The sequence below is a fragment of the Variovorax nivicola genome (assembly GCF_051216475.1).
Classification (GTDB): Bacteria; Pseudomonadota; Gammaproteobacteria; order Burkholderiales; family Burkholderiaceae_C; genus Variovorax.
The window spans coordinates 225,211-279,120 of the sequence record NZ_JBPJZK010000002.1 but is presented as its reverse complement, the minus strand read 5'-3'; the positions used below and the strand labels follow the sequence as shown (position 1 = coordinate 279,120).

Genomic DNA, 53,910 nt, shown 5'->3' with positions numbered 1-53,910 from the left:
GCCGGCCCTCCGCGCCATCGAGCGCCTGGTTGGGCGACGGCATCGAATGCACCGTCAGGCCCAGCGGCTCGTCAGAAGCGGCCATCGCGTGCGCGGCGCCTTGAGCGGCGGAAGGGTGTGATGAATTGGAACCAGACATAGAGGATGACGACGAGGGCCGACAGGCCGAACCACTGGAATGCGTAACCGTAGTGCCTCTCCAGGCCCAGCGCCGGGGCCGGCCAGTCGCGCTGCAGGCCCTCGGAAGCCGGTCCGCTCTGCTGCAGCGACACGTCGGTGCGCAGCGGCAGTTTGGTCTCGGCACGGAAGGCCTCCAGGTCGAGATTTTGCCGGATGGGCGAATACCCTTCGGCGGCCGGTGCCGGGGCAGCCGGCGCGGAGGCCGCTGTGGCGGGCGCAGAGGCGGCAGGCACGGGCGCCGGTGCGGGCGTGCCCAGCTCCAGCAGATGGCTCGGCGGCGGCTCGATCAGGCCCGTGACCTCGACGATGCCGGCTGGCGTCTCGACCGCACCCAGCTGCGTGCGGTCGACGAAATTGCGCTGGATCCAGCCGCGCTGCACCATCACCGCCTGCTCGGTGCCTTCGAGCGCGAAGGGCGTCAGCACATAGAAGCCGGGCGTGCCGTGCATCTGGCGGTTGTCGAGGTACACGGTCTGGGGCGTCAGCCAGAGCCCACGCAGGCGCACCGGGCGGTGCAGCGAGTCGGAGGCTTTTTCCAGCGCCAGGAATTCGGCCTGGGTCAGCGCCGGCTTGAGCTTCTGGGCGTCGATGTCGGCCTGCAGCGCTTCTTTCTGCGCGGCGCGCGAGAGCTGCCAGCGTCCTAGCGAAACGGTGGCCGCCACGGTCAGCACGGCAGCGATGGTGATCAGCCAGAAACGGCCCGGGCGGCGCTGGTCTTCGGAATACAGGGGTTCAGGAGTCACTGGAGAGGACGGGGCGTGCGGCCGATAATGCGGGTCATGAAATATTTCGTCGCCCTGGTGTTCCTGGGCATCTTCGCGAGCCTCGCGTTTGCCCTGTACTTCATGCTGAAGGACGGGCGCAACGGGCGCGCCAAGAGCGGCGGCATGGCGCGAGCGCTCACCTTTCGGATCGGCCTGTCGGTGTTTTTGTTCCTCTGCATGCTGCTCGCCTGGAAACTCGGCTACATCCAGCCCACCGGACTCCCGCTCGGCAAGTAGATGGTGCTCGTTCCACGAGAACCACGAAAAAGGCGCCTTACGGCGCCTTTTTTCTGGAATGCCGCGAGGTTCTTCGCTCAAAGCCAATAAACCAGCATGTAGAGGCCGAGCCAGACCACGTCCACGAAGTGCCAGTACCAGGCCGCACCTTCGAAGCCGAAGTGGCGCTCCGGCGTGAAGTGGCCCTTGCGCAGGCGCAGCGTGATGAACAGCAGCATCAGCATGCCGATGAACACGTGCAGGCCGTGGAAGCCGGTCAGCATGAAGAAGGTCGAACCGTAGGTGCCCGAGCTGAGCTTGAGGTTCAGTTCGGTGTACAGGTGGTGGTACTCGTAGCCCTGCACGCCCAGGAAAATCATGCCGAGGAGCACGGTGAGCCACATGAAGCGGATCGTTTGTGCACGGTGGCCGGCACGCAGCGCGTGGTGGGCAATGGTGAGCGTCACGCCCGAGCTCAGCAGCAGCGCGGTGTTGATCGTGGGCAGCCAGAACGGGCCGACGGTCTGGAAGGGCTCGACGATGCCGGCCGGCGAAGCGGTCGCACCTGGGGCAACGCTGGGCCACACGGCCTTGAAGTCGGGCCAGAGGATCGCGTTGTCCAGGCTACCAAGCGCGGGCAGCGAATGGGTGCGGGCCCACCACAGCGCGGTGAAGAATGCGCCGAAGAACATCACTTCCGAGAAGATGAACCAGCTCATGCTCCAGCGGAACGACAGGTCGACCTTGTGACCGTACTGGCCGCTCTCGCTTTCGCCGATGGCGGTGCGGAACCACACGAAGAGCGTGCCGAGCCAGATCAGCATGCCCGCCAGCAGGGACCACGCGCCCCACTCGTGGCCGTTGATCCATTGCGCGGCGCCCAGAATCACGAAGAACAGGCCGGTCGCGGCCGAGACCGGATAGGCCGACGGTCCGGGCACGAAGTAGTAGGGCGTGGTGCCGTGGGTGGTTGAACTCATATCAGCTCCTGGCTTTCTTTCTTCTCTCGATTCAATGGATTCTGCTTGCTGTCGCGGAATGCTTTTTCGTCAATCAGGCTGCGACCGATGCGACCACATGGCGCACCAGCAGCACCAGCGCGACCACGAAGACGATCACGGCCACGAACGCCACCGCGATGATGTGCAGCGGGTTCAGCTTGCCCAGGTCTTCCTGGTAGGCGCTGTTCTTGCGAACGCCGAAAAACGACCAGCCCACCGCCTTCACCGTGTCCCACAGCGAAGCCTTCGGCCGGGGCCCTGGCTGGTTCGATGGATCGGTCACGAGCGTGGCTCATTGGCAGTGCTCGAAACGGCCGCCACCGGCGCCGCAGGTGTCTTGCCGCCCACTTCGAAGAAGGTGTACGACAGCGTGATGGTCTTCACGTCTTTCGAAATCTTGGGGTCGATCACGAACGCGACCGGCCACTGCTTCTTCTCGCCCGGATCCAGCGTGTACTGGTTGAAGCAGAAGCACTCGAGCTTGTTGAAGTACGGCGCGGCCTGCTGCGGCGCGTAGCTCGGAATGGCCTGCGCGGCCATGCGGCGGTTCTGCACGTTCTGGAACTCGTACATCACCGTGTTGAGCTGGCCCGGGTGCACCTGGATGGTCCGCTCCGCAGGCTTGAAGTCCCAGAGGCCGCCGCGCACGTTGGAGTCGAACTCGACCGTGATGGTGCGGGTCATGTCGACCTGCGTGTTGTCGGGCACGCGCACGTTCTTGCCGCCGCTGGCACCACCCGGCACTTCGAGCTCGGAGAGCGCGAGGATGTTGATGCCGGTCATCTCGCAGATGGCGCGGTACATCGGCACCAGCGCATAGCCGAACGCGAACATGCCGCAAGCCACGACGGCCAGCTTGCCGACCATGCGGACATTGGCGCGGCGGATGCGTGGACCGAGGCTCATGCGTGTGCTCCCGTTCGGTTGACGGTCAACGACCGCCGAAGAAGACCATGCGGACGATGAAACCGATGAAGAAGATTACCGCGATGGAGGCCAGCGTGAGCCCCATGCGTCGGTTGTTCTTTCTTTGCTCAGGCGTGGTCATCGTCGTGCGGTCGCTGGGCTTGCTGCTGGCCACCGATCAACCGATCACCTTGGTGGCGGTTGCGTCGAGCTTGGGCGGGTTCTCGAAGGTGTGGAACGGTGCCGGCGAAGGCACTTCCCACTCGAGGCCTTCGGCGCCTTCCCACGGCTTCTGCGTGGCCTTCTCGCCCTTGCCGCGCATGGTGGGCAGCACGATGAAGAGGAAGAAGTACACCTGCGCGAAGCCGAAGAAGAATGCACCGACCGAAGCCACGGCGTTGAAGTCAGCGAACTGCATCGGATAGTCGGCATAGCGTCGCGGCATGCCAGCCAGGCCCAGGAAGTGCATCGGGAAGAAGGTCACGTTGAACGAGATCAGCGACCACCAGAAGTGCACCTTGCCGCGCGTTTCGTTGTACATCACGCCGGTCCACTTGGGCACCCAGTAGTAGAAGCCCGAGAACATGGCGAACAGCGAGCCGGCCACCAGCACATAGTGGAAGTGGGCCACCACGTAGTAGGTGTCCTGCAGCTGCGTGTCGATGGGTGCAACCGCGAGGATCAGGCCGGTGAAGCCGCCCATCGTGAACACGAAGATGAAGCCGACCGCGAACAGCATGGGTGTCTCGAAGGTCATCGAGCCCTGCCACATGGTGGCGATCCAGTTGAAGATCTTCACGGCCGTGGGCACCGCGATCAGCATGGTCGCGTACATGAAGAACAGCTGGCCGGTGAGCGGCATGCCCGTCGTGAACATGTGGTGCGCCCACACGATGAACGACAGGATAGCGATCGACGAGGTGGCGTACACCATCGAGGCGTAGCCGAACAGGCGCTTGCGGGCAAAGGCCGGCACCACCTGGCTGATGATGCCGAAGGCCGGCAAGATCATGATGTAGACCTCGGGGTGGCCGAAGAACCAGAAGATGTGCTGGTACATCACCGGGTCGCCGCCGCCGGCGGGGTTGAAGAAGCTGGTGCCGAAGTGGCGGTCGGTCAGCGTCATCGTGATGGCGCCTGCGAGCACGGGCATCACGGCGATCAGCAGGTAGGCGGTGATGAGCCAGGTCCAGCAGAACATCGGCATCTTCATCAGCGTCATGCCGGGGGCGCGCATGTTGAGGATGGTCACGATGATGTTGATCGAACCCATGATCGACGAGGCGCCCATGATGTGCATCGCGAAGATGCCGGCGTCCATCGAGGGGCCCATCTGCAGCGTGAGCGGCGCGTACAGCGTCCAGCCGGCAGCGGGTGCGCCGCCGGGCATGAAGAACGAGCCCACCAGCATCAGCGCCGCGGGAATCAGCAGCCAGAAGCTGAAGTTGTTCATGCGCGCGAAGGCCATGTCGGAGGCGCCCACCTGCAGCGGGACCATCCAGTTCGCGAAGCCCACGAAGGCCGGCATGATGGCGCCGAACACCATGATCAGGCCGTGCATGGTGGTGAACTGGTTGAACAGTTCGGGGTTCACCAATTGCAGGCCGGGCTGGAACAGCTCGGCGCGGATCAGCAGCGCAAGCACGCCGCCCACCATCAGCATCGTAAAGCTGAACAGCAGATAGAGCGTGCCGATGTCCTTGTGGTTGGTCGCGAACACCCAGCGGCGCCAGCCGGTGGGCGCGTGGTGATCGTGATGCTCGTCGTGTGCGTGGTCGCCGGGGACTGCGTGACCGTGGGGGTCGAGGACTGCACTCATTTCGTTGTTCCTTGCAATTTCTTCGTCGCGGGGCGCTGCTGCCGCATCACTTGGCGCGCAGGGCCAGCACTTCGGCCGGCTGCACCAGCTGGCCCGTCTTGTTCGACCAGCTGTTCTTGGTGTACGTGGCCACGGCCGCGAGGTCGGTATCGCTCAGCTGCTTCCAGGAGGGCATCGCGCCGTTGTTCTGGCCGGTGAGCAGCACCGTCAGCTGGATCTTGTGATCGGCGTCGGTCACCTTCGCGGAGCCGTCGAGCGGCTTGATCGGGCCCGCGCCCTTGCCGTTGGCCTGGTGGCAGGCTGCGCAGTTGGCGGCATAAACCTTTTCGCCTCGCACCAGCATGTCGGGCAGCGCCCAGACCTTGGTCGGGTCGTCGAGCTTGGCGGCAGCTTCCTTGCGCTTGGCGGCCACCCAGGTCGTGTAGTCGGCGGACGAGACCACCTTCACGTGGATGGGCATGTAGGCGTGTTCCTTGCCGCACAGTTCCTGGCACTGGCCGTAGTAGTCGCCCACGGTCTCGGCGCGGAACCAAGTGTCGCGCACGAAGCCGGGGATCGCGTCCTGCTTGAGGCCCAGCTGCGGCACGGCGAAGGCGTGGATCACGTCGTTCGCAGTGGTGATGATGCGGATCTTCTTGTTGACCGGCACCACCAGCGGGTTGTCGACCTTGAGCAGGTAGTCGTCGGGCATCGCGCCCTTGGCGCCTGCGTCGGACATGGCGCGCTGCGAGCTGTCGAGCGTGGAGATGAAGGCCAGGCCCTCGCCTTCGCCGTTCAGGTAGTCGTAGCCCCACTTCCACTGGTAGCCCGTGGTCTTGATCGTAAGGTCGGCGTTGGTGGTGTCCTTCTGGGCCACCAGCACCTTGGTGGCGGGCAGCGCCATCACGATCACGATGAGGAAGGGCACGATGGTCCAGATGACTTCGACCACCACCGACTCATGGAAGTTGGCCGCCTTGTGGCCGACCGACTTGCGGTGCTTCCAGATCGAATAGAACATGACCGCGAACACGGCGACGAAGATGACCGTGCACAGGATCATCATGATCGTGTGGAGCAGATGCTGCTCCTGCGCGATCTTGGTCACACCGACCGGAAGATTCAGCTGGCGCACCGAGGGGCCGCCGGGCAGATCGTTGACTGCGTGCGCCGCGCTGCTGAAAGCCGCGCCGGCCGCCAGCAACAGATTCGCCGGCCTGTACTTATTGCGCCAAATGCTCTTCATCGTGTTCACGTTTCTTCAATTTTTTCGACAAACCCAACCGTGCAGCACTGCGCGAGCCCCCTCAGGCGCCACGCAACGCCATGCGAATCTCGCGGGCCAAAGCCGCACGCAACTCCGGGCGTACATAGCGCCCCACCCTGACCGATCGACCCTGCCCCGAGACCTCGATCAGCGAGCGATCGCCGGTCTGGGGTTCGATCCGCACCTGGTGCGGAAGAAATTCCGTGCGTTCGTAGTGCCCGCCGTTCTCCAGCTCCACGACGAGCCGCCCTTCCTGCAGCGCGATCTTTTCGCCGTCGGTCGCATGCCGTGCATAGACCATGAACGCAAATCCGACAGCGGCCAGTTCGAGCCAGGCAAAAGGCAGTACCAGCGGCGCACCGTGCAGCCAGAACAGGGTGCCGATGCCGAGCGATACCACGCACAGCGAAGCGTAGAGCCAGCCCAGCTGGCTCGGCGTCACCGAGCAATTTCGCTTCAGGAACCAGTGGATGCTCTGGCCTGAAACGGTGGCAAATCGAAACACGGAATTCGACACGGGCGAGTTCAGCAAATCGGTGCGTCGACGGTCGCCAAACCCCTCGTACAAACAGGATTCGACACCCCTCGATCGCGGGACAATACCCGCGAGTTTCACGCAACGGCGGATTGTAGCGGGTAGATATCTGCGCCCGAGTGCCCTGTGGGACGCCTACGGGTCACTACTAGTAGGCAAAAAACGGCTCGTGCGCCAAGCGTTCTTGCCGCGCAATCAACAGGCGATCGAACGGACGATCAAGCGCCCGGACGACCCCGTTGCAGCATCGAGCGCATCTCGCGCAGCGACACCGCGCTTTCGGCCGACAACGACACGCGCGGCGCCGGCTTGAACGCGTGGCCATAGATGACCTCGAAGGTCAGCGCGATGCGCCCACCGCCTTCTTCAGCCGGCGCGAGCTCAGGCAGCGCCTTCTTCAGCGACTGGTGCCAGGCCTTGCCGCGCAGCGCCGCAAAGCGCGACGGGTGCAGGTTGCGGCCCAGCGTGCGCAGCTCAGCGAGCGCTGCCTCGGGCGTGGCCCAGGTCAGCACGATGCGCTCCATGTCCATCACGGGCTCGGCGAAGCCGGCGTGCACCAGCATGTCGCCCCAGTCGTGCATGTCGGTGAACTCGTGGCCCGCGGCCGGCCAGCCGAGGCGGGCATGCAGCGCGCGCAACTCGCGTACCGTGTCGGGCCCGAGGCAGGAGAACATGAGGAAGCCGTCGGTCGCCACCAGCTTGTGCCAGTGCGAAATGAGCGCTTCGGGGTCGGCCGCCATGTGCAGCGACATGTTGGCCCAGAGCAGGTCGACGCCGTCTTCGGGCGGTGCGTCGAAGCGGGCCTTGCCGGCTTGCCAGCGGCGCGCGCTCCACCATGGCGCGCTCAGCGCCTGGCCTGTTGCGGCGGCCAGCGCGGGCTCCGGTTCGATCACGAAAGAAGCGGCGTCCTTGTAGCGGCGGGCGACGAGCTCGTGCGCCTCAAGGCCGCTGCGCAGCGGCGCCCAGTCGGCCCAGGTGCGGGGCTGGGCCTTGATCCATTGCAGCCGGTCTTCCATGCGGCGGCCGATTTCTTCGTGCAGCCAGGGGGAGCCGTCGGCAGGCGCGAGCTGGCGCCAGCGGGCGGCCGCCGTGGCATCGATGGTCGGCGGTCGTCGTGAGGGGTCGGTGGCCATGGGGCCGTGAGTATATTGAGGCGATGCTCAGCCATCGGGCCCTGTGGCCTTTCCTGCCTTTGAGGCCTCTCGGGGCCTTCACTTCGCTGCTTGCGCGGCTGCCCAGCCAGTGCGCGGTCTGCCGCGCCTGGCCTTCGCGCCCGGTGTGCGATGCCTGCGTGGCCCGCTTCGCCCCGCCCACCGCGCGATGCGGCAGCTGCGCCCTGCCCATGCCCGAAGGCGTAAGCCGCTGCGGCGATTGCGTGAAGCACCCGCCGCCGCTGGACGCCTGCCTCGCGGCCTGCACCTACGCGTGGCCGTGGCCGGACGCCATCGCCGCATTCAAGTTCCGTGGCGAGGCCGGCTGGGCCGGGCCGTTCGCCACGCTGCTGCGCAGTGCGCCCTGGGTGGAGCCAGCTCTGGAGGCCTGCGACACCGTGCTGCCGATGCCGCTGGCGCCCGGCCGGCTGCGCGAACGCGGCTTCAACCAGGCGCACGAACTGGCGCGGCGGCTCGCGCCCGCCAAGACCGATGCAACCCTGCTGCTGCGCACCCGCGAAACGCCCGCCCAGAGCGGCCTTTCGCGCGCCGACCGGCTGCGCAACCTGCGCGGCGCCTTCGCGGTGGAGCCGCTGCGCGCCGAAAAGCTGCGCGGCCGTCGCCTCGTGCTGGTCGACGACGTGATGACCAGCGGCGCCTCGCTGTTCGCTGCGGCCGAGGTGCTGCGGCTGGCCGGCGCGGCACACATCACCGCCGTCGTGCTCGCCCGCACCGATCCGCCGCGCTGAGCCGCCGACAATCGGCGCATGTTCCATATCGTCCTGGTCCACCCCGAAATCCCGCCGAACACCGGCAACGTGATCCGGCTCGCAGCCAACACCGGCTGCACGCTGCACCTGGTCGAGCCGCTGGGCTTTTCAATGGACGACCGCCTGCTGCGCCGCGCCGGGCTCGACTACCACGAGTACGCCGAGGTCAAGCGCCATGCCGACTGGCAGGCCCTGCTGGCCGCCGAGCAACCCGCCGCCGACCGCATGTTCGCCCTCACCACGCGCGGCACGCGGGCCGTGCACGACGTGCGCTTCCAGCCCGGCGACTGGCTGGTGTTCGGCTCGGAAACCAGCGGCCTGCCGCCCGCCGTGCGCGACGGCTTCGCCGAGCCGCAACGCTTGCGGCTGCCAATGCGCGAAGGGCAGCGCAGCCTGAACCTCTCGAATGCAGTGGCCGTGACAGTGTTCGAGGCCTGGCGGCAGAACGGCTTCGGTTGACAGAAAGAAACAAGGCCGCCACCCCTTCGGGCATCAGGGGCGCATCCGATCGGCAAGACGCGCCGTATGGAAGACATGCCGGCCGCAAAAGCGATCCGGCATCTGGTCCATCCACCGCTTTGCCCCAAGGAGTCTTGCCATGAATGCCATCAAGTCGATTGCCTTTGCCGCCTTCGCCACGCTTGCCCTCGCCAGCGGCGCCCAGGCCTTCCAGGGTGAACAGAACCCGCTGCCGCCCGCACCGTTCCAGTCGACGCTGTCGCGCGCGCAAGTGCAGGCCGAAGCGCGCCAGCCGCTGCAGATCAGCAACGGCGGCACCGGCGTGCAACAGGCCAGGAGCGGCAACGTCGACCGCAACGCGGTGCGCGCCAGCGCGCTGAGCATCACCCGCCAGGGCGCCGCCACTTACGGCGAAGTGACCGACCGCCGGATGTAAGAAGAAAGAGGAAGAAAGGCCGCCGCTTCCTCAGCGGTAGCGGCGCACCACCGACTCGGCCACGCAGGCCGGCTTGGCGGCGCCTTCGAGCTCAATGGTGGTTTCCCAGGTCATCTGAAAGCCATCGTTGGCAATCGCTTCAGAGGTCAGCAGCTTCATGCGGGCCCGCAGGCGCTTGCCCACAGGCACTGGCGACATGAAGCGCACCTTGTTCAGGCCGTAGTTCACGCCCATGCGCGACTCGACCACGTCAAGCGCCGTCTCGTAGAAGCGCGGCAGCAGCGACAGCGTGAGAAAGCCGTGGGCAATCGGTCCGCCGAAGGGGCCGGCCTTGGCCCGTTCGATATCGACATGGATCCACTGGTGGTCGCCCGTCGCCTCGGCGAACTGGTTGACCTGCTCCTGCGTGATGGTGATCCAGTCGCTCACGGCGACTTCCTGGCCGACGCAGGCGGCAAGATCCTGAAGGGTCTGGAATGTCTTTTTTGTCATGCGAGGCATTCTGGCGTCTGGGGCGCCCGCACGACTGTCGGGCGGGCGACAACCAGGCTCAGGGAAAACCGGGAGCAGGCTGGCGGCTCAGGCGTCGAGCCACACGCAGATCGGCTGCCACTGCTCCAGGTCGCGCTGCACGCGGCCGGGCGCGATGTCGAACAGCGTGAGCCCGCGCGCCGCGAGCTGCACGTAGTTCTGCGTGTCGCGCAGTTCGCCGATCACCGGCACGCCGAGCCCGGCGATGAACTCGTGGAGCCGGTCGGCCGCCAGCGTGCGGGCGTTCACGCGCATGCCGACGAGGCCGATCTTCGTTTTCTCGGCGCGGCGCTGCTCCATCAGCCGGTCGAGGAAATCGCGCGTCGCGTAGATGTCGAAGATGCTCGGCTGCAGCGGCACGATCACCCGGTCGGCCAGCGCCAGCACTTCCTTGAAGCGCCAGCCGTGCAGGCCGGCCGGCGTGTCGAGCACCGCGTGCGTGGTGCCGCGCGGCGGCCGCACCACCGTGCTCTCGCCCGTGGCTTCCCAGGTGGCGATGGGCCGGGCCAGTGGCGGGCGCAGGCCCAGCCAGAGCCGCGAAGACTGCTGGCGATCCACGTCGCCCAGCATCACGGCATGGCCGCGGCTTGCAAAATAGCCCGCGACATTCGTCGCGATCGTCGACTTGCCGACCCCACCCTTGGGATTGGCGACCAGAACCACCGGCATAAAGCTCTCCTCCAGAACTGGGACAGCTGGAATGGTAGTCGGTGGCGCGTTTTTGCCCGACGCACCGGCCCTGACTGAGATATGTTCGCGGGATGACGACAACAACATCCATGGGAAATCCCGCCGACAACTCCGGCGGCAATTCCAGCGGCATCTACGTGCTCGCGGCCCACCCGCACTGGCGCGACTCCCGCGTCAACCGCCGCATGCTCGCCGCCGCTCGCGCCGCGCCCGGCGTCGACGTGAACGACCTCTACGGCAGCTACCCCGACTTCGCCATCGACGTCGAGGCCGAGCAGGCCCGGCTCGCCCAGGCCAGCCTCGTGGTGCTGGTGCACCCGATCCAGTGGTACTCGATGCCCGCGCTGCAAAAACTCTGGGTCGACGACGTGCTCAGCTACGGCTGGGCCTACGGCCCCGGCGGCACGGCCCTGCAGGGCAAGGACTTGTGGCTGGTCGCCACCACGGGCAGCCCCGAAGCGAGCTACCACCCGCAGAACTACCACCGCTATTTCTTCGACGCCTTCCTGCCGCCCTACGAGCAGACCGCCGCGCTGTGCGGCATGCGCTTTCTGCCGCCGCTGATCTTCTACGGCGCGCGCAGCGCCAGCGAGGCGGATGTGAAGTCGCATGTCGAAACCTTCGCCCAGCGCCTGGGCAGCTACCCCGACTGGCCAGAGATCGAGGAGATCGACGCCTGCGTGGCCTGCCCCGTGCCCGAAAGCGACCGGCCGGCCGACGCCGGCGAGGCCGACAAGCTGGCCGCCAGCGCCTTCCAGGCCGCCATGACCCGCGGCCTCGCAACCGCCTCCGCGGACAACGACGACAAGAAGGCGGCCTGAGCATGGAACACGCACCCGCCTGGCTGACCAGCAGCCTGATCTACCTGGGCGCCGCCGTGCTGGTGGTGCCACTGTCGAAGGCCCTGGGCCTCGGCTCGATCATCGGCTACCTCGTGGCCGGCATCGCCATCGGCCCCTGGGGGCTGGGGCTCGTGTCCAGCGTCGAGGACGTGCTGCACTTTGCCGAGTTCGGCGTGGTGCTGATGCTGTTTCTCGTGGGCCTGGAGCTCGAACCCAAGCGCCTGTGGAGCCTGCGCCGCCCCATCTTCGGCTGGGGCGCCGCGCAGGTGCTGAGCTGCGCCGTGGTGTTGTTCGCCGTGGGCTGGGCCGTGGGCGCCGAATGGCGCGTGGCGCTGGTGGCGGCCCTGGGGCTGGCGCTGTCGTCCACCGCCATCGCGCTGCAGGTGTTCGGCGAACGCAACCTGCTGAAAACGCCCAGCGGCCAGGCCGGCTTCTCGATCCTGCTGTTCCAGGACGTGGCGGCCATCCCCATCCTCGCGCTGCTGCCGCTGCTTGCCGGCGCCACCGCGGCCGAACAGTCGATCACCGGGCTGGAGCGCGCGCTGGAAGCCGCGAAGATCTTCGGCGTGATCGGCGGCATCATCCTCGGCGGTCGGCTGCTGCTGCGCCCCATCCTGCGCTGGATCGCGCGCAGCGACACGCCCGAGATCTTCACCGCCGCCGCCCTGCTGCTGGTGGTGGCCATCGCGGCGCTGATGCAGCTGGTCGGCCTGTCGATGGCGCTCGGCGCATTCCTTGCCGGCGTGCTGCTGGCCGAAAGCGAATACCGGCGCGAGCTCGAAACCGACATCGAGCCCTTCAAGGGCCTGCTGCTGGGCCTGTTCTTCATTGCCGTGGGCATGTCGATCAACTTCGGCGTGCTGATCGCGAGCCCGTGGGTCATGGCGATGCTGGTGGTCGGCTTCATGGTCATCAAGCTGGTGGTGATCTATTCGCTTGCCAAGGCGATGGGCATCGCCTACCAGGAGCGGCCCGTGTTCACGCTGCTGCTCGCGCAGGGCGGTGAGTTCGCGTTCGTGGTTTTCCAGGCCGCGGGGCCCGACGTGCTGCCGCCCGAAATCACCTCGCTACTGATCGGCGCGGTGGCGCTGTCGATGCTGCTTTCGCCGCTGCTGCTGGTGCTGCTCGACAAGTTCGTGCTGCCGCGCTACAGCCGCAACACCGGCCCGCAGCTCGAAGAAATTTCGGAGCAGCAGGACGCCAAGGTGCTGATCTGCGGCTTCGGCCGTTACGGCCAGATCGTCGGGCGCATGCTGATGTCGCAGGGCCTGCGCGTGACGGTGCTCGATCACGACGCCGACACCGTCGAAGGCCTGCGGCAGTTCGGCTTTCGCGTGTTCTATGGCGACGCCACACGGCTCGACCTGCTGCGCACCGCGGGCGCCGGCACGGCCAAGGCCATCGTGGTGGCGGTGGACGACATCGAGCAGTCGCTCGAAATCGTCGACCTTGTGAAGGAGAACTTTCCGCAGGCCCGCATCATCGCGCGGGCGCGCAACGTGACGCACCTGTTCCAGCTGCGCGACCGCGGCGTGACGGAGGTCGAGCGCGAGGTATTCGAATCGTCTCTGCGCAGTGCCCGTGCGACGCTCGAAGCGCTGGGCTGGCCGGCGCATGAAGCGCGCGAATCGACCATGCGTTTTCGCCGCCGGAACATCAAGCTCAGCGACGAGATCTATCCGCACTACAAGGACCGCGCCAAGCTGATCGCCGCCAACAAGGCGGGCCGGCAGCAGTTCGAGGAACAGATGGCGCGCGAGCGCGAGGAGCGGCAGCGGCGCTCGGGGCGCGACTGGGAACGGCTCGACGGCGAGGAGACCGCGGCGAAAGAAGAAGCGGACGCATAGCGCCCGCGCCGCCTGTCAGGCCTCCAGCTTCAGCAGCCTGACCGCATTGCCCTTCAGGATGCCCGGCATCACCTCGGGCTTGAACCCCGCCGCCTCGAAGTCGCGCATCCAGCGGTCGGGCGTGATCAGCGGGTAGTCGCTGCCGAACAGGATGCGATCTTTCAGCAGCGTATTGGCGTACTGCACCAGCTGCTTCGGAAAGTACTTGGGGCTCCAGCCCGACAGGTCGATCCACACGTTGGGCTTGTGCGTGGCCACGCTCAGCGCCTCGTCCTGCCAGGGGAAGCTGGGGTGCGCCATCACGATCTGCATGTCGGGGAAGTCGATGGCCACGTCGTCCAGGTGCATCGGGTTGCTGTACTCCAGCCGCAGCCCGCCGCCGCAACGCATGCCAGAGCCGATGCCGCTGTGGCCGGTGTGGAAGATGGCCGGCAGGCCGTACTCGGCAATCACTTCGTAGATGGGCCAGGCCATCTTGTCGTAGGGGTGGTAGCCCTGCACCGTCGGGTGAAACTTGAAGCCCTTCACGCCGTGCTCCTCGATGAGCCTGCGCGCCTCGCGCGCGCCCATCTTTCCCTTGTGCGGATCGATGCTGCCGAAGGCGATCATGATGTCGCTGTTGTTCTTCGCGGCCTCGGCGATCTCCTCGTTCGGGATGCGGCGGCGGCCCATGTTCGATTCGGCATCGACCATGAACATCACCAGGCCGATCTTTCTTTCACGGTAGTACGCCACGCTCTCCGCAATGGTGGGCCGGCCGCTGGAGCCGAAGTACTTGTCGGCGGCGCGGTCGTATTCCTCGCCGTAGTTGTCGAAAGGGTTCCAGCAGCTCACTTCGGCGTGGGTGTGGATGTCGATCGCAATCAGGTTCTGGTGGTCCATGTGTTTGTCTCCAGTACGGGTAAGTCCCTAGCATCGGGCAAGCTCGAAAGCCTTGAATTGATTATTTCTCATAACCATAATCCAACGCAACCCCGAACACCATCATGACCAATCCAGACCTTCATATCGAGCTCCGCGACGAAGTCGCCATCGTCCGCCTGACGCGTGGCGCCAAGCGCAACGCGCTGTCCGACGGCCTGATCCTCGCGCTGCGCGACACCTTCGAAAAGCTGCCCTCCACCGTGCGCGCCGCGGTGCTCGACGGCGAAGGCCCGCATTTCTGCGCCGGCCTCGACCTGAGCGAGCTGAAGGAACGCGACGCCGGCCAAGGCCTGCAGCACTCGCGCATGTGGCACGCGGCGCTCGACCTCATCCAGCACGGCCCGGTGCCGGTAGTAGCGGCGCTGCACGGCGCGGTGGTCGGCGGCGGGCTCGAGCTGGCCAGCGCCTGCCACATCCGCGTGGCCGACCGCAGCACCTTCTACGCGCTGCCCGAAGGCTCGCGCGGCATCTTCGTCGGCGGCGGCGGCTCGGTGCGCATTCCCAAGCTGATCGGCGTGGCTCGCATGACCGACATGATGATGACCGGCCGCGTCTACAACGCCGAAGACGGCGAGCGCGCCAACTTCGCGCAGTACCTCGTCGACGAAGGCACGGCCTTCGACAAGGCCTTCGAGCTCGCGAAGCGCATCGCTACCAACGCACCGCTGACCAACTACGCGCTGATGCACGCACTGCCGCGCATCGCCGAACAGTCGGCCGACCACGGCTTCTTCACCGAGGCGCTGATCTCCGGCATCGTGCAGGCCGCGCCCGAAGCCAAGGAACGTGTGCGCGACTTCCTCGAAGGCCGCGGCGCCAAGGTGAGCAAGGGATGACCGCCGTCCGATACCGCCCCCTGGCCTTCGGCGTGACGCGCGCCGTACTGCGCGACGGCGCGCCGGGCACGCAGTACCTCACCGCCGAGACTCAGCTCGCGCCCTACCGCGAGCGCATGACCGACCGCCTCGCGCACTGGGCCGAGCAAACGCCCGATCGCACCTTCATCGCCCGCCGCGAACGGCTGGCCGACGGCAGCACCGGCGACTGGATTCGCGTGAGCTACGCGGAAGCACTGCAGAAGGCACGCGGTATCGGACAAGCCCTGTTGAACCGCGGCCTGAATGCCGAACGCCCCGTTGCCATCCTCAGCGAGAACGGCATCGATCACGCCCTGCTCGCGCTGGGCTGCCTCTATGCCGGCGTGCCCTACTGCCCCGTCTCGCCGCCCTACTCGCTCGTGAGCCAGGACTTCGAGAAGCTGCGCCACGTGTTCGACACGCTGACCCCCGGCCTCGTGTTCGCCACCGATGCCGCGCGCTACGGCCGCGCCATTGCAGCCGTCGTTCCCGCCGAGACCGAGGTCGTGATTGCAGAAGGCCAGCTCGAAGGCCGCGCCACCACCTCGCTCGATGCACTGAGTTCGACACCCGCCACTCCCGCCATCGACGAAGCCATGCAGTCGACCGGCCCCGACACCATCACCAAGTTCCTCTTCACCTCGGGCTCCACCAAGATGCCCAAGGCGGTGATCAACACGCACCGCATGTGGTGCGCCAACCAGCAGCAGCTGCGCCAGTCGATTCCCGCGCTGGGCGAAGAGCCGCCCGTGCTGGTCGACTGGCTGCCCTGGAACCACACCTTCGGCGGCAACCACAACGTGGGCATCGTGCTGGACAACGGCGGCACGCTCTACGTCGACGACGGCAAGCCCACGCCCGCCGGCATGGCCGAGACGCTGCGCAACCTGCGCGAGATTGCGCCCACCATCTACTTCAACGTGCCCACCGGCTTCGAGGCCATCGCGCACGCCATGGAAACCGATGCGGTGCTGCGCCGCAACCTGCTGTCGCGCGTGAAGATGTTCTTCTACTCGGGCGCCGCGCTGTCGCAGCCCGTGTGGGACAGCTTGCACAAGACGCAGGAGTCTGAAGTCGGCGAGCGCATCGTCATGGGCACCGGCCTCGGCATGACCGAATCGGGCCCCTTCGCGCTCTACGTGACCGGCCCCGACGTGAAGTCGGGCGACGTGGGCCTGCCCGCCCCCGGCATCGAATTGAAGCTGATCGACGTCGACGGCAAGACCGAGGTGCGCTACCGCGGCCCCAACATCACGCCCGGCTACTGGCGCGCACCCGATGCCACGGCAGAGGCCTTCGACGACGAAGGCTTCTTCTCCACCGGCGACGCCGTGAAGTGGATAGACGACGACAACATCCACCGAGGCCTGCGCTTCGACGGCCGCATCGCAGAAGACTTCAAGCTCGCCACCGGCACCTTCGTGAGCGTGGGCCCGATGCGCGCGAAGATCATCGCGGCCGGCGCGCCGTACGTGCAAGACGCGGTGCTGACCGGCATCAACCTGAAGGAAGTCGGCGCGCTGATCTTCCCGACGCAGAAAGTGCGGCAGCTTGCCGGCCTGGCCCCCGATGCAACGATGCAGCAGGTGCTCGAAAGCGCACCGGTGCAGGCGCACTTCCAGCAGGTCGCCGACACGCTGGCCGCAAGCGCCACCGGCAGCGCCAACCGCATCGCGCGGCTGCACCTGATGGCCGAGCCGCCGTCCATCGACAAGGGCGAAGTGACCGACAAGGGCTCCATCAACCAACGCTCCGTGCTCAAGCACCGCGCCGAGCTGGCCGATGCGATGCACGACGGCACGCTGCCTTTCACCGTCAAGCCCCGCTAACCCCATCCAGGAGACACAAGAATGAAGATCGAAGGACAAGCCGCCCTCGTCACCGGCGGCGCATCGGGCCTCGGCGAAGCCACCGCGCGCGAACTCGCCCGCCTGGGCGCCAAAGTCGCCGTGCTCGACCGCAACGCCGCGCTCGCCGAGAAGGTAGCGGCGGAGATCGGCGGCGTCGCCTGCGCCTGCGACATCACCGACACCGACAGCGTGAACGCCGCGCTCGACAAGGCTGCCGCAGCGCACGGCACCGCGCGCATCCTGATGAACGTGGCCGGCATCGGCAGCGCCAAGCGCATAGTCGGCAAAGACGGCAACCCCGCGCCGCTCGAAGACTTCGTGCGCGTGGTCAACATCAACCTGATCGGCGGCTACAACATGGCGCGCCTGTTCGCCGCGCGCTGTGCCAAGCTCGACGCGCTCGACAACGGCGAAAAAGGCGTGATGCTCTTCACCGCCTCGGTCGCCGCCTTCGACGGCCAGGTGGGCCAGCAGGCCTACAGCGCCTCCAAGGGCGGCCTGGTCGGCATGACGCTGCCGATGGCGCGCGACCTTGCGCAGCACGCCATCCGCGTGTGCACCGTGGCGCCCGGCCTGTTCGCCACGCCGCTGCTGCTGGAGCTGCCCGAGGCGGTGCAGCACTCGCTGGCCGCGTCCATCCCGTTCCCGCCGCGCCTGGGCAAGCCCTCGGAATTCGCCGAACTGGCCTGCCACGTCGTCACCAACGGCCACCTCAACGGCGAGGTGATCCGCCTCGACGGCGCGCTGCGCATGGCGCCGCGCTGAGCCGCACCTTTTCGCGTTCCCGAGTTCCCGCCTTACAACGTATCAGGAGACATCGATGACCTTCAAGAAGACCACCCTCGCCGCCGTGCTGGCGCTCATGGCCACCGGCATGGTCGGCATGGCCCATGCCGACATCACCATCGGCGTGGTGCAGCCGCTCACCGGCCCCGCCTCGGGCCTGGGCATTCCGGTGAAGAACGGCATCATGATCTGGCCCAAGACCATCGCGGGCGAAACGCTGAAGGTCGTCGTGCTCGACGATGCCACCGACCCGACCACCGGCGTGAAGGACGCGCAGCGCCTCGTCACCGAAGACAAGGTCGATGTGATCGTAGGCTCCAGCGCCACGCCGGTCGCCATCCCGATGGCCGACGTGACCGCCGAGGCCGGCACACCGCAGATCGCCACCGCACCAGCCGGCCTGCCGCCGGGCAAGGACAAATGGTTCTTCCGCCTGCCGCAGTCGAACGACGTGATGGCCTTCGCGTTGGTCGCGCACATGAAGAAGCAGAACGTGAAGACGGTCGGCTTCCTCGGCTACACCGACGCCTACGGCGAGCTGTGGCTCAAGGCGCTGACCGCCGAAGCCGCGAAGAACGGCATCAAGATCGTCGCCACCGAGCGCTTCGCGCGCGCCGACACCAGCGTGACCGGCCAGGTGCTGAAGCTCACCTCCGCCAACCCGGATGCGATCCTCATCGTGGCCTCGGGCAGCGGCGCCGGCATGCCGCAAAAAGCGGTGATGGAGCGCGGCTACAAGGGCAAGGTCTACCAGACGCACGCCGCCGCCACGCAAGACTTGATGCGCACCGCCGGCAAGGACGCCGAAGGCACCTTCGTGGTGTCGGGCCCCGCCACCGTGGCGGAGCAACTGCCCGACAGCCATCCGTCGAAGGCCGCCGCGGTCGCTTTCGTGCAGGGCTACGAGAAGGTTTATGGCCCCGGCTCGCGCAACCAGTTCGCCGGCCATTCGGTCGACGCGCTCACGGTGCTCGAAAAGGCCGTGCCGGTCGCGCTCAAGAAGGCCAAGCCCGGCACGCCGGAGTTCCGCGCCGCACTGCGCGACGCGCTCGAAAGCATGGGCCGCACGGTGCTCGCGCACGGCGTGCTCAACTGGACGGCGCAGGACCACTGGGGCTACACGACCGAGACCGGCGTGATGCTCAAGGTGGTGAACGGCGCCTTCAAGGTCGAACAGTAATCCTTCGCCACGACCTCACGCCATGGATCTTTCAATCGCCAGCATCCTGACGCTGGACGGACTCACCAATGGCGCGATCTATGCCCTGCTGGGCATGGGCATCGTGCTCGTCTTCACGGTGACCCGCGTCATCTTCATCCCGCAGGGCGAATTCGTGGCGTACGGCGCGCTGACGCTGGCGATCTTCCAGACCGGCAAGACGCCGGGCACGGTGTGGCTGCTGCTCATATTGGCCGGCGTTGCCGCGCTGATGGACCTGGTCACTACCTGGCGGCACAGCGGCAGCGCGGCGAGCGGACTGAAGGCAGCGCTGCGCACGTTCGCAGCGCCGGCCGTCATCTGCGCGATCTCGGCCTGGGCCGGGCCGCGCAACCTGCCGATCGGCGTGCAAGCGCTGCTCACGGTGTTCATCGTCACGGCCTTCGGGCCGCTGGTGTACCGCGTGGCGTATCAGTCGCTGGCGGGCGCGAGTTCGCTGGTGCTGCTGATCGTCTCGGTGGGCGTGCACTTTGCGATGACCGGGCTGGGCCTGCTGTTCTTCGGCGCGGAAGGCTTTCGCAACCCGCCGTTCTGGGACGAGCGCATGGCGCTCGGGCCGCTCAACGTGAGCGGGCAGGCGCTGATCATCTTCGGCGTGTCGGCCGCGCTGATCGTGCTGCTCTGGCTGTTCTTCGAGCGCAGCCTGTACGGCAAGGCACTGCGGGCCACAGCGGTGAACCGGCTGGGCGCGCGACTGATGGGCATCTCGACGCAGGCGGCGGGGCAGCTCACCTTCGCGATGGCGGCGCTGATCGGTGCGCTCTCAGGCCTGCTGATCGGGCCGACCACCACGGTGTTCTACGACTCGGGTTTTCTCATCGGCCTGAAAGGCTTCGTGGCTGGTGTGATCGGTGGTCTCGCCAGCTACCCCGGTGCGTTGCTTGGCGCGCTGGCCGTGGGCGTCATCGAGGCGTTCGGCTCGTTCTGGGCCAGCTCGTTCAAGGAAGTGATCGTGTTCACCATCATCCTGCCGGTGCTGCTGTGGCGTTCGCTGCGAAGCGGGCATTCGGATGAGGAGCACTGATGAACTGCTTCTCTTCGATTCGTCGCACTGTGCGCTCGGGACGCGCTCACGCCGACGGGGTACCTTGCTCCGCGAATGTCCCCCGGCCTGCGGCCTCCTCCTTTATTTCGCTGCGCAAGGCACCCCATCGACGTGAGCGTTGTTCAGAGCAGTTGTTGACCAGCCAGCACAAGCGCGACGCCCCTTGTGCGAAGAGCGTCGGGTGCTCCCCGCAGCGAAATAAAGGAGGAGCCGAAGGCGGGGGACATTCGCGGAGGGGAGCACCCGGCGCTCTTCGCACGCGCCCCGGACAAACCCACGACAAGCAAGCGAAACAACGCGCAATGGATCACTGACATGGAAGCGCTACTGAACACTTCTTCGGCCCGCGTGCCCGACAAGAGCGCGCTGCGCACCTGGGGCCCGCTCGCGTTGATCCTGGTGCTGATCGCGCTGCCGCTGTTGCCCCTGCCCGACTTCTGGATCATTCAGCTCAACTACATCGGCATCTACACGCTGCCCGTGCTGGGCCTGGTGCTGCTCACCGGCGTGGGCGGCCTCACCTCCTTCGGGCAGGCGGCGTTCGTGGGCATCGGTGCGTACACCACCGCCTACCTCACGGTGAACACCGGCCTGTCGCCGTGGGTCACGCTGTTCATCGGGCTGGCGCTCACTGGCCTCAGCGCCGCGATCATCGGTGCGATCACGCTGCGCATGTCGGGGCACTACCTGCCGCTGGCCACCATTGCGTGGGCGCTGTCGCTGTACTACCTCATGGGCAACCTCGATGCGCTGGGCAAGTACGACGGCATCCTGGGCGTGAAGGGCTTGTCGTTGTTCGGCTTCGAGTTCGGCCAGCAACGGCTGTTCTACGGCGTGGTCTGGGCCTTTGCGATCCTCGCGGCGTTTGCGGTGATCCGCCTGCTCGACTCGCGCAGCGGCCGCGCCATCCGTTCGCTGGCGGGCGGCTCGCAGATGGCCGAGGCCATGGGCGTGAACACGCTGCGCTTCAAGATCGGCATCTTCGTGCTGGCGGCCATGCTCGCGTCGATCTCGGGCTGGCTGTTCGCGCACTTCCAGCGCACGGTGAACCCCTCGCCCTTCGGGCTGAAGATGGGCATCGAATACCTGTTCATGGCGGTGCTCGGCGGCGCGGCCCATGTGTGGGGCGCCATCGCGGGCTCGGGCGTGGTCAAGCTGCTCGAAGACCAGCTGCAGGTGCTGCTGCCCAAGCTGATCGGCACGGCCGGCAGCTATGAGCTGATCGTGTTCGGCATCATGATCGTGCTGGTGCTCAAGTACCTGCCCGAAGGGCTCTGGGCTTTTGTCGACCGGCGCCTGCCGCGTCCGCGCCGCAGCGTCGACTGGCAAGACGCGAAAGACCTGCCCGCGCGCACCAAGCCCGCAGCCGGCGAGGTAGTGCTCGACGTGCAGGCCATCCGCAAGACCTTCGGCGGGCTGGTGGCGGTGAACGACATCAGCTTCCAGACACGCGCCGGCCAGATCGTCGGCCTCATCGGGCCGAACGGCGCGGGCAAGTCGACCACCTTCAACCTGATCACCGGCGTGCTCGGCCTTTCAGGCGGCGCCGTGCGCTTCCGTGGCGAAGGCATCGGCGGGCTGGGCGCACGGCAGATCGCGCAGCGCGGCGTGTCGCGCACCTTCCAGCACGTGAAGATGGTGGCCGACATGACGGTGCTGGAGAACGTGGCGCTGGGCGCGCACCTGCGCGGGCGCAAGGGCGCCATCGCGGCCATGCTGCGGATCGACCGCGCCGAAGAGCGCGCGCTGTTCCGCGAGGCCGAGCGCCAGCTGCAGCGCGTGGGCATGGGCGCCTTGCTGCACGAACTCGCGGGCAACCTCGCGATGGGCCAGCAGCGCCTGCTGGAGATTGCACGCGCACTGTGCGCCGACCCGGCCCTGCTGCTGCTCGACGAGCCCGCGGCCGGCCTGCGCCACAAGGAAAAGGAAGCGCTGGGCAAGGTGCTGCGGCAACTGCGCGGCGAAGGCATGAGCATCCTGCTGGTCGAGCACGACATGGGACTGGTGATGGACATCTGCGACCACATCGTGGTGATGGAATTCGGCACGCACCTGATGGAGGGCACGCCCGCCGAAGTGCAGAACAGCGACAAGGTGCGCGCCGCGTACCTGGGCACGGAGCACTGACATGACAACCCCCTTGCTCCGCATCCGCAACCTGCACGCCGGCTACGGCCGCGCCGAAGTACTGCACGGCATCGACCTGCAGGCCGACCAGGGCAGCGTCGTCACCGTGATCGGCCCGAACGGGGCCGGCAAGTCCACCCTGCTCAATGCGCTGATGGGCGTGCTGCCCGCCAAAGGCGTCATCGAGTTCAAGGGCCAGCCGATCTCTGCGCTGTCGCTCGAAGAGCGCGTGATGCTCGGCATTGCGCTGGTGCCCGAGAAGCGCGAGCTGTTCGGCACCATGCCGGTCGAAGACAACCTCGTGCTCGGCGCATTCCGCCAGGTGCGGCTGCGCAACAGGCAATGGCGCGACCGCATCGACGAGGTCTACACGCTGTTCCCGCGCCTGAAGGAGCGCCGCGCGCAGCTGGCCGGCACGCTGTCGGGCGGCGAGCGGCAGATGCTGGCGGTGGGCCGCGCGCTGATGTCGCGCCCCACGCTGCTGATGCTCGACGAACCCAGCCTGGGCCTGGCGCCGCTGGTGGTGCAGGAGATCTTCCGCACCGTGGATGCGCTGCGCGCCACGGGCGTGACGATTCTGCTGGTGGAGCAGAACGCACGCGCCGCGCTCGAAGTGGCGGACCACGGCTATGTGCTCGAGATGGGCAGCGTGAGCCTGGAAGGCAAGGCGCAAGAACTCGCGGTCGATTCGCGCGTGATCGACACCTACCTGGGCACGGCAAGAAAAGCCGCCTGACGAGAAGAAAAGAAAGCCGCGGCATGCGCGGCAAGGAGACAACTTGATGACCCGACAGAGCCACGTCCACCTCGGCCTGTGCGCAACCGCGCTCGGCGTTGCCGCATTGCTCGCGGCCTGCGCGGGCCGGCCCCCTGCGCCGAATGCATCGCATGCGCCACTGGCCGCCGCGCGGCCCGGCACGCTGCAGGCCTGCACCGATCTTGCTGCCCGCGCCGCGCTGCCGGGCACGGTCTACACCTCGGTCACCGACGTGCCGGCCGGCACCGTCACGATTGGCAACGCAACCATGGCCGCGCCCGCTCACTGCCTCGTGCAGGGCCGCATGAACGAACGCACGAGCCCCGTCGACAACCAGCGCTACGCCATCGGCTTCGAGATGCGGCTGCCCGTCGCATGGAACGGTCGCTTCTTCTACCAGGCCAACGGCGGGCTCGACGGTGTGGTGCTGCCGGCGCTCGGCGGCATCGGTGGCGGTGGCCCGCGCAGCAGCGCGCTGCAGATGGGCTTTGCCGTCATCAGTTCCGACGCGGGCCATGCAGGCTCGATGGGCCCACGCTTCGGGCTCGACCCGCAAGCGCGGCTCGACTATGGCTACAACGCGGTCGCGCAACTCACGCCGATGGCCAAGAATCTGATTTCCAAGGCCTATGGCCGCGGGCCCGACCGCTCCTACTTCGGCGGCTGCTCCAACGGCGGGCGGCACGCGATGGTGGCTGCAGTACGCTCGGCCAACCAGTACGACGGCATCCTCGCAGGCGACCCCGGCTTCAACCTGCCGAAGGCGGCGGTAGCGCAGCTCTACGGCGCGCAGCAATACGCGACGGTGGCCAGCGCGAAGACGCCCGCCGGCCAGCCCGATCTGCAGAGCGCGTTCACGCCGGCCGAGCTGAAGCTGGTGGCCGACAAGGTGCTGCAGCGCTGCGACGCGCTCGACGGCCTGGCCGACGGCATCGTGTCGAACGTCAATGCCTGCAGGACGCGCTTCGACATCCAGACGGCGGTGCCTACCTGCGCCGCGGGTACGCGTGACGGCATGTGCCTCAGCGCGCCGCAGAAGAAGGCGCTCGCCAATGTCTTCAAGGGTGCGCGCAACGGCGCGGGCCAGACGATCTACAGCAGCTTCCCGTTCGACGCAGGCGTGAGCGGCGCCAACTGGCGTGAGTGGAAGTTCGCGAGCCCGCCGACGCGCGACGCGGGTGCCGTGGGCTTCATCTTCAGCACGCCGCCGCTGGCCGATCGGCCGCAGGGCCTGCCCTTCGCGCTGGGCTTCGACATGGACCGCGACGCACCGCGCATCGCGGCCACCGATGGCGTGTTCCGCGAATCGGCCCTGTCGTTCATGACGCCGCCCGACGCGGCCAACCTGGGCGCGCTGCGCGACCGCGGCGGCCGGATGATCGTCTACCACGGCACCAGCGACCCGGTGTTCTCGTCCGACGACACCGCCGCCTGGTACGACCGTGTGCAGGCCGCGAATGGCGGCGATGCCTCGTCGTTTGCACGCTACTTCCCGGTGCCCGGCATGAACCACTGCGCGGGCGGCCCGGCCACCGACCAGTTCGACATGCTGAGCGCGCTGGTCGACTGGGTCGAGCAGGGCAAGGCGCCCGCATCGGTCACCGCCTCGGCGCGTGGCGCGGGCACGCCCGTGCCCAACACAGAGGTGCCGGCCAACTGGTCGGCGCAACGCACGCGGCCGCTGTGCCCCTACCCGCAAGTTGCAACCTACACCGGCGGCGACACCGAACGCGCGAGCAGCTTCGCCTGCAAGCTCCCGACGCCCTGATACCGACCCTGATACCGAGTTACCGAGCCCCCGATGGATTACCAGCCCCGCCCCGAAGACGTCAGCTTCCTGCTCAATGCCGTGCTCAACGCGCCCGCGCGCCTGGCTGCGCTCGCGCCTTTTGCCGAAGTCGACGAGGCCCTGCAATCGCAGGTGCTCGAAGAGGCGGGCCGCTTCGTCGGCGAGGTGGTGGCGCCCATCAACCATGGCGGCGACGAAATCGGCTGCCGCTTTGCCGATGGCGAAGTCGTCTCGCCGCCGGGCTTTCGCGAGGCGTACCAGGCCTTCGTCGATGGCGGCTGGCCCGCGCTGTCGGCCGCAACGGAAGACGGCGGCCAGGGCCTGCCCGCGGTGCTCGAAGCGGTGCTCTACGAATGGCTGGCCGCCGCCAACCATGGCCTCACGATGGCGCCCGGCCTGCTGCACGGCGCGTATGCCTGCCTCAAGCACCATGGCAGCGAGGAGCTGAAGCAGCGCTATCTGCAGAAGATCGCGACCGGCGAGTGGCTTGCCACCATGTGCCTCACCGAAGCCCATGCGGGCAGCGACCTGGGCCAGGTGCGCACGCGCGCCACACCGCAGATGGGGCAGGCCGACGGCAGCCTGCGGGTGAGCGGCGGCAAGATCTTCATTTCCGGCGGCGAGCACGACCTGACGCCGAACATCGTGCACCTCGTGCTGTGCCGCCTGCCCGATGCACCCGCCGGCCCCAAGGGCCTGTCGCTGGTGCTCGTGCCCAAGCTGCTGCCTGACGGCACACGCAACGCGGTGCACTGCGAACGCATCGAGGAAAAGATGGGCCTGCACGGCAGCCCCACCTGCACGATGCGCTTCGACGACGCCACCGGCTGGCTGGTCGGCGAGCCCGGCCGCGGACTGGCCGCGATGTTCGTGATGATGAATTCGGCGCGCCTGCACGTGGCGCTGCAAGGCATCGGCCTGCTCGACGCCGCCTGGCAGAAGGCCGACGCCTATGCCGCCGAGCGCCGCCAGATGCGCGCTCCCGGCCCCGTGCCCGCCAGCCGGGGCAGCGAGCCGGCCGACCTGATCGCCGAACATCCGGCCGTGCGCCGCATCCTCGACACGCAGCGCGCCTGGATCGACGGCGCGCGCACCCTCGCCTACCGCAGCGCGCTGATGCTCGACGTCGCCGCGCACGACGCCGACCCCAAGACCCGCGAGCGCGCGCAGCGCTGGTGTTCGTTCGTCACGCCGGTGCTGAAGGCCGCGTGCACGCACCAGGCCTTTCACGGCGCGAGCGAATGCCTGCAGGTGTTCGGCGGCCACGGCTACGTGCGCGAATGGGGCATCGAGCAGATCGTGCGCGACGCGCGCGTGACCATGATCTACGAGGGCACCAACGAGATCCAGGCCATCGACCTGCTGGTGCGCAAGGTGCTGCCCGATGGCGGCGTGGGCATGTCGGCCGTGCTGCTCGAGCTGCGCGACACGCTCGACGCCTCGCGCGAGGCCGATGCCGACGTGCAGCGCCGGCTGGCGCAGCTGCGCTACCTGGGCACCACCGTGGCCATGGCGGCACATGCCAACCCGGTGCTGCCGTACGAGGTGGCCGACGACTACCTGCGCGTGACGATGCTCGCGATGATGGCGTGGGCCTGGGCGCGCATCGAGGCAACGGCACCGCATGACCTGGAAAAGGCCCGGGCCGCCGCCGCCTTCCGCCGCTGGGTGCTGCCCGAGTTCGAAATGCGGCTGGGCATCGTCAAGCGGGCCTGCGAGACGGTGGCCCTGAGCCACCATGCCGCGACGCCCCCGGGTGTCGCCAACTAGCCACTCGAAGCGTTCGTATGCCCTCACTCGCGGTTACGCTCGGGCCATGCCACCCTCCCCGAAACCCGCCCCCGCCAGAGGCGAGCAGGCCGTAGTGCCGCAAGGCAAGCCGGACCGGCTCGACGCACGCATGCTCGAAACCCTGGTCGGCTACAACGCGCGCCGAGCGTGGCTGATCGTCAGCGCCTTCTTCGCGGAGCGCATGGCGCCCTATGGGCTCAAGCAGATCGACTTTTCAGTGCTGTCGCTGCTGGCGCACAACCCGGGCGCCACGTCGCGGCAGCTGTGCAACGCACTGGACATTCTTCCGCCGAACCTCGTGAGCCTGGTGGCCACGCTGGACAGCCGGGGCCTCATTGAACGCCGCCCCCACCCGCACGACGGCCGCGCCGTCGGGCTGCATCTCACGGCGGCTGGTGAGGCGCTGGTCCGTGAGGCCGAGCAGACCGTGATCCAGCTCGAAGCCGATGCCAGCGCCAAGCTCACTGCGCGGGAGCGCGACACGCTGATCCGGCTGCTGCAGAAAATCTACTTCTGAGGCTCCGGGCCTGCTTCCTACAGGCCCCGCTCGACCATATCGATCAGCTGTTGGCCAAGGCTGTGGGCGGCCTCAGCCGGGAGCTCGCGCAGCGGCCCATCGATGATGAGCAGCGCCAACCCGTGCACCGCACTCCACGCGAGGTATTCGGCATTCGGGCGCCGCGCCGGGTCGAGCACGCCCGCGTCCACCAGCCGGTCGATGGCCTTGCCCAGCAGCTGGAACGGGTCCAGCCCGCTGGCACCCGCCTTGCCCGGGCCGAGTTCGCCGCTGCCCTCATCGGAGATCACGAAGGCCGTGCGGAACAGACCTGGCTCGGCCTGCGCGAAGCGTAGATAAGCGGTGCCGACGGCGCGCACCTGCGCCCGCGCAAAGTCGGCGGGCGGCTGGTCGCAGGGCAGCACCGCCAGCTCCTTTTCCATCGCAGTCGCCGCCGCGGCCAGGGCCGCCTCGCGCACCGCCAGCAACAGCTCCTGCCGGCTGCCGAAGTGCCTGTATGCCGCATTGGGCACCACACCCGCGCGCCGCGTGGCCTCGCGCAGCACCACCGCGCCGGGGCCGCCGTCGCGCGCCAGTTCGATGCCCGCGTCCAGCAGCGCCCGGCGCAGATCGCCGTGGCGATAGGTGCTGCGGGCGGGCGGCAGGCTGTCGGGGACGTTGTTGAGCTTCATTGCAATTCCATGTGGACACTGTCCATTATCCCTGTTATTCTTTGTGGACGGTGTACACAAACTAATCAAATTGTTTGCGGCCCATGACACCGGGGGCCTCCGAGTCACCTCTCCAATCCAAAGGAATCGCAATGAAAGTCCAGTCTTACCTCTCATTCGAAGGCCGCTGCGACGAAGCGCTCGGCTTCTACAAGAAGGCGCTCGGCGCCGAGGTCGTGCAGCTCATGCGCTACAGCGAAGCGCCTGCAGGAGCCCCTTCGGAGAATGCCGAAGCCGGTTGCGCCGGCGGCACGCCCGGTGCCGACAAGGTGATGCACGCGGTGTTCCGCATCGGCGACACCGAGTTGATGGCCTCCGACGGCCGCTGCTCGGGCCAGGCGAAGTTCGAGGGCATCATGCTCGCGCTCACCGCCAGCACCGACACCGAAGTCGTCAAGTGGTTCAACGCACTGGCCGAAGGCGGCCAGGTCATGCAGCCGCTGATGCCGACCTTCTTCACCTCGAACTTCGGCATGCTGACCGATCGCTTCGGCGTGGGCTGGCTGCTGGTCGTAGCGCAACCCACCTGATCCCGCGCACCTTCTTTCCATCCATATCCAGAATCTCCAGAGAGAGCCCTGCCATGCTCAAGAAAATTGCCCTCGTCGTCGTCCTCGCGATCGCCGCGCTGCTGATCTTCGCGGCCACCCGGCCCGACACCTTCCGCGTGGAACGCACCGCGCGCATCGACGCGCCGGCCGAGAAGATCTTTCCGCTGATCGACGACTTCCACCGCTGGAACGCCTGGTCGCCCTACGAAAAGCTCGACCCCGCAATGAAGCGCACCTTCGGCGGCACGGCGAGCGGCAAGGGCGCCACCTACGCCTGGGAGGGCAACGACAAGGCGGGCGCAGGGAGCATGGAGATCGTGGAGTCGGCGCCTTCGTCGAAGGTCGCGATCAAGCTCGACTTCATCAAGCCATTCGAAGGCCACAACACGGCCGAGTTCACGCTGCAGCCCCAGGGCAATGCAACGCAGGTCACCTGGGCCATGTACGGCCCCAGCCCCTACGTCGCAAAGCTCATGGGCATCTTCTTCAACATGGACCAGATGATCGGCAAGGACTTCGAAGCGGGCCTTGCCAATCTCAAGACGGCCACCGAAAAGTAACCCCCAAAAGGAAACCTCATGTCCCCCATTCACGCCTACCTCACGTTCGACGGCAACGCAGCCGAGGCCATGCGCTTCTACGAGAAGACGCTCGGCGGCACCATGCAGATGATGATGACCGTCGGCGAAGCGCCCGACACCGAGCAGTTCCCGCCCGAGGCGAAGAAGCGCATCATGCATGCCGCCCTGGCCTACGGCGACGGCATGCTCATGGCCTCCGACTCCATGCCCGGCCAGCCGTACGAAGGCATGAAGGGCTTCGGCGTTGCGCTGACGCTCGATACCGTCGCCGAAGCACGCCGCGTGTTCGACGCCTTTGCCGACGGCGGCCAGGTCTTCATGCCCTTCGCCAAGACCTTCTGGGTCGAAGGCTTCGGCATGGTGACCGACCGCTTCGGCACGCCGTGGCTCATCAACGGCGGGAAGCCGCTGGTCTGAGCCGTCCCTCCATCGCTCTACAGGAATCGCACTTCCCATGACCAACCAACTCGACAGCCGCAAGCGCTGGCTCGCATTGATGGTGCTGTGCCTCGGCGTTCTGATGATCGTGCTCGACACCACCATCGTGAATGTGGCGCTGCCCTCGATCCGCACCGACCTGGGCTTCACCGAGACCTCGCTGGTCTGGGTGGTGAACGCCTACATGCTGACCTTCGGCGGCTTCCTGCTGCTGGGCGGGCGGCTCGGCGACCTGTACGGCCACCGCCGCGTGTTCCTCGCGGGCCTGGTGCTGTTCACGCTGGCATCGCTGGCCTGCGGGGTCTCGACCTCGCAGGGTCTGCTGGTGGCGGCGCGCGCGGTGCAGGGCCTGGGCGGAGCGGTGGTCTCGGCCGTGTCGCTCTCGCTCATCATGAATCTCTTCACCGAACCGGCCGACCGAGCCAAGGCGATGGGCGTGTACGGCTTCGTGTGCGCGGGCGGCGGCAGCATTGGCGTGCTGCTGGGCGGCCTGCTCACGAGCACGCTGAGCTGGCACTGGATCTTCCTGGTGAACCTGCCCATCGGCGTGGCTGTGTACGCGCTGTGCGTGGCGCTGCTGCCCAGCGCGCGCGGCCATGCACACGGCGAGAAGCTCGACGTGGCCGGCGCAATCACCGTCACGCTGTCGCTGATGCTCGCGGTGTACGGCGTGGTCAACGGCAACGAGGCTGGCTGGGGCTCCACGCAAACGGTGAGCCTGCTCGGCGCGGCCGTGGTGCTGCTCGCAGTCTTCATCGTCATCGAGTCGCGCGTGCAGCATCCGCTGATGCCGCTGGGCCTGTTCAAGCTGCGCAGCGTGTCGGTCGCCAACGTGGTCGGCGTGCTGTGGGCCGCGGCAATGTTCGCGTGGTTCTTCATCTCGGCGCTGTACATGCAGCTGGTGCTCAACTACACGCCCATGCAGATCGGGCTGGCCTTCCTGCCGGCCAACATCATCATGGCGGTGTTCTCGCTCGGCCTCTCGGCCAAGATCGTGATGCGCTTCGGCATTCGCAAGCCGCTGGCGGCCGGGCTCTGGCTCGCGGCCATCGGGCTGGCGCTGTTCGCACGCGCGCCGGTCAACGGCAGCTTCGCGGTCGACGTGCTGCCCGGGATGATGCTGCTCGGCCTGGGCGCGGGCATGGCCTTCAACCCGGTGCTGCTGGCTGCCATGAGCGAGGTGAGCCCCTCCGATTCGGGCCTGGCCTCGGGCGTGGTCAACACCTCTTTCATGATGGGCGGCGCGCTGGGCCTGGCCGTGCTGGCCAGCGCCGCGGCCGCGCGCAGCGCGTCGATGGAAGCGGCCGGCGCGCAGATGCCGCTGGCCCTCACCGGTGGCTACAACCTTGCGTTTCTCGTCGGCGCCGTGTTCGCGGCGGCGGCGGGTTTGATCGGGGCCTTGCTGCTTCGCACCGCCATGCCTGGGCAAATGGAGAACAACGAAAAGGCTGACGGAAAAGGGGCACCCCGGGGGACGGCGGCATCGTGAGCAACACCACGCCATGCAACCGCCGGTTTTCTTTCTTCAGCGTTTTCACAACTTATTCAGGAGAACACCCATGGCTCGTTATGTAGACGGTTTCATCGTCGCCATTCCCACCGCCAACGTCGAGGCCTACCGCAAGCTGGCACGCAAGGCCGGCAAGGTCTGGATGGAATACGGCGCGATCGAATACGTGGAGTGCATCGCCGACGACGTGAAGCCCGGCAAGCTGACCTCTTTTCCGCAAAGCGTGAAGCTGAAGGCCGACGAGACGGTAGCCTTCTCGTGGATCGTCTACAAGTCGCGCAAGCACCGCGACACGATCAACGCGAAGGTCATGGCCGACCCGCGCATCGCGTCGATGGACCCCAAGACCATGCCGTTCGATGCCAAGCGCATGATCTTCGGCGGCTTCAAGAGCATCGTCGAACTCTGATCCCGCCCGGGATGCTCAGGCCAGGAAGCCGTCGTAGACGAGCTTCAGGCCCGTGAGCAGCATCCCCAGATACACGAAGCGATAGAACCAGGTTGCATCGATACGCCGCGCGATGCGGATGCCGACCCACACGCCGAGGGGCGCGAGCGGCATCAGCACCAGCGACGTGGCCAGGGTGCGAAAGTCGAGCAGGCCGAGCCACGCGTAGGGAATCCACTTGCTGAGATTCACCACGAAGAAAAAGTAGGCCATCGTCGCGGTGAAAACCACCGGCGTGAGCCGCAGCGGAATCACGTAGGCATTGATCGGCGGCCCGCCCGCATGCGCGATGAAGCTGGTGAAGCCCGACACCGTAGTCAGCACCGCGCCTACGCCGCGCGAAGGCAGCGGGTCATTGGGCTTGGGCGGAAGCAGCAGCCGCTGTGCGAGAAACAGCAGCGTGAACACGCCGACGATGCCCGCCACCGTGTGCGCCGACAGCATGCGAAACAGCAGCGTGCCGATCACCGTGCCCAGCAGCCCGAACGGAATCAAAAACTTGAGCAGCGAGCGGTCGAAGTCGCGCCGGAACGCCGCCAGGCCCAGCACGTCCATCAGCAGCAACAGCGGCATCAGGATGGCGGCTGCCTGCGGCACCGTGACGGCCAGCGCCATCATCGGCACCGCGAGCGAACCGAAGCCCGCGCCGAAGCCGCTCTTGCTGATGCCGAGCAGCAGCACTGCGGGAATGGCGACCGCATAGAAATGCGGGTCGGTGATGAGGGGAAAGGCCATGGGAAGAGGAAGCGCAGAAAAAAGCCCACCGGAGCGGCGGGCTTCGCTAGCGTAGCAGGCCTTTAGATTGGGGGCGCGCTCACGCCGACGGGGTACCTTGCTCCGCGAATGTCCCCCGGCCTTCGGCCTCCTCCTTTATTTCGCTGCGCAAGGCACCCCATCGACGTGATCGATTGGCGCAGCGGTTAATCGGCTCGCATAAGCGCCGCGTCCATGTGCGAATGGCGCCGGGTGCTCCCCGCAGCGAAATAAAGGAGGAGCCGAAGGCGGGGGACATTCGCGGAGGGGAGTACCCGGTGTCATTCGCACGCACCCCGAACACAACACGAAACGAAGCAGCCGAAACGAACTACTCCGGCTGGATGCCCAGTTCACGCACCGTGCGGCTCCAGCGCTCCACGTCCTTGCGCACCAACGCGTGCGTGTCGGCTTGTGACAACGCGAGCGGCTTGCCGCCAGCCTTCACGAACGAATCCATCACCTCGGGCATTGCGATGACCTTCGCAAGCTCCGCACGCAGCCGCTCCAGCACCGCCGGCGACGTCTTCGCCGGTGCAAAGAGCCCGAACCACGATTCAAGCTCCAGCTTCGCGACGCCGGTCTCGCCGATGGTGGGCACGTCAGGCTGCGTCGGCAGCCGCGATGTACCCGACACCGCAAGCGCCTTCGCGTTGCCGGCCGCCACCTGCGGCCGTGCCGTCGGCGAAAGATCGAAGAACAGATCGACCCGCCCACCGAGCAGGTCTTGGTAAGCCGCCTGCGCACCGCGATACGGCACGTGCGTGAGCTCCACACCAGCCTGCTGCCACAACGCCGCCGCGATCACATGCTGCCCAGAGCCGTTACCGGCCGATGCGTAGTTGAGCTTCTTCGGGTTGGCTTTGGCGAAAGCCACCACGTCTTTCAGCGTACCCTGCGGCAGATCCTTGCGCGCCATCAACGTGTAGCTGTAGGCCACGGCCAGCCCCAATGGCTCGAAGTCGCGCAGCGAGTCATACGGCAGGTTCTTGTACAGCCCCATGTTGAGCGCGAGGTTCGACACCGAGCCGACCAACAGCGTGTAGCCATCGGCCGGCGCCTTGGCGACGAAGTCGGTGCCGACCACCGTGCCGGAGCCCGAGCGGTTGTCGACGATCACGGGCTGGCCGAGCGCGCGCGAAAGGCGCTCGGCGAGCAGCCGGCCGACAAAGTCGAAGCCGCCGCCGGGTGGCTGTGGAACGACGAGCTTGAGCGGCTTCGCGGGCCAGTCCTGCGCAAGCACGAGTTTCGGCATGGCGAGCATCGCCAGCGCCGCAACCATGACGCTGCGGCGGTCGAGTGTGGTGTCCATCGCTGTTCAGCGCTCGAGTGCGCCGCCAGCGAGCCAGCGCGCACCACGCTGGTACAGCGCCTCCACCGCCGGCCCCTTGAGCATCGGCATGTCCAGCTTCACCGTGTAGCCGATGCGCTGCTGGATGTAGGCAAGGTGGCGATAGCCTTCGGGCAGGTCGGCCAACACGGCAGCATCGAGCTTCACCGTGGCGGCAGGGTCCACCGGGTCGATGCGGTCCTTCTCGTAGATCGGCTGGCGGTGCAGCAGCTTCCATTCGCCGCCATGCTTTTCCACGAAGTCGTAGAAGCGGCCGGTGCACACCACGTCGCACAGCACGCCCTCGACCATGCCGCGCTGCGAGATGGTCATTTTGGTCTGCGCAATGGCGCGCTCTCCCGCCACCTCGATGGCCGAGCCGCCCAGAAAGTGCAGGATGCTCACGCCCTTGGCCCAGCCCTCCTGCGTGACGCGGATGAACTCGGTGTACGACCCCTGGAACCAGGTGGCCATCATCACGCCCTCGGGGTGCCACACGGTGGCAAAGCGCTCCCAGTCGCCAGCGTCGCGCCACACGGCCCAGCGCTCGATCATCCGGCGGATCAGCAGCTCCTGCTGCAGGGTGTCTGTCATTTGCGTTGTCTCCTTCATTGTTTTTTGTCTAGATCAAGCAGGCTGCTTCAACGGGTTGAGCACGAAGTCGAAGTCCAGCCGCCAGCGGCCGTTGTCCTGCTTCTTCCATGGCGCGACCAGCGACTGCCGCACCGCGAACACCGCATCGGAGTCGAGCCACTGGTCGCCATCGCGGAACACGTGGGTGATGAGCCGTTCGTAGCCCGGCGCCTCGATCTTGAAATGCAGGTGCGCGGGCCGCCACGGGTGGCGTTTGGTCGCACGCAGCAGGTCGCCCACGGGCCCGTCGACCGGAATGGGATAAGCCTCGGCCAGCACGCTGCGGAAATGCAGCGAGCCATCGGCCGCGGTGCGCAGGCGGCCGCGGTTCTCGGCGTGGTCCAGCCCTTGGTGCTGCACGTCGTAGTGGCCGCCTTCGTCAGCCTGCCACACGTCGACGACCGCATTGGCCACAGGCTCGCCGTCGAGCCCGCGCACCGTGGCGAACACGTCGCAGGGGGCTCCCACCGCGCCGTTGGCCACGTCGTCGCCATGCTCGTACTCGGGCGCGCCCTCGAAGTAGAAGGGGCCGAACACGGTGGCCTCGGTGCAGCCTGCAGGCTTGTCGTTGTTCATCGCGATGGTGAGCATCGACAGGCCCAGCACGTCCGACAGAAGGATGAACTCCTGCCGCTTGTCGTCGCACTTCTGGCCGGTGGCGGTGAGGTACTGAATGCCCTGGAACCACTCATCCTCGGTGAGCTTCACCTCGCGGGCGAAGGAGTGCAGATGTTGCACCAGGCTGGTCATGATCTCGTGCAGGCGCGGGCTGGGGGTGTCGGCGAAGCGCGCGAGCACGGCCTGGGTGATGTTGTCCTGGTTGAGGTTGCGCATCGTGGCTGTCTCCGTGTTGTCTCTGGGGTACGGCGCACTGTAGGCCGCACACCGCTCGCACGAAAGCGCCCGGGCGCAAATGATTTTTCCGCCCAGCGGAACGGTCACACCCGGCGCCGCACCAGAATCATCGGGACCGACGCCCCCGAGCAGGCGTCAATCTCGCGCAACCTCTTCTGGAGCATGCCCCGCTATCGCTATACGCGGCGAGGACTCAGGCTCGGGATCGGCGGTTGCATCCGCGAAGGTGAACACGAGCAGCGCGGTGAACCAGGTAAGAAGGCCCACAGTGCGCCACTCCGTCTGGCCGAGCGCGTAACCGACAAGAAGAAAGCCACCCACTACCGCGAACAGTCCGGCAAAGCGCCAGGCGAATACTTCGTGCGGACCATGGGCCTCGACAATGATCCGTGCGAAGAAAGCCTTCCAACCAAGAGCCAACCACGCCGCTCCAAGGGCACCCCACTTGAGGGCCGTCAGCAAGTGCAGGTCGGCCAGCATTGCATCGGCCAGCACGCCGGCAACCGAATCTTCGGCGGCGCGCATGGTGACGCCGTTTTCAACAAGATCGACCAGGCCGGCGAAGACCTGGGCGGCGATCAACAGGTGTAAAGGCATATTGATGCCAACCCGGCCATCGCCTCGCGCGAACACACGCCGCGCAAAGAGGATGAACAGGCCGACGTAGCCCGGCACGATCAGGGTCGAGTCGAAGAACAGCACCCAGCGCAGTTGACCAAGCGTTCCCCATCGGGCCAGCACCTGCGAGAACTCGAAACGGCGGTCTGCCTGGCCAAGCGCTTCCAGTGCATCGCCCGGCGTCATCCAGTAGACCAGCCCGATGCCACACGCGAATGCAGCCCAGGCGAGCAGCAAGAACCAGTGGCGAGTTTGCATGCTGTGCTTCATGGCTTGGCCTCGCAGACGTCACTGCCGGACGAACGATTGCACGACGCCTTTGCGATCCTCTCGTACGCCTCTTCAACAGCGCTCAGTGCCTTGCCGTCCATGAATTGCGTCGCATGGCTGGACAACGACCAGCCGAGCGCCGGGTCGGCGCCCTTCGCATTGAGTGGCATCGGAATCTTGATCACGTTGTCGGCGCCGAAGCGTTCTTGGGCCTCAGCCAGCATGATGCGCGTATGCGAATCGCGCACGCCGACCAGCGCGCGCAGTGGCGAGAGCGAATCGTGGAGCAGGCGGGGTGCGGAGGGTTCCAGCTTTTTCTCAACCTGCGACGCGCCATCCGGATCAGCGGCACCACTGTTCGAAACCACGAGCAACACCGGGCGCAGCTGGACGCCGGGCACCACATCCTTCAGGCCTTTCAACGCGAGGAACAGATCCAGTGCGGTCTGCACCCCGGAGTTGTCGAAGTAGCCGCCATCGACCAGGCGCATCCGTGTGTGGGGCTGGTGGTGCCGGCGAAAGGCTTCGGTGCGATCCTCTTGTTGGCGCCCCTCTCGCCCATTGCTCGATTCGACCGAGCCCGGTGGGCTCACGATCGGAAAGCGCGCGCTGTGGTGAACGAGTCCGCTCAATGGCTGCGTCGAAGTGGTCCACTTTCTGTCCATCAGGTCGACCACATCCCTGCCCCATTGCGCTGATGCATCTGGCGCCGGCTCGGGTGCCGACTTGATGAACTCCAGACTCACCGGCGCCATGATGCCGCGCTGGCCCGTCTCGACCACGGTCGTGTTCATGAAAAGCAACGGCAGCTGCGGACAGCCTTCGTACAGTGCGCCAAGCGTGTGCTCGAAGGGCCGCCCCGGGACTTGCGAATGCGCCCGCTGCCAGCCCTCCTCCAGCCCGCGCGAGCGGTCGAACCACGGATATGGCCAGGGCCAGAAGCTTTGCGCCAGGTCGTAATAGAAGAGCCCCACCAGGGCGGGCGAAAGAAAGTCGCGCGACAGCGCCAGCGGAGCAGTTGTGGGCGGATAGCTTGGTGGCTCTACCGACGGCGGCGGCGGGCACAGGTTGCCTCGCCTGACAGCCAACCAGGATGCCAGTCCGAGTGAGCCGCCCGACACGCCGGAGAGCGCGAAGACGTGTCGACTGGCGTCGAAAGTCGATTGCTCCGGAGGCCGTGGCGCATGCAACTTGTCGAGCACTGCGGCCGTCCAGTACGCCGCGCGGATGCCACCGCCCTCGCTCGCAACGATGATGATCGGGTACACGCGGTCGGGCCCTGTGCGTGACTTGTTCTCCGTCACGCCCTGCGCCGTGAGCCATGTCTTCAGCGCTTCTCGCAGATCGGGGCGGTCGGCCGCCGGGTACTTGGCATCAGGCGCATCGCGCAATGTGTGGTTGTCGTTGAGGAAGCCGGCCAGCACCGCCCACGCAACGACCACGATTGCGAGGGACGGAATGCCTCGCTTCATGGGCAGATAGGTCAGCAGGAAGGTGCCAATGAGGTTGATGACTGCCACGGCCAACGCAGGAGCCGCTGCGCTGCCTATGACGCGCGGCCCCGCCAGCGGCACCAGCGTGAAGATCACCGACAGCATCAGGAGCGCGCCGGTGCTCCACCACAGCACGAGCCGCGTCTCGGTTGGCAGGGGCGCACGCAATGGCAGCGTGGACGACTTGCCGAGACGAAAAATCTTGCGCCGACTGACGAAGAAGACAAACATCGCCACGGCGATGACGACGAAGCTGCCGCCGATCAGGTAGCTCGCCGTCTGCACTTTCTGTCGCGCCGCAGGCTCGCCGGAGGCGTCGGGCGGAACCAAGAACAGCACGCACACGGCCACCAGCATGGGCACCGCAGCGCCCGCGACACGCGGAAGCAGGACGCGAAACCATCCTGGCTCCTTGCGGCGAAAGCGCACGCCAGCCAGTTGCACGGTCAGCATCCAGCGCAGCGTGTACCAGATCGACAGGCCCAGGCCCGTGGTGGCCAGACCCAGGAATGCGGCGTCGTTGATGCTCTCATCCGCGCTCAGCGCCTCGACGACATGGCGCAGCACATCCTTGCCCTGGTCGCTGAAGATCAGTGCGACCCAGAGGAGCAAGGAAGCAATCGGGAAGATGCAGCGCACCAGCCCCCGCAGGGCATCGGCCGCAGGTCGGCCGACGAAGGCCCGCGCGTACCCGTAGACCTGCCGCAACGCGCGGGCGAATGGAGTTCTTCGGTTCATGTGCCCCTCCACAGTCGATGTAGCCACAGTTGCGAGGCGCCTGCAATATGGCAAAAGGAGACGAAGGCGAATGATTCCCTGGCTCGTCGGGCTGCGAATCCCCTGATTTGGGGATGACCTGCACAGGTTTTCCAGGGCGCCGCCATCCAGTTGGCCGCCACATAAAATCAAACGCTTGCGAACGTTGTGGTCCAACGATCCATCCCCCGCCAAGACAAACAAGCCCCGGAGACACCCCCATGGACCGCTGGACCGAAATCGCCCTGCTCGTGCAGATCGCCGATGCCGGCAGCCTGAGCCGCGCGGCCGAGGCGCTGGGCCTCTCCAACGCCGCCGCGAGCCGGCACCTGAGCGCGCTCGAAGAACGGCTGGGCGCGCGGCTGGTCGAGCGCAACACGCGGCGGCTGTACCTCACCGACACCGGCCGCGAGTTCTGCGGCCGCGCCCGGACCATTCTGGCCGACCTGTCGGACGCCGAATCGACGGTGAACGCCACCGCGCTCAACCCCACCGGCGTGCTGCGCGTGACGGCCTCGCTGTCGTTCTCGATCCACCACATCGCACCGCTGCTGCGCGAGTACACGCAACGCTACCCGGGCGTGACGGTGCACGTGGAGGCGGCCAACCGCTACTTCGACCTGATCGACAACAACATCGACGTGGCGATCCGCACGCGCGAGTACGAGCCTGATTCGAACGTCACGATCCGCCGGCTCGGCGAGACGCGGCGCATCCTGGCGGCGTCGCCGCGCTACTTTGCGCAGCACGGCTTTCCGAAGACGCTGGACGAGCTGAAGCAGCACAAGCTGCTGATCTACACCCACGCCAACAACCCGAACGAGCTGCGCTTCACCCGCAAGGGCGAAACGCACACGGTGTCGGTCACCGGCCTGCTCGAATCGAACGACGGCCAGGTGCTGCGCGCCGCCGCGCTCGACGGCATGGGCATCCTGGTGCAGCCGACCTACATCGTCTACGAGGACATCGTGGCCGGCCGGCTGGTGCCCACGCTGGACGACTGGGACCTGCCGCACCTGACCATCAACCTGGCGTACCCGAGCCGCAAGCACCTGTCGGCGAAGGTGCGCAGCTTCATCGACTTCATGGCGGCGCATTTCGCCAAGATGGACTACGAAAGAAAGTGGACAGGGCACTTCGGCAGCCACTGACCCGGCGGATCGGCCCTTTCGCCAAAACATGTGCGTAAACGCACATCCCTGATTTCGGCAGCTCCGCAAACTGGAACCGCAACCGTCGCATTCCGCGGCGGACCCACCGTTTTCCACCAAGCAAGGATCTGCCATGAACACCCAGGCCGCAGCCGCCAACACCCCGCGTGCGCCGATCGCATCGCCGCTTTCCGCCCTCTCCCCCACCACGCTGGACGATTCCGGCAAGCTGCTGATCCGCGTGACGATCGGCTTCCTGGTGCTGCTGCACGGCATCTTCAAGCTGTCGGCCGGCGTGGGCTTCATCGGCGGCATGCTGGCCAAGGCCGGGCTGCCGGGCGGGCTGGCCTACCTGGTGTACGTGGGCGAAATCGTCGCTCCGCTGCTGATGATCGCGGGCGTCTTCACCCGTGCGGCCGCCGCCGTGGTGGTCATCAACATGCTGGTGGCCTTCGGCCTGGTGCACATGGCCGACCTGTTCTCGCTGACCAAGCAGGGCGGCTGGGCGCTGGAACTGCAGGGCCTGTACCTGTTCGGCGCGCTGACGGTGGTGCTGCTGGGTGCCGGCCGCTTCAGCGTGGGCGGCGTCAAGGGCCGCTGGAACTGATCGTCAGCCGCCGTCGCCACGCACCTGCGAGACCATCAGCTCCAGGCGGGCGACGTCGGCCACCAGCAGGGCCTTGTCGTCCTTGCGCAGCACGCCGCCGCGCACCAGCACATTCAGCTCGCGGGTGACCTGCTCGCGGTTGGTGCTGATCTGGCTGGCCAGCGCTGCGTGCTTGGGGGCAGGGTCGAGCCGGGCCTGGTTGCCGTCGATGCCGGCGGTGCGGGCCAGGCGCAGCAGCTCGGCGTGCAGCCGGTTCTGCACACCGAGGGTGCTCAGGTCGATGACGCGCTCCGACAGCTGCCGCACCAGCGACACCAGCCGCAGCATCACCCGCTGGGCCACCAGCGGCTCGTCGCGCAGCAGGGCCATGAAGGCGGTGCGGTCGAGGCTGGCGACCACGCTGGGTTCGAGCGTGACCACGTCGGCAGAGCGCGGGCCGCCGTCGATGGCGGCGATGTCGCCGAAGTGCTCGCCGGCCTCGGAGTCGCGGAAGGTCACCTGCCGGCCGTTGGCTGAGTAGGTCGTCACCCGCACCCGGCCCGAGACCAGCAGGAACAGGTCGCCCTGCTGTTCGGCGCGCAGCAGCAAAGGCTTGCCGGCCTCCACGCTGTGCCACAGGCATTGCTGGGCCAGCAGGTCCAGGCGCTGGTCTGAAAGGCCTTCGAACAGCGCGATCTGGCGCAGTGCGAGGCTGGAGCGGGGAGTGGGTTCAGGTTTGGCCATGCCGGGGTCGATGGTCAACGGGGATAGGCGCGCGGATTATGCTCGGGTGCCGTTTCGAACCCGTTCATGGACAGACGTTCCGCTCCTGCCGTCCCTTTTCTTTCGCTGAGACCGCCGACACGGCGCAATCTCCGCTGGGCGAGCGGACTGGTACTGATGGCCTACATCACGGCGCACCTGCTGAACCATTCGCTGGGCATCTATTCCTTTGCAGCGGCCGAAACCGTGCTGCGCGGCGTGCAGAAGTTCTGGCACAGCCTGCCCGGCACCGCGCTGCTGTACGGCGCGGCCGCCACGCACCTGGCGCTGGCCGTGGTCGCGCTGTGGGAGCGCCGCACCCTGCGCATGCCGCCGCTCGAAGGCCTGCGCGTGCTGCTGGGATTTGCACTGCCGCTGCTGCTGGCCACGCACCTTACGGCCATGCGCGGCGCCTACCTGGCCTACGGCATCGAGGGCTCGTACGTGCGCGTGGTCTGGGGGCTGTGGGACTGGTGGGGCGCAGGCGCGCAGCTCCTGATGATGCTGGCGGCCTGGACCCACGGCTGCCTCGGCCTGCACTTCGCTCTGCGGGCGCAGCCGGCCTGGCGGCGCTTTTCCTACCTGCTGCTGGCCGTCGCGGTGGTGTTGCCGCTGACGGCGGCGATGGGCTTCCTGTCGATGGGGCGCGAGTTCCAGTGGGGCGGCGTGCCGCGAACCGTGCTTCCGACGCCCGAGCAGGGCAAGGCGCTGAGTGCGGCCGAAGGCAACATCAAGTGGTTCTACGGGCTAGCGCTTACGGCGCTGCTGGCGGCGCGCTGGGGGCGCAACAGCTTCGCGCGCTGGTCGCGGCAGCCATCGGTCACGCTGCGCTACCCCAGCCGCACGGTGCAGGTGCCGCGCGGCTGGAGCGTGCTGGAAGCGAGCCGCTCGCATGGCATCGCCCACGTGTCGATCTGCGGCGGACGGGCGCGCTGCTCGACCTGCCGCGTGCGCGTGGCCGGCCCGGCCGAACACATCGGCGAGCCCGGCCGCGACGAGCAGCGCACGCTCGAACGCGTGCGCGCGCCGGCCGACGTGCGCCTGGCCTGCCAGCTGCGCCCGCGCGGCGACATCGAGGTCACGCCGCTGTTTGCGCCGCTGCCCAATGAAGGCCGGCCCGCGCCGGTCGGCAGCTTCGGGCGCGAGCGCGACGTGGCGATCTTGTTCGTCGACCTGCGGCGCTGGTCGGGCCTGTCGGAGCGACAGTGGCCCTTCGACCTGGCCTACGTGCTCGACCGCTACTTCGCAACCGTAGGTGCGGCCGTGCGCGAGAGCGGCGGCGTGCCGAACCAGTTCATCGGCGACAGCGTGATGGCGATCTTCGGGCTCGACTGCGACCTGCCCACCGCCTGCAGGCAGGCACTGCGCGCGACGGAGCTGATCGGCCAGCGCATGGACGCGTGGAGCGAAGGCTTCGAGGCGCAGTTCGGCCAGCGGCTGGAGTTCGGCATGGGCCTGCATGCGGGCCGTGCGGCGGTGGGTGAAGTGGGCTACCTGGAAACCACGACCTTCACGGCCATCGGTGAAGTGGTCAACACCGCGAGCCGGCTGCAGGACCACTCGAAGACGGCCGCATCGCGCCTGGTCGTCTCGCTGTTCGCGGCCGAGCAGGCCGGCGTTGCGGATGCCATGGGCGCTGTCGAAACGCTCACCGTGCGCGGCCGCTCCGAACCTCTTGCGGTGCTCTACGCACCGCACGCCGCCGCTCCCCTGTAGTTGCCGAAAGCGGTGCGCAAACGCACAGCGCAAACCGCAATGCAATTTCACACTGCATCCCGTGGCAACGACGAATGTCCGCCGCCCACACCGACAGTCGAAGGGATCCTCATCATGAACACCAAGCAACTCATCGCCATCTCCGCCGCCGCATTCGCCATGCTGGGTGCCGCGGGCGCGCACGCTGAAACCTACGAAGGCGTGCACGCCATCACATCGTCCGCCAGCCGCATGGACGTGCGGGCCGAAGCCGTGGCTGCCGCACGCAACGACAACCCCTATGCCGACGGCGCCAACGCCGGCCCTGCTCCGGTGATCTCCTCGTCGACCAGCCGCGCCGCGATCCGCGCCGAAGCCGTTGCCGCCGCGCGCAGCGACAACCCCTACGCTGAAGGCGCTTCGTCGGGTGTAGCCCCGATGGTGGCCAGCACGGTCGACCGTGCCACGGTGCGTGCCGCGGCCCGCGCTGCTGCCCGTGGCGACGCACTGCCGCTGTAATCGACCCGCAATCTGTCTCGCTTCGGCGAGCGTCCGCGCCGAAGCCGGCCCTTGCGAAAGCAGAGGCCGGCTTTTTTTGGTCAGCTCAGGGCCGCACGCCTTCCCAGGCGTTCTGCAGCAAGGCACGAATCGCGTCGCGCTCCAGCGGGCGCGGATTGGGGTACTGGTTCTTCAGCGCATGCTCGCAGGCCAGGTCGAGATCAGATTCCTTCATGCCGATGTCGCGCAACGCAACCGGCGCACCGTTGTCGCGCGCAAGGTCGTACACGGCTTGCGCGGCACTGCTCCCGCCCAGTGCCTTCGCGATGCGAGCCATGGCCTGCGGCGCCGCTTCGGCGTTGTAGGCCAACGCATGCGGCAGCACGATGGTGTGGGTCTCGGCATGCGGCAGGTTGAAGCTGCCACCCAGCGTGTGGCACAGCTTGTGGTGCAGCGCCATGCCGACATTGCCGAGCACCGTGCCGCAGAGCCAGGCGCCATAGAGCGCGTCGCTGCGGGCACTCGCATCCTTGGGCGTGGCGCGAATGGCGGGCAACGCGCGGCCCAGTGCGGCAATGCCTTCCTGCGCCATCAGGTCCATGATCGGATTCGAATCGACAGCGTAGAGCCCTTCGGCCGCATGCGCGATGGCGTTGATGCCGCTGGTCACGCTCATGCCCACGGGCAGGCCCAGCGAGAGTTCAGGGTCGTAGATGACGGTGCGCGGCAGCACCTTGAAATCTTTGCCCGTCTTCTTCATGCCGGCTTCGGTAATGCCGTAGATCGGCGTCATCTCGGAGCCCGCATAGGTGGTCGGGATGGCGAGGATCGGCAGGCCCGAATCGAGCGCGATGGCCTTGCCCAGCCCGGTGGTGGAGCCTCCGCCGATGGCCACGGCGCAATCTGCGCCCAGTCGGGCGGCCACTTCCCTCGCTTCACGCGCCGTTTCGATAGGCACGTGCATCACGGCACGGTCGAACACGCCGGCCGCGTGCGCGCCCAGCATGTCGGCCACGCGCTCGGCCTGCGGGCGCTGCTCGGGCGTGGACAGCACCAGGGCCCGGCGCGCGCCGAGCATGTCGATCTCGCGCGCCAAGTGCTGCAGCGAGCCCGCGCCGAACACCACCCGCTGGGGCACGCTGGTGTAGACGAACGATGGTGTGGTCATGGCTTTTCCTGTCTGTCTCTTGAGTATTCATGAACGACCGATGCCGGGCATCCACGATACGCCGGCGGCCCGTCGGGCGAGTGTCCCGCCGGGCCGGCTCTTCATTCAACGACAGGAACGGAAAGGAGTTTTCCGCTCAGCCCCGGTTGCCAGCAGCCCTCTCGCCAGCGCCCGCCTGGACGATGAGCAGCAGGAAGCCGCCGGCCATGGCCACGTTCTTCAGGAAATTGTTGAGCTGCGCGTTGAACTGCGCCGCGTCGGCGGCCCAGAACGCGTGCGCAGTGAAGCCTGTGGCCAGCGTGAACAGGGCCAGCGCGCCGGCAACCCATTGCACGCGCCAGCCGGCGATCAGCAGCAGCCCGCCGCCGATCTCGAGCATGATGGTCAGCGGCAGCACCACGTCGGCCAGCGGAATGCCGAGCTTGGCGAAGTAGCCGAGCGTTGCGCCATAGGTCATCAGCTTGCGCACGCCCGCGACCAGGAAGATCACGGCCATCAGCACGCGAGCGGCAAGGATCCAGCCGCGGGAAGAGTTGTTCGTCGTCGTCATTTCGTTTCTCCAGAAGAGTTGGCCGGGATCTCGGTGGTGCCCGTGAATTTCAGTCGCCCCATGCAGAGCACCATCGCGCACGACAGCAGCGCCGGCACGGCCGCCGCGATGAAGAGCGCGCTGTTCGTCCAGTGCAGCCCGATGAGCCAGCCCGCCAGCACCGGCCCCACGATGGAGCCCGCGCGGCCGATGCCCAGGCTCCAGCCCATGCCGGTGGCGCGCACCGTCGTCGGGTACACGCTCGACGCCAGCGCAATGAGCGCGGGCTGCGCGCCCACCACGCAGAAGCCGCTGACCGTGACCACCGCGAGCAACAGCGCCAGCGGCAAAGCCGGCTGGCCAATGACCGCGATGGTCACCACCGCCACAGCAAAGACCGGCACCAGCACACGGTAGAAGCCCACCCGGTCGATCAGCGGCCCCATCGCCACCGTGCCCACCACGCCGCCCACCTGCAGCAGCGTGCCGACCAGCACAGCCGTGCCGCCGCTGTAGCCGGCCTCGGTCGCGATGGTGGGCAGCCAGTTGGCTAGGAAGAACAGGTTGAGCAGGTTCATGAAGTTGATGCCCCACAGCAGCAGCGTGGCCGGCCCGCGCCCTGCGCGAAACAGCTCGACCACCGGTGCGCCGTCTTGCTTCGCCTCGTGCACCACGTAGCGGGTGCCGGGGCCGACGCGAACCTCGGGCGCGATGTGGGCCAGCCACTGCTGCACGCGGTCGAGCTTGCGCCCGCGCAGCACCAGGAACTGCATCGACTCGGGCATGTAGCGCAGCATCAGCGCCGCGATCGCCAACGGCACCAGGCCGCCGAAGATGAACACCGCCTGCCAGCCGCCCCAGGGAATGAGCACGGCCGAGATCAGCCCGCCCAGCACCGCGCCACCCGTGAAGCCGCAAGACACCCACATCATCAGCGTGACGCGCCTGCGCTGCGGGCTGTATTCGCTGGCCAGCGCGCTGGCGTTGGCCATGATGCCGCCCAGGCCGATACCGGTGATGAAGCGCATGGCGAGCAGCTCGTCGAGCGTGTGCGTGAACGCCGTCGCCAGCATGCACAGCGCAAAGAAGACCGTGGCGCCGAGCAGCACGGGACGGCGCCCAATGCGGTCGGCGCAGATGCTCAGCACCAGCGAGCCGACCAGCATGCCGAGCAGACCCGCGCCAAACACCGGGCCGAGGGCGGCTTTCTCGATGCCCCAGGCCCGCACGATGGCGGGTGCGACGAAGCCCATGGCCTGCACGTCGAAGCCGTCCATGACGACGGCGCAGCCGACCAGCAGCAGGATCCATTTCTGGAAGGCGCTGACGGGGTGGCTGTCGATCAGCGCGGGGATGTCGATGGTGGCGGTGGCGGCCCCTCCGCCCGCTTCGAGGGAATGCGGCAGGATCTTCACGCGGTCACCTCATCGCCCAGGCAGTTCGCGGCCGTCCAGCCGTAGAGCCATTCGAGCGCGTCGTAGAAGCGCTCCTGCGGTCTGCCCGTCCACATGCTGTTGCGCACCAGGCGCTCGACGCCCTTGGCGTGATAGATACGGCCCATCTCGCGCGCCGACAGCACCACGCGCGCGGTGCGAGCCACGCGAGAGCGCTCGTACAGCGCGAGTGCACGCGGCCAGTCGCCCTCTTCGCGGCGCAGCGCGAGGCCCAACGTCACCGCGTCTTCGCAGGCCATGCACGCTCCCTGCGCAAGGTACTGCACCATCGGATGCGCCGCGTCGCCCAGCAGCGTGGCGCGGCCGAAGGTCCATTGCTCGATGGGGTTGCGGTCGGCGGTGGAGTAGCGCTTCCACGCCTTCGGAATGCGCAGCAACTGCTGCACCTGCTCGCAGGTGGGACGGAAGTAGCGCTGCACCTCCGCCGGGTCGCCATCCATCGAACCCCACTCCTCGGGCTGGTCGCTGTGGAAGGTGACGGCCATGTTGAACTTGTCGCCGCCCTTCAGCGGGTAGTGCACCAGGTGGCAGTTGGGCCCGACCCAGATGCACGGCGCGGTGAAGCGCAATGCTTCGGGGAAGTCGGCTGTATCGATCACCGCGCGGAACACCACGTGACCCGACACGCGGATGCTGTCGCCCACGTACTGCTGGCGCACTGCAGAGCGCACGCCGTCGCAGCCGATCACGGCCTGGCCTTCGTGGCGGCCTCCCTGTGCGTCGATCAATGTGACGCCCGCATCGTCCTGCTCGATGTGCACGACCTTGGTCGAGGTGAGGAACTCGATGCCTTCCGTCGTGGCCTTCACACCTTCGAGCAATGCGCCGTGGATGTCAGCGCGATGGATCACCGCATAGGGGTTGCCGAAGCGCTCGCGGAAGCGGTCGGACAGCGAAATGCTCGCCACGCGCTTCGCGTCGATGGCGTCGAACATCACCATCTCTTCGGTGTAAACCGCCTTGGCGCGCAGATGCTCGCCCACGCCCAGCGCGTCGCAGGCCGCAAAGGCGTTGGGGCTGAGCTGAATGCCCGCGCCGATCTCGCCGATGTGGCCGGCCTGCTCGATCACCTTGACGCGATAGCCTTCGCGCACCAATGCCAGCGCCGCGGCGAGCCCGCCGATGCCGCCGCCGGCCACGAGCACGGGGCGGGTGTCTTTCTGCGCGTTCATGTCACTTCAATCCGAACAACTTGCGAGCGTTGTCGCGGCCGATCTTCTGGCGGTCGTTCTCGCTGATCTCGCATTTGTCGAACCAGCGGGCCGCGTCTTCATGCTTCTCGAACGGGTAGTCGACTGAGTACATGATGCGGTCCGCCCCCACTTCGAGCATCGTCGACAGCAGCGTGGGCGTGCGGAAGTTGCCGCTGGTCGTGATGTGCACGTTGCTGCGCAGGTAGTCGCCGATTTCCTTGTCGCATGGCATGCCGCGGCGGCCCTTGCGCAGGATGTGGTCGACGCGCCAGATGTTGAAGGGAATGCCCTCGCCGAAGTGGCCAAGGATCATCTGCAGATCGGGGTGCCGGTCGAACAGGCCGCTCGACATGATGCGCAGCGCATGCAGGCCGGTTTCAACCGCAAAGGCCCAGGTGGGGCCGGTGAGCCAATGTGCGCCTTCGTAGATGGGTTCGCGGCTCAGCAGCGGGTCGCGCGGGTGCATGTAGAAGGGCTTCTTCAATGCGGCCGCGACGGCCCAGAAATCGGTGAAACGCGGGTCGTCGTAGTAGACGACGGTTTCTTCATTGCCCACCTGCGAGAAGCCGTTGACCAGGAAGCCGTGGAAGCCCAACTGCGTCACGCAACGCTCCAGTTCGCGCGCGGCCGCCTCGGGGTCTTGCATCGGCAGCGCGGCGAACCCGCCGAAGCGCGTGGGGTGGCGCCTGACCTGCTCGGCCAGCACGTCGTTGGCTCGCTGCGCGACTTCGATGGCACGCTTCGCATCGGGAATGCCCTGCACCGCCGGCGAGTTGAGCGAGAGGATGGACAGCTCGGTGCCCCACTCGTCCATCTGCTCGATGCGCTGCTGCTCGAAGTCGAGCAGGTTGTTCTTCAGGCCCTGCCACACCTCGGGGCGGGCATAGACCTGCGAGTCGCCGATTGTCAGGTCGATCGCGAAATGCTCTTCGAGCGCAATCTTGTTCTTCATGGATGAATCACTCCGGTTTGATGTTGAGCTTGTCCAGCACGTCCTGCCAGGTCTTGCGGTCGTCGGCGATGTAGCGCGCCAGCTGTTCGGGGGTGCCCGGGCGTGGATAGGTGCCCAGCTCGCGCGACTTGGCCACCACGTCGGGCAGCAGCAGCGCCTCGTTCATGTCCTTGTTGAGCTTCGCGAGCACCTGCGGATCGACGCCCTTCTTCGCGATGACTGCAAACCAGCCATGCGCCACCGCGCCAGGCACCGTCTTGCTCGCAAGCGGGAACTGCTCCAGCCCGGCCTCGACGCGGTCGCCCATGCTGGCGAGCACGCGCATGCGCCCGCCCTGCACGTTGCCGGCCACCACGTTGTAGGTCTCGACCATCATCTGCGTCTGCCCACCGAGGGTGGCCTGCATGGCCTGCGCACCGCCGGGGTAATGCACTTCGAGAAATTGCGCGCCCGACTGCAGCCCCAGAAGCGCCGAGGCCAGGTGCGGCGCGGTGCCACGGCCGTTGTCTGCCACCTCTATGCCCTGCGGCTTGGCGCGCGCAGCGGCGATGAAATCGGCCAGCGTCTTGTAGGGTGAATTGGCCGGCACCGCAAGCATGAAAGGCGCGACGGCCGCGAGCGTGACCGGCACGAAGTCGCGGTTGAAGTCGTAGGTCACGCCCTTGATGGTGCTGGGCGCCACGGAAATCGCCGAGCCCTGCACGAAGCCGAAGGTGTAGCCGTCGGCAGGCGCGGCCAGGATCGCATTCATGCCGATCACGCCGCTGCCGCCGGGCTTGTTGTCGACGATCACGCCCTGTCCCCACTTCTCGCCGAGCTTGGCGCCCACATGGCGGATCAGCACGTCGGGCGCCGAGCCCGCGGGGAACGGCACCACGAAGCGCACTGCCTGCTGCGGCCATTTGGCGGCCGTTCCCTGAGCGTTTGCCAGCGGCATCGCTCCGAGGAAAGACAGCGCGAGGGCGCATGCGACGGTAGCTCGGCGGAAAGGCTTCAGGTTCATGATCGTCTCCGTATTTGCTTGATTATTCAAGTAATTGCGGCGGACTATATACTTGATTGTTCAAGCATGTCTAGATGAAAACCCTGCCCCAAGATCACGACCTCGAGAAGGCCATTCCCTTCCTGCTGGCACGCGCCGGCGCGCGCATGGGCAACGCTTTCGCGAAGGCATTGAAGCCCTACGGACTCAGTCTCAGCGAATGGCGCGTGTGCGCGTCGCTGCAGCACACGCCGCGGCAAACACTGTCTGAACTGGCGATGCATGCGTCGACCGACCTGTCGGCGCTGTCGCGCATCGTCGACCGGCTGGCGGCACATGAACTGGTGGCGCGCGAGAAGTGCGACACCGACAAGCGCGCGGTGCGCATCGCGCTCACGGAACGCGGGCTGACGTTGACCTGCGAGCTGATTCCGCTCGCGCAGCACTACGAGGCGGTGGCCACCTCGGACTTCAGCGCAGTAGAAGTGAAGATGCTGCGCGCGATGCTGCTGCGCCTGTACGCCAACGCGACGCCGCTCGCCTGAGCTAGTCTGGCGAGACCTGTACCGTGCAGGCCTGACGACTCTCGGTGATCGCGAAGCGCACCGGCAGGAAGCGCTCGATCACCGCGCAGTTGGTGCGCGTGTGCTCCGTCACTTCGCTGCAGGTGAAGGCGCAGGCCTTCTTGCTCTGCCACGCAGCGAGCGCCAGCAGCAATGCCAGCTGATCCGCAAGGTGCGGGCCGACCGCGGCCTCGCTCTTCTGGAACGCGCGCAGCTCCTTCACCAGTCCGTGCGCTACCTGCTCGGCGCTCAGCGACTTCTCGCCGAAAGCTGTGAAGACCTCGGTGACGTGCTCGTACGCCAGCGTGGCCATCAGCGCATTGCCGGGGCCTTCGTTCTGGCGTGCCGTGCCGAAGCGCAGTTGCTCGCCGGACCACCCCATCGCACCACCCAGCGTGTCGAGTTCACGCGTCGGCACATGGCGCGGCAGGCCGGGTGCCAGGCATTCGGCGTAGCTCGACTGGTGCGCGCCGCGCGCCATCAGATCGAAGGGCTGCAGCGCGCCGGCGGCCGGCACGATGGTCGCTTCGACCTCGCCGCCTCCGGCTGGATAGAAGCCGCAGCGGCGCAGCGTCAGTTGCAGGTCCGCACCCAGGCGGCGCACCAGCGGCGCGAAGGCGCGCTCCAGAAAGTGGAACGGCGGCGCCATCGGGTTGTGCGTGCCGCCGCTCAGGTGCACACGGCTGGTCGCGCCAGCAAGCAGCAGCGGCGGCAGCACGGTCTGCAGCACCAGCATGCAGCTGCCCGCGCTGGCGATCGCGAAGCGGTATTCACCCGCACGCACCGGGCCGGGCTGGAAGCGCAGCGACTGCGAGCCCAGTTCCGCACCGTCGACCTGCGCGCCGCTGATTTCAGCGGCCGCATTCACACACGCGAGGTGCTGGCGCATCAGGCCCGGCTTGGTGCGGCCCGCGCGGATCTTCTCGATGGCCAGCGGCTGACCCGTGACCACCGACAGCGCGAGGCTGGTGCGCAGGATCTGGCCGCCGCCCTCGCCTTGCGAGCCGTCGAGTTCAACCATGCGCAGCCTCCGACTTTTCTTTCTCGAAGCGCAGCACCGTCTCGTGCAGGAAGGCATCGAGCCCCGCGCCTTCGGCCTGCGGCAGCGGCGTCACCGGCTCGGCCGCGTTGGCCGCCAGCTCGGACTCGATGAACGCGTGGATGCCGCTCCAGCGCGGGCTGGTCGCGGCTTCGCCGGCGCGCATCTTCACTTCGAGCAGCGCATTGATCTCGTCGATCAGCGCCGCGTCGCGCACCTGGTCGAGCGTGCGCTGCGCCAGGTCGGCGAAACGCATCGGCGGCACGCCGGGCTGCGAGCGGATCCAGCGCGCGGCCAACAGCGGGCGCAGCACGTAGAGGTACTTCTTGTAGCGCACCTCGTCGGCCTGCAGATGCTCGCGGAAGTTCTTCTTCGCCATCGAGCTGTAGTGATGCCAGCCGCGCGCGTTGGAGAACACCGCCTCCGACAACGCGCGGAAACGCGGCATCGCCACCGCGTCGTCGCGGTACATGATGGGCGAGCGCAGCCATTCGAGCAGCGTCGGGTTCGACTCGCGCATCAGGCCCAGCGCCTTGCGCAGGTCCCAGCCGTTGATGTCGAGGTCGCCGCTGATCGGCACCTCGATCACGTCGCGGCGCGGCATCACCGTGAGGTACCAGGGCAGGCGGTTGACGTAGATGAAGCGCACGTCGTAGTCGCTGTCGGGCGAGGCAAAGCCCCAGCCGCGGCTGCCGGATTCGCAGGCGAAGAGCACAGTCACGTCGTGTTTCGCTTCGATGTCGCGCAGGGCCTCCATGATCTGCGCGCGCATGGCGGGCTCGATCGGATGGGCGGAGCGCAGGAATTCTTCTTCGGTGCTCATGAAAATCTTCTTTTCTTTCTCTTCAATCAGTCTCGAGTGACGGTCACGCGGCCGGCACTGTCGAGTTCGTAAACGTCCAGGTCGTTGGCCAGGAACGCGTGACCACGGTAGTGCGCCTGCGTCTCGGCCATCAGCGCGGCCATGCCCTCTTCGTTCTGGTGGCGCGCGCTGAAATGCGTGAGGATCAGGTTCGGCACTTCGACGGTTTGCGCAAACTCGGCCAGCAAGCGCGCGGAGCTGTGCATCGGGCCGGGGCCGACCTTGTCGAGCGCCTCCTGCGTGAAGGTGGCTTCGTGCACAAGCAACTGCGCACCCTTGCAGGCGTCGCGCAGCAACGCGGGCTCGGCGTTGTCGCCGCCCACCACCACGGTAGCCGTGTCGATCTGCGTGTCCGCGTAATCGGCACTGCGCAGCACCTCGCCGTTGAAAGGCACGTCTTCGCCGGTCTGCAGCGCTCGCCATCCGGGGCCGGGCGGCAGGCCGATGGCACGCAACGCATCGGCCTTCAGCCTCGAACGGCGAGTCTCGACCTGCACGCGGTAGGCGTGGCTGGGCACCCGGTGCAACAGCACATGGCGCTCGATGCGCACGCCGGGCGCTTCGTACACCAGCGGCCGATCTTCGAGATTCACATGCTCGACCTCGTAGGGCAAATGCAGATCGGTCAGCGCACGCGTGGCTTCGAACCATTCCCACACCGGCAGCGGCGCGATCAGCTTCAACGGCTTCGTGCGCTTGCCCATGCCCGCGCTCGCGAGCAAGCCCGGCAGGCCGTAGCAATGGTCGCCGTGCACATGCGTGATGCAGACGGCGACCAGGTCGTTCAAGGACAGCGGCGTTTGCAGCACGCGATGCTGCGTGCCTTCGCCGCAGTCGATCAGGAACCAGTCGGCATTGAGCACCGTCTGCACGGCGAGGCCGGAGACGTTGCGGTGGCGCGTGGGGGTGCCTGAAGAGGTTCCCAGGAAAGTCAGTTTCATCATTGTTGTTTCCGTTCTTCCGCACGTCGCGCCAACGCTTTCGCTGCGGCGTCCGCTGCTTCGCGCTCCCAAAGCCAATAGTTGCGACCACCAGGGTGGGCCGCCACGAAAGCCTCGAGCTGCGCGATCTGTTCAGGACCGCCCCAGCGCCCCATCACCTCGATGGCCACAACGCGCAGGCTGCGCCACTTGCTCTGCAAGGCGGCGTCCACCTGGGCCAGCGCTGCTGCATCGGGCTTCTCGGCAGCGAGTGCACGCAGCCGCGCCACCTCGTCGCGCAGCAGGTTGGCGCCTTCGTGCGTGGCGGCGGCATCACGTTGCGCGCGGCGGGCCTGCCGACAGACGCGGCAGCGGACCGCAGTGCTGTAGATGGAGCCTTGCGCGACCTCGTACCACCACTTCTGCTGCTTGGCCGTCCACACTTCTTCCGCGCCGCAATCGCGGCACTTGAAAGGGCGGTCGAGATAGAAATCAGGCACCTCGCCGAACATCGTGTTGTAGGACGCGAGCTTGGACTTGTCCGCCAGCTCGAGGCCGGGCAAAGGCCCATCGGCGGACAGCTTGCGCGCGTCGTGCATGCGCAGCCGCGCCTCCAGCGCCGCAGCACGTTCGATTCGGCGCGCCTTGATCTCAGCGCGGCGTTGCTTGTTGCTTTTCATGATCGCAGTCTGACTATTCTTTTTCAGATCACGTGATAGGTACGCAAGTGATATTCGATCGGCTCGGGAAAGCCGTATGGCAGAAGCCTCGTCGGTCGCTCCTTGGGAAGCAATTCAGCTCTTCGGCTCCAGAGCTGGGCCAGGTTCTCGGCCTGCATTGCTTGCGGGTGTACATAGGAGTTGGCCATTGCCGTGCCCCATGCATCGAGTTCAACATTGATGAAGCCGCAAAGAGTGTCTGAAATTTCCTTGCTCTCCAGCAGCAGGAAAACAAAGTGCAAACGGTCCCAAGGCGATCCGCAACCGAGCATCGCCATGACGTCGCTTGCGACTTCGCGTCGCTCCAGACCCATGCGGATCAGCGCTTCCGGGCTCGGCAAGGACGCACCACGACGGACATGCTCCACCGCGAGACGGCGAATCTTCGGCGAACTGTCGGCAAGAAGAGCCATCAATTGCACGTCCAGTTCGCTCTCTGCCGTGGCCGAAAGAACCAGCGAACACGCCATGCGCCGCAGTGCCACCACCGGTGATCTCGTCAGTGAGCGCGCGAAGACGACCGCTTGCGAGTCCTTCAGCAGATGCAACACATGGAGCGCCGCGACAGCCAGGCGTGCGGCACTCGCAGGCTGAGCCAGGATGTCTTTCGCGCGGCCGGCGATTTCTTCCGTCTCTGAAGTCAACACGCCGACAGCCAGTGAACGCACACCCGCGCACGAGTCGAAACACATCGCGCTGATGAGGGCCCGTGCATCGGACGTCGACAAACTCAGAAGCTCCCGCATTCCCGTCATCCGCACACGCGGCAGGCGGGAGCGGCAGGCGGCCTCGAACACCTTGCGACGATCTTCCGGATCCACAAACCGGTCGACCGC

The 53,910-nt window shown here is 67.0% G+C and carries 58 protein-coding genes (2 of these 58 cut by a window edge); 26 read left to right on the top strand and 32 right to left on the bottom strand.

Annotated elements, in window-relative coordinates; genetic code table 11:
* A protein-coding gene (locus tag ACSFBF_RS09850) for an SCO family protein (RefSeq protein WP_435466410.1) crosses the window boundary here: on the bottom strand, nucleotides 1-85 show its 5' portion. 596 nt of this gene lie to the left of the window's left edge; the window shows 85 of its 681 coding nt (coding positions 1-85); it begins with the start codon at nucleotides 83-85; the stop codon falls past the left edge of the window.
* Complete coding sequence (locus tag ACSFBF_RS09845; RefSeq protein WP_435466408.1) at nucleotides 72-923, bottom strand: SURF1 family protein; 852 nt, start codon at nucleotides 921-923, stop codon at nucleotides 72-74. Before ACSFBF_RS09845 ends, ACSFBF_RS09850 begins: the two co-directional genes overlap by 14 nt.
* Nucleotides 924-950: 27 nt before the next feature.
* On the opposite strand from ACSFBF_RS09845, the gene ACSFBF_RS09840 reads away from it, so the two are divergent.
* Nucleotides 951-1,181 carry a twin transmembrane helix small protein gene (locus ACSFBF_RS09840; RefSeq protein ID WP_093057631.1) on the top strand — a complete coding sequence of 77 codons (231 nt, stop codon included), beginning with the start codon at nucleotides 951-953 and terminating at the stop codon, nucleotides 1,179-1,181.
* 77 nt (nucleotides 1,182-1,258) lie between these two features.
* Here the strand turns inward: ACSFBF_RS09840 and ACSFBF_RS09835 are convergent, their stop codons facing one another.
* From ACSFBF_RS09835 to ACSFBF_RS09800, 8 genes are all read right to left on the bottom strand, one after another.
* Nucleotides 1,259-2,140, bottom strand: coding sequence for a cytochrome c oxidase subunit 3 (locus ACSFBF_RS09835; protein WP_435466406.1), 882 nt, complete (start codon nucleotides 2,138-2,140; stop codon nucleotides 1,259-1,261).
* A 73-nt stretch (nucleotides 2,141-2,213) separates the two neighbouring features.
* Nucleotides 2,214-2,444 (bottom strand): DUF2970 domain-containing protein, encoded by a 231-nt coding sequence (locus ACSFBF_RS09830; RefSeq protein ID WP_435466404.1) that lies wholly within the window; start codon nucleotides 2,442-2,444, stop codon nucleotides 2,214-2,216.
* On the bottom strand, nucleotides 2,441-3,067 hold the full coding sequence (locus ACSFBF_RS09825; protein WP_435466402.1) for a cytochrome c oxidase assembly protein: 627 nt from the start codon (nucleotides 3,065-3,067) through the stop codon (nucleotides 2,441-2,443). The genes ACSFBF_RS09830 and ACSFBF_RS09825 overlap by 4 nt, the downstream gene beginning before the upstream one ends.
* 25 nt (nucleotides 3,068-3,092) lie before the next feature.
* The gene (locus ACSFBF_RS09820) at nucleotides 3,093-3,209 is read right to left on the bottom strand and encodes a cytochrome oxidase small assembly protein (protein ID WP_222622010.1); all 117 of its coding nucleotides are present in this window, start codon (nucleotides 3,207-3,209) and stop codon (nucleotides 3,093-3,095) included.
* Between the two features lie 36 nt (nucleotides 3,210-3,245).
* Nucleotides 3,246-4,886 carry a cytochrome c oxidase subunit I gene (ctaD, locus tag ACSFBF_RS09815; protein WP_435466400.1) on the bottom strand — a complete coding sequence of 547 codons (1,641 nt, stop codon included), beginning with the start codon at nucleotides 4,884-4,886 and terminating at the stop codon, nucleotides 3,246-3,248.
* A 46-nt stretch (nucleotides 4,887-4,932) separates the two neighbouring features.
* On the bottom strand, nucleotides 4,933-6,111 hold the full coding sequence (coxB, locus tag ACSFBF_RS09810) for a cytochrome c oxidase subunit II (protein WP_435466398.1): 1,179 nt from the start codon (nucleotides 6,109-6,111) through the stop codon (nucleotides 4,933-4,935).
* 61 nt (nucleotides 6,112-6,172) lie between these two features.
* The gene (locus tag ACSFBF_RS09805) at nucleotides 6,173-6,649 is read right to left on the bottom strand and encodes a DUF2244 domain-containing protein (protein WP_093057649.1); all 477 of its coding nucleotides are present in this window, start codon (nucleotides 6,647-6,649) and stop codon (nucleotides 6,173-6,175) included.
* Nucleotides 6,650-6,885: 236 nt separating this feature from the next.
* Nucleotides 6,886-7,800, bottom strand: a complete 915-nt coding sequence (locus tag ACSFBF_RS09800) for a class I SAM-dependent methyltransferase (protein ID WP_435459215.1) — start codon at nucleotides 7,798-7,800, stop codon at nucleotides 6,886-6,888.
* Nucleotides 7,801-7,823: 23 nt separating this feature from the next.
* On the opposite strand from ACSFBF_RS09800, the gene ACSFBF_RS09795 reads away from it, so the two are divergent.
* The 3 genes from ACSFBF_RS09795 to ACSFBF_RS09785 all read left to right on the top strand — a co-directional run bounded on the left by ACSFBF_RS09795 (nucleotide 7,824) and on the right by ACSFBF_RS09785 (nucleotide 9,483).
* Nucleotides 7,824-8,567: a phosphoribosyltransferase family protein gene (locus tag ACSFBF_RS09795; protein ID WP_435466396.1), complete on the top strand. Its 744-nt coding sequence runs from the start codon at nucleotides 7,824-7,826 to the stop codon at nucleotides 8,565-8,567.
* Nucleotides 8,568-8,585: 18 nt separating this feature from the next.
* Entirely contained in the window at nucleotides 8,586-9,047 is a 462-nt protein-coding gene (gene trmL, locus ACSFBF_RS09790) for a tRNA (uridine(34)/cytosine(34)/5-carboxymethylaminomethyluridine(34)-2'-O)-methyltransferase TrmL (protein WP_258353038.1), read from the top strand.
* Between the two features lie 139 nt (nucleotides 9,048-9,186).
* Nucleotides 9,187-9,483 (top strand): DUF4148 domain-containing protein, encoded by a 297-nt coding sequence (locus ACSFBF_RS09785; protein ID WP_435466394.1) that lies wholly within the window; start codon nucleotides 9,187-9,189, stop codon nucleotides 9,481-9,483.
* A gap of 30 nt (nucleotides 9,484-9,513) precedes the next feature.
* Here ACSFBF_RS09785 and ACSFBF_RS09780 read toward each other — a convergent pair whose 3' ends face one another.
* Together ACSFBF_RS09780 and ACSFBF_RS09775 are read right to left on the bottom strand one after the other, a co-directional pair.
* A complete protein-coding gene (locus ACSFBF_RS09780) occupies nucleotides 9,514-9,984 on the bottom strand; it encodes a MaoC family dehydratase (RefSeq protein WP_093057622.1) in 471 nt (156 codons plus the stop codon).
* A 78-nt stretch (nucleotides 9,985-10,062) separates the two neighbouring features.
* Nucleotides 10,063-10,683 (bottom strand): ParA family protein, encoded by a 621-nt coding sequence (locus ACSFBF_RS09775; protein WP_435466391.1) that lies wholly within the window; start codon nucleotides 10,681-10,683, stop codon nucleotides 10,063-10,065.
* Nucleotides 10,684-10,775: 92 nt separating this feature from the next.
* On the opposite strand from ACSFBF_RS09775, the gene kefF reads away from it, so the two are divergent.
* Nucleotides 10,776-11,525: a glutathione-regulated potassium-efflux system oxidoreductase KefF gene (kefF, locus tag ACSFBF_RS09770; RefSeq protein ID WP_435466389.1), complete on the top strand. Its 750-nt coding sequence runs from the start codon at nucleotides 10,776-10,778 to the stop codon at nucleotides 11,523-11,525.
* A 2-nt stretch (nucleotides 11,526-11,527) separates the two neighbouring features.
* Nucleotides 11,528-13,393, top strand: coding sequence for a glutathione-regulated potassium-efflux system protein KefC (gene kefC / locus ACSFBF_RS09765; RefSeq protein WP_435466387.1), 1,866 nt, complete (start codon nucleotides 11,528-11,530; stop codon nucleotides 13,391-13,393).
* Nucleotides 13,394-13,408: 15 nt separating this feature from the next.
* On the opposite strand, the gene ACSFBF_RS09760 is transcribed toward kefC, so the two are convergent.
* Nucleotides 13,409-14,275, bottom strand: coding sequence for an amidohydrolase family protein (locus ACSFBF_RS09760; protein ID WP_435466385.1), 867 nt, complete (start codon nucleotides 14,273-14,275; stop codon nucleotides 13,409-13,411).
* Nucleotides 14,276-14,379: 104 nt separating this feature from the next.
* Between ACSFBF_RS09760 and ACSFBF_RS09755 the strand changes: the two genes are divergently transcribed.
* From ACSFBF_RS09755 to ACSFBF_RS09710, 10 genes are all read left to right on the top strand, one after another.
* The gene (locus ACSFBF_RS09755) at nucleotides 14,380-15,153 is read left to right on the top strand and encodes a crotonase/enoyl-CoA hydratase family protein (RefSeq protein WP_435466383.1); all 774 of its coding nucleotides are present in this window, start codon (nucleotides 14,380-14,382) and stop codon (nucleotides 15,151-15,153) included.
* Entirely contained in the window at nucleotides 15,150-17,003 is a 1,854-nt protein-coding gene (locus tag ACSFBF_RS09750) for a feruloyl-CoA synthase (protein WP_435466381.1), read from the top strand. Before ACSFBF_RS09755 ends, ACSFBF_RS09750 begins: the two co-directional genes overlap by 4 nt.
* 21 nt (nucleotides 17,004-17,024) lie before the next feature.
* Entirely contained in the window at nucleotides 17,025-17,789 is a 765-nt protein-coding gene (locus ACSFBF_RS09745) for an SDR family NAD(P)-dependent oxidoreductase (RefSeq protein ID WP_435466379.1), read from the top strand.
* A gap of 55 nt (nucleotides 17,790-17,844) precedes the next feature.
* On the top strand, nucleotides 17,845-18,990 hold the full coding sequence (locus tag ACSFBF_RS09740; RefSeq protein WP_435466377.1) for an ABC transporter substrate-binding protein: 1,146 nt from the start codon (nucleotides 17,845-17,847) through the stop codon (nucleotides 18,988-18,990).
* 22 nt (nucleotides 18,991-19,012) lie between these two features.
* Nucleotides 19,013-20,053 carry a branched-chain amino acid ABC transporter permease gene (locus ACSFBF_RS09735; RefSeq protein ID WP_435466375.1) on the top strand — a complete coding sequence of 347 codons (1,041 nt, stop codon included), beginning with the start codon at nucleotides 19,013-19,015 and terminating at the stop codon, nucleotides 20,051-20,053.
* Between the two features lie 336 nt (nucleotides 20,054-20,389).
* A complete protein-coding gene (locus ACSFBF_RS09730) occupies nucleotides 20,390-22,201 on the top strand; it encodes a branched-chain amino acid ABC transporter ATP-binding protein/permease (protein ID WP_435466373.1) in 1,812 nt (603 codons plus the stop codon).
* A 1-nt stretch (nucleotide 22,202) separates the two neighbouring features.
* Nucleotides 22,203-22,937, top strand: a complete 735-nt coding sequence (locus ACSFBF_RS09725; RefSeq protein ID WP_435466371.1) for an ABC transporter ATP-binding protein — start codon at nucleotides 22,203-22,205, stop codon at nucleotides 22,935-22,937.
* 46 nt (nucleotides 22,938-22,983) lie between these two features.
* A complete protein-coding gene (locus ACSFBF_RS09720; protein WP_435466369.1) occupies nucleotides 22,984-24,726 on the top strand; it encodes a tannase/feruloyl esterase family alpha/beta hydrolase in 1,743 nt (580 codons plus the stop codon).
* A 33-nt stretch (nucleotides 24,727-24,759) separates the two neighbouring features.
* Nucleotides 24,760-26,517 (top strand): acyl-CoA dehydrogenase family protein, encoded by a 1,758-nt coding sequence (locus tag ACSFBF_RS09715; protein ID WP_435466367.1) that lies wholly within the window; start codon nucleotides 24,760-24,762, stop codon nucleotides 26,515-26,517.
* A gap of 46 nt (nucleotides 26,518-26,563) precedes the next feature.
* Nucleotides 26,564-27,055: a MarR family winged helix-turn-helix transcriptional regulator gene (locus ACSFBF_RS09710; RefSeq protein WP_435466365.1), complete on the top strand. Its 492-nt coding sequence runs from the start codon at nucleotides 26,564-26,566 to the stop codon at nucleotides 27,053-27,055.
* A gap of 17 nt (nucleotides 27,056-27,072) precedes the next feature.
* Here ACSFBF_RS09710 and ACSFBF_RS09705 read toward each other — a convergent pair whose 3' ends face one another.
* Nucleotides 27,073-27,726: a TetR/AcrR family transcriptional regulator gene (locus ACSFBF_RS09705; RefSeq protein ID WP_435459207.1), complete on the bottom strand. Its 654-nt coding sequence runs from the start codon at nucleotides 27,724-27,726 to the stop codon at nucleotides 27,073-27,075.
* Between the two features lie 131 nt (nucleotides 27,727-27,857).
* Here ACSFBF_RS09705 and ACSFBF_RS09700 point away from each other — a divergent pair, with 131 nt between their 5' ends.
* The 5 genes from ACSFBF_RS09700 to ACSFBF_RS09680 all read left to right on the top strand — a co-directional run bounded on the left by ACSFBF_RS09700 (nucleotide 27,858) and on the right by ACSFBF_RS09680 (nucleotide 31,254).
* Entirely contained in the window at nucleotides 27,858-28,295 is a 438-nt protein-coding gene (locus tag ACSFBF_RS09700; RefSeq protein WP_435466363.1) for a VOC family protein, read from the top strand.
* A 53-nt stretch (nucleotides 28,296-28,348) separates the two neighbouring features.
* Entirely contained in the window at nucleotides 28,349-28,876 is a 528-nt protein-coding gene (locus ACSFBF_RS09695; RefSeq protein WP_435466361.1) for an SRPBCC family protein, read from the top strand.
* Nucleotides 28,877-28,894: 18 nt separating this feature from the next.
* On the top strand, nucleotides 28,895-29,314 hold the full coding sequence (locus ACSFBF_RS09690; RefSeq protein WP_435466359.1) for a VOC family protein: 420 nt from the start codon (nucleotides 28,895-28,897) through the stop codon (nucleotides 29,312-29,314).
* 37 nt (nucleotides 29,315-29,351) lie between these two features.
* Nucleotides 29,352-30,824: a DHA2 family efflux MFS transporter permease subunit gene (locus ACSFBF_RS09685; protein ID WP_435466357.1), complete on the top strand. Its 1,473-nt coding sequence runs from the start codon at nucleotides 29,352-29,354 to the stop codon at nucleotides 30,822-30,824.
* Between the two features lie 70 nt (nucleotides 30,825-30,894).
* Nucleotides 30,895-31,254, top strand: a complete 360-nt coding sequence (locus ACSFBF_RS09680) for a DUF1428 domain-containing protein (RefSeq protein ID WP_435466355.1) — start codon at nucleotides 30,895-30,897, stop codon at nucleotides 31,252-31,254.
* Between the two features lie 15 nt (nucleotides 31,255-31,269).
* On the opposite strand, the gene ACSFBF_RS09675 is transcribed toward ACSFBF_RS09680, so the two are convergent.
* The 6 genes from ACSFBF_RS09675 to ACSFBF_RS09650 form a co-directional block, all read right to left on the bottom strand.
* A complete protein-coding gene (locus tag ACSFBF_RS09675) occupies nucleotides 31,270-32,028 on the bottom strand; it encodes a sulfite exporter TauE/SafE family protein (protein WP_093057601.1) in 759 nt (252 codons plus the stop codon).
* 349 nt (nucleotides 32,029-32,377) lie between these two features.
* On the bottom strand, nucleotides 32,378-33,358 hold the full coding sequence (locus ACSFBF_RS09670) for a Bug family tripartite tricarboxylate transporter substrate binding protein (protein WP_435466353.1): 981 nt from the start codon (nucleotides 33,356-33,358) through the stop codon (nucleotides 32,378-32,380).
* A 6-nt stretch (nucleotides 33,359-33,364) separates the two neighbouring features.
* Nucleotides 33,365-33,970, bottom strand: coding sequence for a nuclear transport factor 2 family protein (locus ACSFBF_RS09665; RefSeq protein ID WP_435466351.1), 606 nt, complete (start codon nucleotides 33,968-33,970; stop codon nucleotides 33,365-33,367).
* A 33-nt stretch (nucleotides 33,971-34,003) separates the two neighbouring features.
* Nucleotides 34,004-34,843: an intradiol ring-cleavage dioxygenase gene (locus tag ACSFBF_RS09660; protein WP_435466349.1), complete on the bottom strand. Its 840-nt coding sequence runs from the start codon at nucleotides 34,841-34,843 to the stop codon at nucleotides 34,004-34,006.
* Between the two features lie 156 nt (nucleotides 34,844-34,999).
* Nucleotides 35,000-35,752: a hypothetical protein gene (locus ACSFBF_RS09655; protein WP_435466347.1), complete on the bottom strand. Its 753-nt coding sequence runs from the start codon at nucleotides 35,750-35,752 to the stop codon at nucleotides 35,000-35,002.
* Nucleotides 35,749-38,178: a hypothetical protein gene (locus ACSFBF_RS09650; RefSeq protein ID WP_435466345.1), complete on the bottom strand. Its 2,430-nt coding sequence runs from the start codon at nucleotides 38,176-38,178 to the stop codon at nucleotides 35,749-35,751. The genes ACSFBF_RS09655 and ACSFBF_RS09650 overlap by 4 nt, the downstream gene beginning before the upstream one ends.
* A gap of 44 nt (nucleotides 38,179-38,222) precedes the next feature.
* On the opposite strand from ACSFBF_RS09650, the gene ACSFBF_RS09645 reads away from it, so the two are divergent.
* Complete coding sequence (locus ACSFBF_RS09645) at nucleotides 38,223-39,152, top strand: LysR family transcriptional regulator (protein WP_435466343.1); 930 nt, start codon at nucleotides 38,223-38,225, stop codon at nucleotides 39,150-39,152.
* A gap of 133 nt (nucleotides 39,153-39,285) precedes the next feature.
* The gene (locus ACSFBF_RS09640; RefSeq protein ID WP_435466341.1) at nucleotides 39,286-39,759 is read left to right on the top strand and encodes a DoxX family protein; all 474 of its coding nucleotides are present in this window, start codon (nucleotides 39,286-39,288) and stop codon (nucleotides 39,757-39,759) included.
* Nucleotides 39,760-39,762: 3 nt separating this feature from the next.
* Here ACSFBF_RS09640 and ACSFBF_RS09635 read toward each other — a convergent pair whose 3' ends face one another.
* Entirely contained in the window at nucleotides 39,763-40,482 is a 720-nt protein-coding gene (locus tag ACSFBF_RS09635) for a Crp/Fnr family transcriptional regulator (protein WP_435466339.1), read from the bottom strand.
* Between the two features lie 66 nt (nucleotides 40,483-40,548).
* Here ACSFBF_RS09635 and ACSFBF_RS09630 point away from each other — a divergent pair, with 66 nt between their 5' ends.
* Together ACSFBF_RS09630 and ACSFBF_RS09625 are read left to right on the top strand one after the other, a co-directional pair.
* Nucleotides 40,549-42,216 (top strand): adenylate/guanylate cyclase domain-containing protein, encoded by a 1,668-nt coding sequence (locus ACSFBF_RS09630; protein ID WP_435466337.1) that lies wholly within the window; start codon nucleotides 40,549-40,551, stop codon nucleotides 42,214-42,216.
* A 114-nt stretch (nucleotides 42,217-42,330) separates the two neighbouring features.
* Nucleotides 42,331-42,714, top strand: coding sequence for a helicase SNF2 (locus ACSFBF_RS09625; RefSeq protein WP_435466335.1), 384 nt, complete (start codon nucleotides 42,331-42,333; stop codon nucleotides 42,712-42,714).
* Nucleotides 42,715-42,799: 85 nt separating this feature from the next.
* On the opposite strand, the gene ACSFBF_RS09620 is transcribed toward ACSFBF_RS09625, so the two are convergent.
* The 6 genes from ACSFBF_RS09620 to ACSFBF_RS09595 form a co-directional block, all read right to left on the bottom strand.
* Nucleotides 42,800-43,861: a maleylacetate reductase gene (locus tag ACSFBF_RS09620; RefSeq protein WP_435466333.1), complete on the bottom strand. Its 1,062-nt coding sequence runs from the start codon at nucleotides 43,859-43,861 to the stop codon at nucleotides 42,800-42,802.
* 136 nt (nucleotides 43,862-43,997) lie between these two features.
* Complete coding sequence (locus ACSFBF_RS09615) at nucleotides 43,998-44,411, bottom strand: DoxX family protein (protein ID WP_435466331.1); 414 nt, start codon at nucleotides 44,409-44,411, stop codon at nucleotides 43,998-44,000.
* Entirely contained in the window at nucleotides 44,408-45,805 is a 1,398-nt protein-coding gene (locus ACSFBF_RS09610; protein WP_435466329.1) for an MFS transporter, read from the bottom strand. Before ACSFBF_RS09610 ends, ACSFBF_RS09615 begins: the two co-directional genes overlap by 4 nt.
* The gene (locus tag ACSFBF_RS09605) at nucleotides 45,802-47,016 is read right to left on the bottom strand and encodes a 3-hydroxybenzoate 6-monooxygenase (RefSeq protein WP_435466327.1); all 1,215 of its coding nucleotides are present in this window, start codon (nucleotides 47,014-47,016) and stop codon (nucleotides 45,802-45,804) included. The genes ACSFBF_RS09610 and ACSFBF_RS09605 overlap by 4 nt, the downstream gene beginning before the upstream one ends.
* 1 nt (nucleotide 47,017) lies before the next feature.
* Entirely contained in the window at nucleotides 47,018-47,989 is a 972-nt protein-coding gene (locus ACSFBF_RS09600; RefSeq protein WP_435466325.1) for an amidohydrolase family protein, read from the bottom strand.
* Nucleotides 47,990-47,996: 7 nt separating this feature from the next.
* Nucleotides 47,997-48,992: a Bug family tripartite tricarboxylate transporter substrate binding protein gene (locus ACSFBF_RS09595; RefSeq protein WP_435466323.1), complete on the bottom strand. Its 996-nt coding sequence runs from the start codon at nucleotides 48,990-48,992 to the stop codon at nucleotides 47,997-47,999.
* A gap of 74 nt (nucleotides 48,993-49,066) precedes the next feature.
* Between ACSFBF_RS09595 and ACSFBF_RS09590 the strand changes: the two genes are divergently transcribed.
* Complete coding sequence (locus tag ACSFBF_RS09590; protein WP_435466321.1) at nucleotides 49,067-49,516, top strand: MarR family winged helix-turn-helix transcriptional regulator; 450 nt, start codon at nucleotides 49,067-49,069, stop codon at nucleotides 49,514-49,516.
* 1 nt (nucleotide 49,517) lies between these two features.
* On the opposite strand, the gene rtcA is transcribed toward ACSFBF_RS09590, so the two are convergent.
* The 5 genes in view from rtcA to ACSFBF_RS09565 are tightly spaced (at most 26 nt apart) and all read right to left on the bottom strand, a layout consistent with a single transcriptional unit that may run on beyond the window.
* Nucleotides 49,518-50,555 (bottom strand): RNA 3'-terminal phosphate cyclase, encoded by a 1,038-nt coding sequence (gene rtcA / locus ACSFBF_RS09585; protein WP_435466319.1) that lies wholly within the window; start codon nucleotides 50,553-50,555, stop codon nucleotides 49,518-49,520.
* Nucleotides 50,548-51,396: a nucleotidyltransferase domain-containing protein gene (locus ACSFBF_RS09580; protein ID WP_435466317.1), complete on the bottom strand. Its 849-nt coding sequence runs from the start codon at nucleotides 51,394-51,396 to the stop codon at nucleotides 50,548-50,550. The genes rtcA and ACSFBF_RS09580 overlap by 8 nt, the downstream gene beginning before the upstream one ends.
* 26 nt (nucleotides 51,397-51,422) lie before the next feature.
* Entirely contained in the window at nucleotides 51,423-52,376 is a 954-nt protein-coding gene (locus ACSFBF_RS09575) for a ribonuclease Z (protein ID WP_435466315.1), read from the bottom strand.
* A complete protein-coding gene (locus ACSFBF_RS09570; protein ID WP_435466313.1) occupies nucleotides 52,376-53,035 on the bottom strand; it encodes a zinc-ribbon domain-containing protein in 660 nt (219 codons plus the stop codon). The genes ACSFBF_RS09575 and ACSFBF_RS09570 overlap by 1 nt, the downstream gene beginning before the upstream one ends.
* 23 nt (nucleotides 53,036-53,058) lie before the next feature.
* Nucleotides 53,059-53,910, bottom strand: partial view of a hypothetical protein gene (locus ACSFBF_RS09565; RefSeq protein ID WP_435466311.1) — the 3' portion only. Its footprint extends 516 nt past the window's final position; the window shows 852 of its 1,368 coding nt (coding positions 517-1,368); its start codon lies off the right edge, out of view; its stop codon occupies nucleotides 53,059-53,061.

Bases quoted from the DNA above. Each gene is read 5' to 3' on its own strand.
- ACSFBF_RS09735 (WP_435466375.1), top strand. From the start codon at position 19,013: ATGGATCTTTCAATCGCCAGCATCCTGACGCTGGACGGACTCACCAAT.
- ACSFBF_RS09605 (WP_435466327.1), bottom strand. From the start codon at position 47,016: ATGAACGCGCAGAAAGACACCCGCCCCGTGCTCGTGGCCGGCGGCGGC.
- ACSFBF_RS09725 (WP_435466371.1), top strand. From the start codon at position 22,203: ATGACAACCCCCTTGCTCCGCATCCGCAACCTGCACGCCGGCTACGGC.
- ACSFBF_RS09720 (WP_435466369.1), top strand. From the start codon at position 22,984: ATGACCCGACAGAGCCACGTCCACCTCGGCCTGTGCGCAACCGCGCTC.
- ctaD (WP_435466400.1), bottom strand. From the start codon at position 4,886: ATGAGTGCAGTCCTCGACCCCCACGGTCACGCAGTCCCCGGCGACCAC.
- ACSFBF_RS09775 (WP_435466391.1), bottom strand. From the start codon at position 10,683: ATGCCGGTGGTTCTGGTCGCCAATCCCAAGGGTGGGGTCGGCAAGTCG.
- ACSFBF_RS09730 (WP_435466373.1), top strand. From the start codon at position 20,390: ATGGAAGCGCTACTGAACACTTCTTCGGCCCGCGTGCCCGACAAGAGC.
- ACSFBF_RS09670 (WP_435466353.1), bottom strand. From the start codon at position 33,358: ATGGACACCACACTCGACCGCCGCAGCGTCATGGTTGCGGCGCTGGCG.
- trmL (WP_258353038.1), top strand. From the start codon at position 8,586: ATGTTCCATATCGTCCTGGTCCACCCCGAAATCCCGCCGAACACCGGC.
- ACSFBF_RS09655 (WP_435466347.1), bottom strand. From the start codon at position 35,752: ATGAAGCACAGCATGCAAACTCGCCACTGGTTCTTGCTGCTCGCCTGG.
- ACSFBF_RS09695 (WP_435466361.1), top strand. From the start codon at position 28,349: ATGCTCAAGAAAATTGCCCTCGTCGTCGTCCTCGCGATCGCCGCGCTG.
- ACSFBF_RS09600 (WP_435466325.1), bottom strand. From the start codon at position 47,989: ATGAAGAACAAGATTGCGCTCGAAGAGCATTTCGCGATCGACCTGACA.
- ACSFBF_RS09820 (WP_222622010.1), bottom strand. From the start codon at position 3,209: ATGACCACGCCTGAGCAAAGAAAGAACAACCGACGCATGGGGCTCACG.
- kefC (WP_435466387.1), top strand. From the start codon at position 11,528: ATGGAACACGCACCCGCCTGGCTGACCAGCAGCCTGATCTACCTGGGC.
- kefF (WP_435466389.1), top strand. From the start codon at position 10,776: ATGACGACAACAACATCCATGGGAAATCCCGCCGACAACTCCGGCGGC.
- ACSFBF_RS09700 (WP_435466363.1), top strand. From the start codon at position 27,858: ATGAAAGTCCAGTCTTACCTCTCATTCGAAGGCCGCTGCGACGAAGCG.
- coxB (WP_435466398.1), bottom strand. From the start codon at position 6,111: ATGAAGAGCATTTGGCGCAATAAGTACAGGCCGGCGAATCTGTTGCTG.
- ACSFBF_RS09640 (WP_435466341.1), top strand. From the start codon at position 39,286: ATGAACACCCAGGCCGCAGCCGCCAACACCCCGCGTGCGCCGATCGCA.
- ACSFBF_RS09580 (WP_435466317.1), bottom strand. From the start codon at position 51,396: ATGAGCACCGAAGAAGAATTCCTGCGCTCCGCCCATCCGATCGAGCCC.
- ACSFBF_RS09835 (WP_435466406.1), bottom strand. From the start codon at position 2,140: ATGAGTTCAACCACCCACGGCACCACGCCCTACTACTTCGTGCCCGGA.
- ACSFBF_RS09685 (WP_435466357.1), top strand. From the start codon at position 29,352: ATGACCAACCAACTCGACAGCCGCAAGCGCTGGCTCGCATTGATGGTG.
- ACSFBF_RS09795 (WP_435466396.1), top strand. From the start codon at position 7,824: ATGCTCAGCCATCGGGCCCTGTGGCCTTTCCTGCCTTTGAGGCCTCTC.
- ACSFBF_RS09570 (WP_435466313.1), bottom strand. From the start codon at position 53,035: ATGAAAAGCAACAAGCAACGCCGCGCTGAGATCAAGGCGCGCCGAATC.
- ACSFBF_RS09840 (WP_093057631.1), top strand. From the start codon at position 951: ATGCGGGTCATGAAATATTTCGTCGCCCTGGTGTTCCTGGGCATCTTC.
- ACSFBF_RS09630 (WP_435466337.1), top strand. From the start codon at position 40,549: ATGGACAGACGTTCCGCTCCTGCCGTCCCTTTTCTTTCGCTGAGACCG.
- ACSFBF_RS09760 (WP_435466385.1), bottom strand. From the start codon at position 14,275: ATGGACCACCAGAACCTGATTGCGATCGACATCCACACCCACGCCGAA.
- ACSFBF_RS09705 (WP_435459207.1), bottom strand. From the start codon at position 27,726: ATGAAGCTCAACAACGTCCCCGACAGCCTGCCGCCCGCCCGCAGCACC.
- ACSFBF_RS09625 (WP_435466335.1), top strand. From the start codon at position 42,331: ATGAACACCAAGCAACTCATCGCCATCTCCGCCGCCGCATTCGCCATG.
- ACSFBF_RS09750 (WP_435466381.1), top strand. From the start codon at position 15,150: ATGACCGCCGTCCGATACCGCCCCCTGGCCTTCGGCGTGACGCGCGCC.
- ACSFBF_RS09825 (WP_435466402.1), bottom strand. From the start codon at position 3,067: ATGAGCCTCGGTCCACGCATCCGCCGCGCCAATGTCCGCATGGTCGGC.
- ACSFBF_RS09740 (WP_435466377.1), top strand. From the start codon at position 17,845: ATGACCTTCAAGAAGACCACCCTCGCCGCCGTGCTGGCGCTCATGGCC.
- ACSFBF_RS09680 (WP_435466355.1), top strand. From the start codon at position 30,895: ATGGCTCGTTATGTAGACGGTTTCATCGTCGCCATTCCCACCGCCAAC.
- ACSFBF_RS09660 (WP_435466349.1), bottom strand. From the start codon at position 34,843: ATGCGCAACCTCAACCAGGACAACATCACCCAGGCCGTGCTCGCGCGC.
- ACSFBF_RS09665 (WP_435466351.1), bottom strand. From the start codon at position 33,970: ATGACAGACACCCTGCAGCAGGAGCTGCTGATCCGCCGGATGATCGAG.
- ACSFBF_RS09690 (WP_435466359.1), top strand. From the start codon at position 28,895: ATGTCCCCCATTCACGCCTACCTCACGTTCGACGGCAACGCAGCCGAG.
- ACSFBF_RS09710 (WP_435466365.1), top strand. From the start codon at position 26,564: ATGCCACCCTCCCCGAAACCCGCCCCCGCCAGAGGCGAGCAGGCCGTA.
- rtcA (WP_435466319.1), bottom strand. From the start codon at position 50,555: ATGGTTGAACTCGACGGCTCGCAAGGCGAGGGCGGCGGCCAGATCCTG.
- ACSFBF_RS09590 (WP_435466321.1), top strand. From the start codon at position 49,067: ATGAAAACCCTGCCCCAAGATCACGACCTCGAGAAGGCCATTCCCTTC.
- ACSFBF_RS09620 (WP_435466333.1), bottom strand. From the start codon at position 43,861: ATGACCACACCATCGTTCGTCTACACCAGCGTGCCCCAGCGGGTGGTG.
- ACSFBF_RS09755 (WP_435466383.1), top strand. From the start codon at position 14,380: ATGACCAATCCAGACCTTCATATCGAGCTCCGCGACGAAGTCGCCATC.
- ACSFBF_RS09645 (WP_435466343.1), top strand. From the start codon at position 38,223: ATGGACCGCTGGACCGAAATCGCCCTGCTCGTGCAGATCGCCGATGCC.
- ACSFBF_RS09675 (WP_093057601.1), bottom strand. From the start codon at position 32,028: ATGGCCTTTCCCCTCATCACCGACCCGCATTTCTATGCGGTCGCCATT.
- ACSFBF_RS09595 (WP_435466323.1), bottom strand. From the start codon at position 48,992: ATGAACCTGAAGCCTTTCCGCCGAGCTACCGTCGCATGCGCCCTCGCG.
- ACSFBF_RS09635 (WP_435466339.1), bottom strand. From the start codon at position 40,482: ATGGCCAAACCTGAACCCACTCCCCGCTCCAGCCTCGCACTGCGCCAG.
- ACSFBF_RS09780 (WP_093057622.1), bottom strand. From the start codon at position 9,984: ATGCCTCGCATGACAAAAAAGACATTCCAGACCCTTCAGGATCTTGCC.
- ACSFBF_RS09800 (WP_435459215.1), bottom strand. From the start codon at position 7,800: ATGGCCACCGACCCCTCACGACGACCGCCGACCATCGATGCCACGGCG.
- ACSFBF_RS09575 (WP_435466315.1), bottom strand. From the start codon at position 52,376: ATGAAACTGACTTTCCTGGGAACCTCTTCAGGCACCCCCACGCGCCAC.
- ACSFBF_RS09615 (WP_435466331.1), bottom strand. From the start codon at position 44,411: ATGACGACGACGAACAACTCTTCCCGCGGCTGGATCCTTGCCGCTCGC.
- ACSFBF_RS09745 (WP_435466379.1), top strand. From the start codon at position 17,025: ATGAAGATCGAAGGACAAGCCGCCCTCGTCACCGGCGGCGCATCGGGC.
- ACSFBF_RS09785 (WP_435466394.1), top strand. From the start codon at position 9,187: ATGAATGCCATCAAGTCGATTGCCTTTGCCGCCTTCGCCACGCTTGCC.
- ACSFBF_RS09715 (WP_435466367.1), top strand. From the start codon at position 24,760: ATGGATTACCAGCCCCGCCCCGAAGACGTCAGCTTCCTGCTCAATGCC.